Annotated in this window: 46 protein-coding genes and 1 pseudogene (1 of these 47 running past the window's edge); 15 read left to right on the top strand and 32 right to left on the bottom strand. The window is 44.3% G+C overall.

Translation table 11 applies throughout. The features are described from left to right. The 3 genes from A6049_RS17010 to A6049_RS17000 form a co-directional block, all read right to left on the bottom strand. Window positions 1–324: the start of a rhamnogalacturonan lyase B N-terminal domain-containing protein gene (locus A6049_RS17010; RefSeq protein ID WP_063565810.1), read on the bottom strand. The gene continues 1,302 nt to the left of window position 1, outside the view; 324 of the gene's 1,626 nt are visible here — the first part of the coding sequence; it begins with the start codon at window positions 322–324; the stop codon falls past the left edge of the window. Window positions 325–858: 534 nt separating this feature from the next. After that, entirely contained in the window at window positions 859–1,824 is a 966-nt protein-coding gene (locus A6049_RS17005) for an SMI1/KNR4 family protein (RefSeq protein WP_063565809.1), read from the bottom strand. A 102-nt stretch (window positions 1,825–1,926) separates the two neighbouring features. Then, window positions 1,927–2,457, bottom strand: coding sequence for a GrpB family protein (locus A6049_RS17000; RefSeq protein WP_063565808.1), 531 nt, complete (start codon window positions 2,455–2,457; stop codon window positions 1,927–1,929). Between the two features lie 127 nt (window positions 2,458–2,584). On the opposite strand from A6049_RS17000, the gene A6049_RS16995 reads away from it, so the two are divergent. Next, window positions 2,585–3,052 (top strand): anthrone oxygenase family protein, encoded by a 468-nt coding sequence (locus tag A6049_RS16995; RefSeq protein ID WP_063565807.1) that lies wholly within the window; start codon window positions 2,585–2,587, stop codon window positions 3,050–3,052. Window positions 3,053–3,073: 21 nt separating this feature from the next. Here A6049_RS16995 and A6049_RS16990 read toward each other — a convergent pair whose 3' ends face one another. Together A6049_RS16990 and A6049_RS16985 are read right to left on the bottom strand one after the other, a co-directional pair. Continuing rightward, on the bottom strand, window positions 3,074–3,691 hold the full coding sequence (locus A6049_RS16990; protein ID WP_063565806.1) for a hypothetical protein: 618 nt from the start codon (window positions 3,689–3,691) through the stop codon (window positions 3,074–3,076). Between the two features lie 309 nt (window positions 3,692–4,000). Then, window positions 4,001–6,583, bottom strand: a complete 2,583-nt coding sequence (locus A6049_RS16985) for an S-layer homology domain-containing protein (RefSeq protein ID WP_095206142.1) — start codon at window positions 6,581–6,583, stop codon at window positions 4,001–4,003. Window positions 6,584–6,823: 240 nt separating this feature from the next. Here A6049_RS16985 and A6049_RS16980 point away from each other — a divergent pair, with 240 nt between their 5' ends. Together A6049_RS16980 and A6049_RS16975 are read left to right on the top strand one after the other, a co-directional pair. Beyond that, window positions 6,824–9,169: an AraC family transcriptional regulator gene (locus A6049_RS16980; protein WP_063565804.1), complete on the top strand. Its 2,346-nt coding sequence runs from the start codon at window positions 6,824–6,826 to the stop codon at window positions 9,167–9,169. 18 nt (window positions 9,170–9,187) lie between these two features. Continuing rightward, window positions 9,188–10,804 carry an extracellular solute-binding protein gene (locus A6049_RS16975; protein WP_063565803.1) on the top strand — a complete coding sequence of 539 codons (1,617 nt, stop codon included), beginning with the start codon at window positions 9,188–9,190 and terminating at the stop codon, window positions 10,802–10,804. Window positions 10,805–10,934: 130 nt separating this feature from the next. Here A6049_RS16975 and A6049_RS16970 read toward each other — a convergent pair whose 3' ends face one another. The 6 genes from A6049_RS16970 to A6049_RS16945 all read right to left on the bottom strand — a co-directional run bounded on the left by A6049_RS16970 (window position 10,935) and on the right by A6049_RS16945 (window position 18,564). After that, the gene (locus A6049_RS16970; RefSeq protein ID WP_063565802.1) at window positions 10,935–11,135 is read right to left on the bottom strand and encodes a hypothetical protein; all 201 of its coding nucleotides are present in this window, start codon (window positions 11,133–11,135) and stop codon (window positions 10,935–10,937) included. A gap of 290 nt (window positions 11,136–11,425) precedes the next feature. Continuing rightward, window positions 11,426–13,525, bottom strand: coding sequence for a TerD family protein (locus A6049_RS16965; protein WP_063565915.1), 2,100 nt, complete (start codon window positions 13,523–13,525; stop codon window positions 11,426–11,428). A gap of 402 nt (window positions 13,526–13,927) precedes the next feature. Next, window positions 13,928–15,433: a malate:quinone oxidoreductase gene (locus A6049_RS16960; protein ID WP_063565801.1), complete on the bottom strand. Its 1,506-nt coding sequence runs from the start codon at window positions 15,431–15,433 to the stop codon at window positions 13,928–13,930. 337 nt (window positions 15,434–15,770) lie between these two features. Continuing rightward, window positions 15,771–16,280 (bottom strand): hypothetical protein, encoded by a 510-nt coding sequence (locus A6049_RS16955; protein ID WP_063565800.1) that lies wholly within the window; start codon window positions 16,278–16,280, stop codon window positions 15,771–15,773. Between the two features lie 12 nt (window positions 16,281–16,292). Continuing rightward, entirely contained in the window at window positions 16,293–17,579 is a 1,287-nt protein-coding gene (locus tag A6049_RS16950; protein WP_063565799.1) for a WXG100 family type VII secretion target, read from the bottom strand. Between the two features lie 181 nt (window positions 17,580–17,760). Next, window positions 17,761–18,564 carry a hypothetical protein gene (locus A6049_RS16945; protein WP_063565798.1) on the bottom strand — a complete coding sequence of 268 codons (804 nt, stop codon included), beginning with the start codon at window positions 18,562–18,564 and terminating at the stop codon, window positions 17,761–17,763. 165 nt (window positions 18,565–18,729) lie between these two features. Between A6049_RS16945 and A6049_RS16940 the strand changes: the two genes are divergently transcribed. Continuing rightward, complete coding sequence (locus A6049_RS16940; protein WP_063565797.1) at window positions 18,730–19,077, top strand: helix-turn-helix domain-containing protein; 348 nt, start codon at window positions 18,730–18,732, stop codon at window positions 19,075–19,077. A gap of 64 nt (window positions 19,078–19,141) precedes the next feature. Here A6049_RS16940 and A6049_RS16935 read toward each other — a convergent pair whose 3' ends face one another. The 5 genes from A6049_RS16935 to A6049_RS16915 form a co-directional block, all read right to left on the bottom strand. Next, window positions 19,142–20,836 (bottom strand): histidine kinase N-terminal 7TM domain-containing diguanylate cyclase, encoded by a 1,695-nt coding sequence (locus A6049_RS16935; protein ID WP_063565796.1) that lies wholly within the window; start codon window positions 20,834–20,836, stop codon window positions 19,142–19,144. A 331-nt stretch (window positions 20,837–21,167) separates the two neighbouring features. Beyond that, on the bottom strand, window positions 21,168–21,941 hold the full coding sequence (locus A6049_RS16930; protein ID WP_063565795.1) for an AAC(3) family N-acetyltransferase: 774 nt from the start codon (window positions 21,939–21,941) through the stop codon (window positions 21,168–21,170). A 190-nt stretch (window positions 21,942–22,131) separates the two neighbouring features. Beyond that, complete coding sequence (gene araA / locus A6049_RS16925; RefSeq protein ID WP_063565794.1) at window positions 22,132–23,556, bottom strand: L-arabinose isomerase; 1,425 nt, start codon at window positions 23,554–23,556, stop codon at window positions 22,132–22,134. A gap of 271 nt (window positions 23,557–23,827) precedes the next feature. After that, entirely contained in the window at window positions 23,828–24,523 is a 696-nt protein-coding gene (locus A6049_RS16920; RefSeq protein ID WP_063565793.1) for an L-ribulose-5-phosphate 4-epimerase, read from the bottom strand. A gap of 3 nt (window positions 24,524–24,526) precedes the next feature. Continuing rightward, entirely contained in the window at window positions 24,527–26,143 is a 1,617-nt protein-coding gene (locus tag A6049_RS16915; RefSeq protein ID WP_063565792.1) for a xylulokinase, read from the bottom strand. Between the two features lie 394 nt (window positions 26,144–26,537). Here A6049_RS16915 and A6049_RS16910 point away from each other — a divergent pair, with 394 nt between their 5' ends. Next, window positions 26,538–27,629 (top strand): GntR family transcriptional regulator, encoded by a 1,092-nt coding sequence (locus A6049_RS16910; protein WP_063565791.1) that lies wholly within the window; start codon window positions 26,538–26,540, stop codon window positions 27,627–27,629. A gap of 97 nt (window positions 27,630–27,726) precedes the next feature. On the opposite strand, the gene A6049_RS16905 is transcribed toward A6049_RS16910, so the two are convergent. Then, window positions 27,727–28,488, bottom strand: a complete 762-nt coding sequence (locus A6049_RS16905) for a leucine-rich repeat domain-containing protein (RefSeq protein ID WP_063565790.1) — start codon at window positions 28,486–28,488, stop codon at window positions 27,727–27,729. Between the two features lie 155 nt (window positions 28,489–28,643). On the opposite strand from A6049_RS16905, the gene A6049_RS16900 reads away from it, so the two are divergent. Continuing rightward, window positions 28,644–28,922 (top strand): hypothetical protein, encoded by a 279-nt coding sequence (locus A6049_RS16900; protein WP_205412025.1) that lies wholly within the window; start codon window positions 28,644–28,646, stop codon window positions 28,920–28,922. 111 nt (window positions 28,923–29,033) lie between these two features. Here A6049_RS16900 and A6049_RS16895 read toward each other — a convergent pair whose 3' ends face one another. The 3 genes from A6049_RS16895 to A6049_RS16885 form a co-directional block, all read right to left on the bottom strand. Next, on the bottom strand, window positions 29,034–29,843 hold the full coding sequence (locus tag A6049_RS16895; protein WP_063565789.1) for a GNAT family N-acetyltransferase: 810 nt from the start codon (window positions 29,841–29,843) through the stop codon (window positions 29,034–29,036). Window positions 29,844–29,860: 17 nt separating this feature from the next. Further along, window positions 29,861–31,093, bottom strand: coding sequence for a sensor histidine kinase (locus tag A6049_RS16890; protein ID WP_063565788.1), 1,233 nt, complete (start codon window positions 31,091–31,093; stop codon window positions 29,861–29,863). 272 nt (window positions 31,094–31,365) lie between these two features. Then, on the bottom strand, window positions 31,366–32,505 hold the full coding sequence (locus tag A6049_RS16885; protein ID WP_063565787.1) for a 5-methyltetrahydropteroyltriglutamate--homocysteine S-methyltransferase: 1,140 nt from the start codon (window positions 32,503–32,505) through the stop codon (window positions 31,366–31,368). Between the two features lie 240 nt (window positions 32,506–32,745). Here A6049_RS16885 and A6049_RS16880 point away from each other — a divergent pair, with 240 nt between their 5' ends. Both A6049_RS16880 and A6049_RS16875 read left to right on the top strand, forming a co-directional pair. Beyond that, window positions 32,746–33,132, top strand: coding sequence for a MerR family transcriptional regulator (locus A6049_RS16880; RefSeq protein ID WP_063565786.1), 387 nt, complete (start codon window positions 32,746–32,748; stop codon window positions 33,130–33,132). 16 nt (window positions 33,133–33,148) lie between these two features. After that, entirely contained in the window at window positions 33,149–33,910 is a 762-nt protein-coding gene (locus A6049_RS16875) for an SDR family oxidoreductase (RefSeq protein ID WP_063565785.1), read from the top strand. A 103-nt stretch (window positions 33,911–34,013) separates the two neighbouring features. Here A6049_RS16875 and A6049_RS16870 read toward each other — a convergent pair whose 3' ends face one another. From A6049_RS16870 to A6049_RS16850, 5 genes are all read right to left on the bottom strand, one after another. Continuing rightward, the gene (locus A6049_RS16870) at window positions 34,014–34,514 is read right to left on the bottom strand and encodes a GNAT family N-acetyltransferase (RefSeq protein WP_063565784.1); all 501 of its coding nucleotides are present in this window, start codon (window positions 34,512–34,514) and stop codon (window positions 34,014–34,016) included. 132 nt (window positions 34,515–34,646) lie between these two features. Beyond that, window positions 34,647–36,500, bottom strand: coding sequence for a hypothetical protein (locus A6049_RS16865; RefSeq protein ID WP_063565783.1), 1,854 nt, complete (start codon window positions 36,498–36,500; stop codon window positions 34,647–34,649). 11 nt (window positions 36,501–36,511) lie between these two features. Then, window positions 36,512–38,803 carry a glycosyltransferase family 2 protein gene (locus A6049_RS16860; protein WP_063565782.1) on the bottom strand — a complete coding sequence of 764 codons (2,292 nt, stop codon included), beginning with the start codon at window positions 38,801–38,803 and terminating at the stop codon, window positions 36,512–36,514. Next, window positions 38,803–39,900 (bottom strand): bifunctional glycosyltransferase family 2/GtrA family protein, encoded by a 1,098-nt coding sequence (locus A6049_RS16855; RefSeq protein WP_063565781.1) that lies wholly within the window; start codon window positions 39,898–39,900, stop codon window positions 38,803–38,805. The genes A6049_RS16860 and A6049_RS16855 overlap by 1 nt, the downstream gene beginning before the upstream one ends. A gap of 232 nt (window positions 39,901–40,132) precedes the next feature. Next, complete coding sequence (locus A6049_RS16850) at window positions 40,133–40,666, bottom strand: YceI family protein (RefSeq protein WP_063565780.1); 534 nt, start codon at window positions 40,664–40,666, stop codon at window positions 40,133–40,135. 225 nt (window positions 40,667–40,891) lie between these two features. Here A6049_RS16850 and A6049_RS16845 point away from each other — a divergent pair, with 225 nt between their 5' ends. After that, complete coding sequence (locus tag A6049_RS16845) at window positions 40,892–41,614, top strand: YheC/YheD family protein (protein WP_063565779.1); 723 nt, start codon at window positions 40,892–40,894, stop codon at window positions 41,612–41,614. Window positions 41,615–41,705: 91 nt separating this feature from the next. Here A6049_RS16845 and A6049_RS16840 read toward each other — a convergent pair whose 3' ends face one another. Together A6049_RS16840 and A6049_RS16835 are read right to left on the bottom strand one after the other, a co-directional pair. Then, window positions 41,706–42,044, bottom strand: a complete 339-nt coding sequence (locus A6049_RS16840) for a hypothetical protein (RefSeq protein WP_063565778.1) — start codon at window positions 42,042–42,044, stop codon at window positions 41,706–41,708. A 193-nt stretch (window positions 42,045–42,237) separates the two neighbouring features. Further along, on the bottom strand, window positions 42,238–44,361 hold the full coding sequence (locus tag A6049_RS16835; protein ID WP_063565777.1) for a 5'-nucleotidase C-terminal domain-containing protein: 2,124 nt from the start codon (window positions 44,359–44,361) through the stop codon (window positions 42,238–42,240). Between the two features lie 256 nt (window positions 44,362–44,617). On the opposite strand from A6049_RS16835, the gene A6049_RS16830 reads away from it, so the two are divergent. The 6 genes and pseudogenes from A6049_RS16830 to A6049_RS34125 all read left to right on the top strand — a co-directional run. Continuing rightward, a complete protein-coding gene (locus A6049_RS16830) occupies window positions 44,618–45,361 on the top strand; it encodes a GntR family transcriptional regulator (RefSeq protein WP_063565776.1) in 744 nt (247 codons plus the stop codon). Between the two features lie 209 nt (window positions 45,362–45,570). Continuing rightward, on the top strand, window positions 45,571–46,287 hold the full coding sequence (gene deoD / locus A6049_RS16825; RefSeq protein WP_063565775.1) for a purine-nucleoside phosphorylase: 717 nt from the start codon (window positions 45,571–45,573) through the stop codon (window positions 46,285–46,287). Window positions 46,288–46,316: 29 nt separating this feature from the next. Further along, window positions 46,317–47,654, top strand: coding sequence for an MFS transporter (locus A6049_RS16820; protein ID WP_063565774.1), 1,338 nt, complete (start codon window positions 46,317–46,319; stop codon window positions 47,652–47,654). Window positions 47,655–47,868: 214 nt separating this feature from the next. After that, on the top strand, window positions 47,869–48,672 hold the full coding sequence (locus tag A6049_RS16815) for an AAC(3) family N-acetyltransferase (protein WP_063565773.1): 804 nt from the start codon (window positions 47,869–47,871) through the stop codon (window positions 48,670–48,672). Between the two features lie 310 nt (window positions 48,673–48,982). After that, window positions 48,983–49,435, top strand: a complete 453-nt coding sequence (locus A6049_RS16810; RefSeq protein ID WP_063565772.1) for a HEAT repeat domain-containing protein — start codon at window positions 48,983–48,985, stop codon at window positions 49,433–49,435. Window positions 49,436–49,730: 295 nt separating this feature from the next. Next, a pseudogene (locus A6049_RS34125) lies at window positions 49,731–49,877 on the top strand (HNH endonuclease); the annotation flags it as partial. Window positions 49,878–50,131: 254 nt separating this feature from the next. Here the strand turns inward: A6049_RS34125 and A6049_RS16805 are convergent. The 5 genes from A6049_RS16805 to A6049_RS16785 all read right to left on the bottom strand — a co-directional run bounded on the left by A6049_RS16805 (window position 50,132) and on the right by A6049_RS16785 (window position 57,548). Continuing rightward, the gene (locus A6049_RS16805) at window positions 50,132–50,605 is read right to left on the bottom strand and encodes a hypothetical protein (protein WP_063565771.1); all 474 of its coding nucleotides are present in this window, start codon (window positions 50,603–50,605) and stop codon (window positions 50,132–50,134) included. Window positions 50,606–51,148: 543 nt separating this feature from the next. After that, window positions 51,149–52,171 carry a hypothetical protein gene (locus A6049_RS16800; RefSeq protein WP_145921935.1) on the bottom strand — a complete coding sequence of 341 codons (1,023 nt, stop codon included), beginning with the start codon at window positions 52,169–52,171 and terminating at the stop codon, window positions 51,149–51,151. Beyond that, on the bottom strand, window positions 52,113–52,433 hold the full coding sequence (locus A6049_RS16795; protein ID WP_063565769.1) for a hypothetical protein: 321 nt from the start codon (window positions 52,431–52,433) through the stop codon (window positions 52,113–52,115). Before A6049_RS16795 ends, A6049_RS16800 begins: the two co-directional genes overlap by 59 nt. 55 nt (window positions 52,434–52,488) lie before the next feature. Further along, window positions 52,489–53,022 carry a hypothetical protein gene (locus A6049_RS16790; RefSeq protein WP_063565768.1) on the bottom strand — a complete coding sequence of 178 codons (534 nt, stop codon included), beginning with the start codon at window positions 53,020–53,022 and terminating at the stop codon, window positions 52,489–52,491. Window positions 53,023–53,483: 461 nt separating this feature from the next. Continuing rightward, window positions 53,484–57,548 (bottom strand): HigA family addiction module antitoxin, encoded by a 4,065-nt coding sequence (locus A6049_RS16785; RefSeq protein WP_095206133.1) that lies wholly within the window; start codon window positions 57,546–57,548, stop codon window positions 53,484–53,486. Window positions 57,549–57,671 lie beyond the last annotated feature (123 nt).

Raw genomic sequence — 57,671 nt, 5'->3', positions numbered from 1 at the left:
GGTTGAGATGGTGATCAATAGGGTTGATCCCGAAGGAGATGTGTTCCAGGTTACATTGGCAGAGCCCAAACCAGAGCTGATATGGGACCCCTTGCTGGAGCCGTTCAGCTCTGTTCCGTTCATTTTGGCAGATATGATATCGCCATTGGTTTTATTCACCGTGTATACCAGACCTGCTCCTGTGTTCACTTCAATCCTCGACCCGTTATCCGTAACATTGATGGTGGCTGCGTGTCCGGTGGATGTTGGATATAATACCGCTGCTGCCATCATCACCATTAAAAGAAACGAACTGAATCCCTTCTTCACTAAACGTCTGCTCACGAGCTAATCCCTCCCTGGAATCGTTTTTTAACGTTTTCGTAATGGGCCAAAATCAGATATTTAAATATTGTATATGAGATAGCTGAACTAAAAGTACAGCGCTTACATTATAATGTATGACAAACGAGCCTATGTCTCATCTCGGTATTCTTGCTGCATGCGGCATATCCCTGCGGGTCATCTTTCTTCCCTATCGTCCTCTTATAACAACACCTCCTGTATAGGAATAATCTGCAACTAACTTACTGGTAATATCATTAAAATGATACCATTATATTACATAAAATGGCAATGAAAATAGCTATCAGCCTGCCGTAATCTCTCTCTGTTTTTTGTATCTTATACTCCTTACGGGCAATGTGGAAGATGGCTGAGCTGCCTGAACACAGCTAAACAATACACCGGCGATCTCACCATCAACATTACGTTCTTCTTCTACCGCATGGAATGAGAGGATTTCAACTGAAAAAGCTGCATCCTTTGTGACGGATGCAGCTCTTCAATATTTTGTATAACAGGAAGCTCCAACCTTCTTTACAGTGAACCCTCAAGGTTTGCAGGTTGATTTCCCTCATTCACCAGACCTTGAATAAAGGTCTCAACATTGGGCGCAAGCCAAGTGATCTTGTAGCCTTCTGATTTATTCACATGGACAACCTCGGGCTCACCGGCATTGCCGGATTCACGATAATCCAGCATCACGACCTCTGAATCGGAAGGGCACTCACACAGAATGACACCGATTTCGGGGTACCCCCCTTGTTCGATGATCACCCGGCTTCCAGCTTCTCCACACAGTGAATGTGCCTTTTCCCGTCCAATACCCAGGATATTCGATATTTCAACTTGAATCTTCCCATCATTCTCCGCCTGACTAACCGGAAAATAACGATAGTGGGGAACACCACCATTATGTAGTTTCATCATGTTCACATAGAATGTCGGCAGCTTGAACACCAATTGATCCTCCACTGCTTCAATTTGCTCTTCAGTAGGTGGGGACAACACATATTGATCGACGTTTGCTGGACTGTCATTCCAGAAGCTCGTCGATTCGGCATGGATACCAGGCGCAGCTTCGATGGTGATTTCAGTCACCGAGTGGACTGTATCCACGGGCTCCTCTACCACTTCTTCTGTAAGCTTGTCTGCTGTTTTATTCCGAATCCATTCCAGGAACTCCTGTGTATCCTCATCTCCCGGCTCCAATCGGTCCGCTGCTTCGAAAGCTTCACGCGCGTTCTCATATTGCTCCAAATAATAATACGCCAGACCAATGCGGTAATGCCAAAGCGGGTCATTTTGTCCCTCTGCTTCAACCGACAGGAATTGCTCCACTGCCTCCTGGTAACGCTCCATATTATTCAACGCTCTACCCAGATGGTTGACCAGAATATAATTCCGCTCCTCTTCCGGAACCTCTGTAATCGCATCTATAATCTCTTCATAATCATCCTGTTCATGCCAATCCTCTAGCCGTTCCAAGAGTTCATCATTCATTGATCTTGCCTCCCTGTCTTATTCGTTGTAGAAATTATATCATTTAGGCGCTGCCCACTCCAAAAAAGGCGATTTCCACCAACTTAGCTCCAGATGAAATGTTCAACTTTCGGGACGATAGAGTGTCTCATTTAATATCTTTGTGACGAACGCGGTTTTATTATCACAATAACGATCGATATCGGATCGATACTGCTCTGCTAGCCTGATTTTTAATTGTTGGTATTCATTGCTCGCCGTCTCATTATCTCTTAAATAGTCTCTTAACGCGATATGTTCCAGATACCCTTTTCCATCCTTAGGACAAACATATAAATGATACTTCATATGTTCATCTTGAAATGTCCTTTGAAAGGCTTCTCTTCCCTCAATGCCGAGATTCCCTTGGTATTCGTACCCTTGTAGTGTCAACCGCTTAATAATCTCTGGGAGTACATCATAGCTATCAATGACAACATCCAGATCGATAACGGGTTTAGCTGATAAACCCTCAACCGATGTACTGCCCACATGCTCTACTCTTAGAATTAAGTCACCAATATAACTGATTATCATTCCTTTTATCTGTTCAAAAGCGACTTTCCATTGCGGATCGTATGGAACGACCTCAATAATAGGTGTTTTTTCGGCCATGAAGATCCCCTCCCTACATCCATGGTATTCATTATCTCCCCTCGTTCATGTTGAATTCACAATTGTGTATTACCGTTAAACAATACTTCAACTACAGTCGTCAACATTCACGAGGAGGATATCCCTTATGTATCAGATTATTATTGAGTTTGTAAGTATCTTTCTAGGCGGCATCCTGGCTGGTGAAGAGTTTGTGGTACGGTATGGAGTGCATGTGTCCCTGGCTAAGCTGGATGAACCTTCGCAGATTCGGGTTCGACAAGCACTAATACTAAAATTGCGTTTACTTGTACCTGCCATTTTTCTACCCACGGCCATTTCAGGCGTTGCAGTACTCATAATGAGTGGTTCCGAACCCGGATTCGGCTTCCGCTTGGCAGGCGTGCTTGCTTTACTTATATTTATTTTGACTACACTTATCGGTACCGTGCCTATTAACAAAGGTGCGCTCGCCTGGAATCCCGATGCACCACCACGCAATTGGAAGCAGTTAGTGAGAAGATGGGAGCGATTAGATGTGGTACGTTCTTCGGCGGCAATTTTGGCTTTTGTGTTCTTCTTGACGGCAGTGGCGCTGCAGTTAGTCGGGAATTAAAGCGGGCCTTGCTGCCTATTCTTATTTGGTATTCATAACAAGAGAATACTTATTGAAAATCCAGGAGTCCTTCAACTCGTTTACAGCACGTTGGCTGACACGAACGGATGGCTTCTGCTCTTGCATGGCATCTACTCCAGGTGCGGAGAAACGCAGCAGTCTGGTGATTTTTTTAACTCCGCTCGCCACCTCTTCATAAAACGCATAGGTTAACGGCAAATGCTCTCGAATATCTTCGTATATATAGTATTTCCCCTTCTCATCCTCCAAATTGATCTGATAACCTTTGGGGAGCGACAGGGTAATGCACGGTAATTCATCCTCAGCCCATTGTCCATCATAGGGGAAGTTAATTCCTTCGTTTTTGACGAAAAATCCGGAATTGTGCTGATCCAGCGTAGTCAATACTGAATAGGCGAGATATGGGTGATACCCTTCCCTTTTCTCTGCCGCGGTAAAAAAATGATAAAATTGCTCATATCCTTCAAGCACCTGATTCGTATCATATTGAGTCTGATCATAACTAGGACGGATAAACTTTGCTCGTTTCTGCTCAAAAAGTGCCAACAAGCTTTTGAATTCATCCGGTGTTATGAAAAATTTCAGTTTATAAAATCCACTGTGTTTTAATCGATCCAATTAGCTCACCGCCAAATGTAGACTTATAAAAACCGATCTCGTTTGCAACGTCAAATCTAGGATGCAGTTTGATACCTACTTCCACAATTTCAACATATTATCCTGCTAAGGAAGCTCTATTCCTCCCTTACCCTAGTGTGAGTGTTTGTATCGGAACACAGGACATTCTCCATAAATAAAAGTAAAAGGGCGAAAATGGTTCGCATTACACGAACCATTTTCGCCCTTTCGAATTTATTAAGAAAAGCTATTCTCTTCAGCCGAGCCTTCCACTCTCGCTCAGAGCATACATTCTTTCGACCACTATGTTTACAATCCTTCGATCAGTGCCTTGATTGAGCTGTCACTCTCCAGTGCACGGATGATAATCGTCACGGCTTCAGCCCGTGTAGCTTTGACACTCGGCGAGAACACGGATGAGGATAGCCCTTGCACCAGATTGGCCGATGAAGCCTGCGCAATTGCCGCCGCTGCCCAGTTACTGCTGTCCACATCACTGAAGCTGGTCGGAGTGCTAGTCGCAAGTGCATTCAGATTAAGCACACGAGCAATAATCGTCACCATCTCAGCGCGGGAGATCGTCGCATTAGGTTTGAAGCTGCCGTCCGCATAGCCTGTAATGACTCCCTTGTCAGCCAGAGCGCTGATATATCCAGCTGCCCAGCTAGACTTCGTATCTTTGAAGCTAGCCGAAGCCGAATTCTTGCCAAGGCCAAATGCCCGGGCAATCATTGCGGTAAATTCAGCTCGGGTGACGGACGCATTCGGCCGGAACGAACCATTCTCGTAACCATCCACCATGCGTAATTTCACGGCAGCACCAATACTTCGGTTGGCCCAGTGACCAGAAATATCGCTGAATGTCTTTTGTTCATTTTTCGTTGCCGCTATGGCTTCATTAACTGTCTTCAGTACCGTTTCCTGGCTCACAACACCTGATTTGAACGGATTAACCTGTGTTGCTGGCGGTACCGTTGGTTCTGTTGTAGGAGGTGTGGTAACCGTACCCGAATCTGTTCCAGAACCTGTTGATGGTGTGGATGGTGTTGGTGTAGTGACGGAGCCACCACCTGTACCAGGTGAAGTCGGCGTTGTTGGCGTAGTCCCCGGATTTGTTGTATCCGTAATCGCCAGTGCAATGCGGTTGCTCTCATATTTCACCTGGGCATTATATTTGCTTGGCAGGCCATCCACCTGAACAGAGGCGAACTTTCCGCTTTGCTGATTGGCGCCATGGCTTACAAGCGTAATCTCACCCGCACCAGGTACATAGCTGCTGGCAAAATTCACATGCAGTGCTCCGGCGGAGTTCACCGTACCTTTAACGTCGAGCACGTCATTTGCGGAAGCCACGTTGAGCTCCAGCGTACCGTCAGCAGCCTGCACGAAGTTGCCTTCAATGTTCCATTTGCCAGTTACGCTCTCCGTAACCGTACCCCCGTTGTTGACCACATCGCCACTACCGAACGCAGTAGCTGTATCACCTTCCAATGTGCCCGCGCTAACCTGAGTACCTCCGGAGTACGTATTAGCCCCCCGCAGTTTCAATGTACCGCTGCCTTCCTTCGTCAGCTTGCCGGTACCGGAGATGTTGTTCCGCCAAACATCCACCGTGTTAAAACCACCCTTGCTGGCATCCATCACTACCGTTACATCACTGTTGAATGCGCCATATCCGTCTGCCGCAGCGAAAAGATTGAGGCGTCCCCAGCCTTCGGGATCATCCAATACAGGGTAGCCGGATGTAATTCCGGTTGTCGCCAGTACAGCACGACGCTGATCCGCACTAAGATAAGGCTGTCTGGTCTCAAGCAGCACCTCTGCTCCTTTAGGGACTGGCATAGGCTCCGTTGTGGAACCGATCTGCGGGAAGCCATAAGTCAGACGTTGGGTATACTCCGCCTTGTTTTTCTCGTAGTCGGTAAATCGGTCTTCTGCTGTTCCGGTCTCCTTCAGCAGTACATTATGCGCTTGATCGTAAGCTGCCTGCTTCAGTTCAGCATTCTCCGGATCATTCAGAGCACCTGCTGCGAGGGCAGTTGCAAGTACACGACCGCCCATGACATCCAGCGGAGAGTGCATTCCGGCAACAACTCGGTTGTTGCCCATTTCCGAAGCACGAGTTACCAACTCCTGAAAACGTTCAGGCACGGCATAAGCGAATGCAATTGCTGCAAGGTAGGACGCATTGGTATGCCCGCTCGGGAAACCACCATCTGAGGCTGCCTCCGCCTCATCCTTGATTGCCGGTCTTAGCGTTGGCACAACAACCTCATGAGTATTCAACCAGCGGAATGGACGCATATAGCTGAAGAAATTTTTGGAAGGATTGGTTGACGCCGCATTACCGCGCAGGGCTCCGACCAGATCCACCATTTTACCTAGATCGGAGTCGGAATTCCCGGCTTTGTTCGTTGTATTACCGTCGTCATACTTCTTCGTTGTGGCATCGTCCGGGATGCTCGTAATGGTCGTATATGTTCCTGATTTTTCACGATATACATCAGCCAGTGAACCCAGACCCTCGGTTGCACCGTAAGTTTGATTTGTACGATCGGTATAATAAGCGGCATCCTCCTCCACTTGAGTACGGTTTGCTGCGATATCCGCTACATATTGAATGTTATAGTCCAGTATGTCGGGCTGAACCTTAGTGCCATTGTTCCAGGAAGAACCTGGTGTCCAGAGATTCAGGAACTTGGACAATGTACCAAGGGCCGGGTTGGTCTCAAGTGTAGTGTTCGATGAGTTATTATTCTTATACGTATCTACAAAATAACCCCAAGCCGGCTCCTGCGGTAATGGAACTTGCGAATCACTTGGCGCCGCAAGCGCAGCACTTGATGCAATTGAATTGGATATGAGCACGACACCCATAGCAGCGGTCAACATTTTCTTTTTGTTTTTGTTGGCTTTCGTTTTCAAATCTTTTCGACTCCCATCGTTTTGTAGTTGGTCTCGAATCGGTCTCAATGTAGCACCCGGCACGTTTAACCAGCAATAAAACAATTTCGCCATTGTATCAATTTCGGAGCAATATCGCCTGTTTTCGACATTTAACATTCCCTTCATATAAATCGTGAACTTTGGTGGAATCAGGTAGTGTATAATCGTCGCCGGGAGGAATGCCTCATGAAAAAATGGAGCTCCGCATGGGCAGGTTTGGCGATTTCGTACGGTTCCATCGTGGTCGTCATTGTGCTGCTTATATGCTCTTTCTTCTATATCTATTTCTCGCGCAGTTACAATGAGGAATTACAGAACAAGAATCAGCTGATTCTGGAAAATACAACGCGAACCATTGAAGGAACGATCCTGCAAAGGGTGCAGCAGATCTACCTGGACTTGTCACTCGACAAGTCTGCGGATATTCGACTTTTCGCGGAACCATTTACCCGGAGCGGGCTAGACAGCGTCATTGACCTTCAGGAGTTACTTAAGTCCAAGGTTGCCGGCAACACGGACATGATTCAGGCCATACATCTCTATTATCCCGGACAAAACATCATGCTATCGTCGCTATACGGCCTGCACTATAACGCCGATCAAGGGGAAGGTTCGGCTTATTATTCAGATTGGCTTCAGGACATGCGGACCAGCAAGCAAAATAGTTTGTGGACGGCTTCACGCCAGGTGCCGCAGGACATTTTCTCCAGGGTGCCAGGTACAGCTGACAGTAGCAACGCCCTGTTTACGTACACGCACAGCTATCCTTTTCAGTCCACAGGCGAAACTGGAGATGTCTATATTGCAATAGATGTAAAAGAAAGCGCGGTTAGCAGCATCATCGAGAATATGATGCCCTCACAATACAAAAGCACATTTATCGTTAACCATATGGGTAACACCATTAGTAATGCCAATACCGACACTCTGAGGCAGCCAGGCGAATACGGTGCGAGCATCAAGAAAGCACTACAATCTGGAAACGCGAAGGGCAGCTTTGACGACAAGATCGACAATACATCGGTTGTTGTGTCCTACCAGACCCTGCCTTCGACAGGATGGACTATCTATAGCGCAATGCCGGCCAGCTTCTATTATGAGCAGTCGATCATGGTACAGAAGCTCATCCTCGGCATCTGCATGATCGCCATCGTGATCGGTCTGGCGCTGTCAGCAGTTTTGCTCAGAGCGAATTACAGCCCGATCAAACGCCTCGTCAGCCGGATTAAGGACCTATCCGGACCGGCAACAACGCATATTACGAATGAATACCGGCTGATCGACAGTGCCTTCATGCAATTAAACGATAAGGTGAGCAGCCTTGAGGAAACACTGCTGGCGAACAGTCCGGCAATCAAGCATAACGCTGTACTGAATCTGCTGCATGGCGGCTATAGCCGAGAACAGTGGGCAGAAGAACGGACAGCACTAGGCATCTCATATCCATATCACGCATACAGCTGCTTGCTTCTGAATACCGGGGTAGCCCATATGGGACTTAGCTCGGAGAATCTGCCATCCGTCATATCGAGATTTATCCATGGGCTGGAGTCGCTATCCTTGCCAGATAGTCGCCTGATTGCCGAGGAGCTGCCGGACAAGAAGCTGGCGGTTATTCTGTGTACGGATATAGCGTCTGAACCGCTGCTGGACAAGTTGTCCCAGCTTCTATTGTCAGAGGCACAACAGCAGTTCCAGCTTGATATTCAGCTGTCGTTAGGCTCCTGGGTGCAGGAGCTGGCCGATGTGCATAGAAGCTTCAGCGAGGCCCAGGCGTTGATGAAATACGCGTATTTCCTGCCCGAGCTCTATATCCTGAAGGATCGCAGTATTCTCCAGCGGGAGCACAATATGGATGAAATTCCGCAGGCCATGCTTGCCAAGTTCAGGGACAAGCTTCATGCCAGGCAGCCGGATGAGGCCGTTGCCGCCGTTGACCAGTTCATTGCCACGATGAGGGAAGGATTATATCCCGCAGACTATTGCCATTTTATGCTGGCGAATGCGGTATTCGTCTACTCGGATGTTGTGAAGAACGTTCGTTACAAGCATCCCCTTCAGCTCGGTCATCCCGATCTGTACCATGAGTACATCAGTATCGCCAATATCGTGGCATATCGCGACTGGCTGGTGGAGTCGATCACGGTATTTATCTCCGAAACGGAGAAACGGAACAGCGACCGGGCCGTTTCTACCATCGGGCTCGCCAAACAATATATTGAGGAGCATCTGTCCGAAGATCTGTCACTGGAGGCCGTAGGAGCGCAGGTGTTCATCAGTTCCAAATATTTGAGCAAGCTTTTTAAAGAGGAACTTGGCGTCACCTATACCGACTATGTCACCTCCCGGCGGATGGAACGAGCCAAAGAATTGATTGAGAACAACAACATGACTATTGAACGGATCGCAAGCTCGGTCGGCTATGGAACCACTGCCTATTTCATTAAACGGTTCAAGGAAATGTACGGCTGTACGCCGGGCCATTATTTACGCAAGATTGCTTCGGCAGGAATCGCGGAAGCGGGATCTTAAGGTGAGGAAGGGTTGCGGATGAAAAAAAAGGGATGGCTACGCGCTACAGCGCTTCTCGCAATGCTGATTCCAGCAGGCATGATCAGTATCCTCAGCGGCTGCGATCTGCCACTCGGGCAGAAGACCACAACGGATAAGCAAGAAGCCAATTCGGCTTCCCCCAATCCGCGCTACCACATTTCATGGACGATGCATCAGAATTATCCGGTGCCGGAGGATGCGGAGATGCTCAAGTACGTGGAGGACAAATTCGACGTCGATCTTGATGTGTGGAATCTTGAAAATAACAAATATGAATCCCTTCTCGACATGAAGCTGGCCCAGGGTGCCATTCCCGATCTGTTCCGTATCCGCCAGCCGCAGGATCTGCTAAAGTACCAGCAGCAAGGTGTACTGGCCGGGATTCCCGTGGATATGCTCAACACATACGCCCCGAACCTGATGCGGATCATCCGGGATAATGCACCTGCTTACGAAAATGCCGGAATGATTGACGGAACCTATTATGGTATTCCCGTCATTAATCCGACCAACATCTATCGTACCCCGGTCGTTTTTCGGCAGGACTGGCTGGACAAGCTCGGCCTTTCGATGCCGCAAACGCTGGCTGATTTTGAGAAGGTAATCTATGCCTTCACCAACGATGATCCTGACGGCAATGGGATCAAGGATACCTATGGCCTGTCCAGCGAAGGCATGAATGTTGTATTTGGCGCCTTTGGGCAAATCGTTTTCGCGGATCAGCTCTACTTCAGCATGAAGGATGGAGAGCAGGTCATCGGTGCCCTTCAGCCCGAAATGAAAGAAGCTTTGCAATATTTGCGCAAATGGTACGAGGACGGCGTGATCGATCCCGAGTTTATTACCGGGGAGAATAAGGGTAGCTATAAACACCTGTCCCACGCCTTTATTAACGGCAGAATTGGAATGACATCGATGGGCAATTATTATCACTGGATTCAGGATGGTGATTACCTGGACTGGAGTTATGGTTCGAATGGTCATGCCGTAGAGACTCCAGTGCAATCGACCTTTAACGTGAAGGAGCTGACCGCCAAGAACCCGAAAGCCCGAGTGGTGTTTGGCAGACCTTTTACCGGACCATACGGGCAACGCGGCTCCAAGGGATACGATATGTTAATGAGCTTCACGGCCATCGGCGCCGATGCCGTCAAGGAACCGGGCAAGCTTGCGACAATCCTTCGAATTCTGGATGATGTCAGCGCAAACCCTGATCCGAACGAGGCAGCTACCCTGGCCTTCGGCGTGAAGGGCAAGCACTGGACTTGGACTGATACGTTTCCGCAGAACACAGTCATTCTGCCTCCGTACGATAAGATGTTCAGTTATCAGAACGGAATTGGCGCCAATTTGGGCATGACCGTGCCCCTGAAGCAGACCGGACGGCGAGAGCAATGGGCTTCGACCCTCGGCCTAGATCAGGGTGGTATCTACAACTCACTTGAGGTAGCAACCCCCTCCCTTGCCAAAAACGGAGCAGAGCTGATCAAGCTGAAGAACAAGGCCTACATCTCCTTCATTACTGGCGAGAGACCGCTGAGCGAATTTGATGATTTCGTAGAGGAGTTCATGGCCGCAGGCGGCGCGGAAGTACTAAGCGAAGCGAATGAGTGAGTGAGTGATTATGAAACGAAACAAGATATAAGGATTTTGAGTTACATGCAGTAAACAAAACGCGAAAAAGGCTTCATATAAACCGAAGCCTTTTCGCGCCGAATAATATACAGTTTTATAATCATGTTGTTTATTTATTTATTTGAGCAAGTTCACTAAAAAACACCAAGAACATACTAAACAAAATAACCACAAGAATTGTAAAACTAATACTGGCTAACGTTACATATTTTTTTGAAGCTTGCGGGTTGATAACTTTTGAAAAAAAATATACAAATACATAACTAAATATAGAAACAACTACAAGAATTAAAGGTGTAATAGTCATCATTCAAAACCTCTCATTATAATAAGTTATTTTGCCTTCGAATTCAGATGTCCTGTGAAGTTGGAAACACCCATGTTATCAAAAATTCAGTTCTCAACATATCCTTCTGACATCCTAACTTTACTGTTAATTACATCTATCAGCACTCATAATCGGTCTATTATCCTACAACCATGTCTACGTTTTAATCATTTGATTTCATAATCGCAAGGTCATCCCGCCATTCATGAACCAAAAAAGAGCAGCTCACCGCTGCTCTTTCCTGTTTCCGCCCATATTCATATGTGATGGACTCAAGCCAAATACTCGGCCATAATCTGCTCGATATCAAACGGGGTAATTCCTTGTTCCACCGAATAGATCGTATCGGCCTGATCCAACGTATCCACCAGTTCACCTCTGGCCTTGGCATGAAGCGTGAACAAGTCGTATAGATCCGGCTTGCGTAGTGTGGTCAGGGCTTTGCCCATCAGGACCATCCCTTTTTGATTACCCTCGACATTATTGTAATATTCCGGGTGCCTAGTCAGTGCCAGATCCGTCCAAATGACCGTACGCTCCACTAGATCCATAATGACGGGAATGGCAATCTGTGTATCTGCCGTGATATCAATCTTGTTTGCCACCGTGGACGGCTCGAAGATCTCGCCAGAACCCGGCTTCTTACGCATCATCCAGCCCACAAAGCATTCCGGCAAATCGCAATATGGATGACTCGTAAAGGAAAGCAGACTCGCCACCACATAACGCCCACCATAAGCAACAATCGACGGAATATGCAGGTCAATGAACTCACTCGCACCATGAGGCGCTGTCACGATATCCCCGCTGTGAACGGCCTTGTAGTTGGATGAACGCAGATTCGTATAGGAAATATGCTCCACATAGTTCCAGTTCTCATCGTACATCACCGCAGACAGATCGATATCTACACGCCCCGTTGCTTGACCGCTCACCGTCCCTTCCTTCCACCAGTTGAAGAAACGAATCGTATCTCCCTCGGCCATCGGCACCCGGCTTCCCCGAACAATCGTATGAAGGGCCTTGCTCGACGATCTTTGGGAAAAGGGAACCAGATAATCATGGAGCTGTGGATCAACATACGTCTTTCCAAGCGAAGGAAGGGCGGCGAAACGCTGCACCAGCGCCTGCTCACACATCTGCACGACGGCACGACAAGTGTCATCGTCCATCTCGGGAAGCTGATTCGGAATGGCGAAAGCCTTCGCTACATTGCCTTTCGGGAAAAATACACGCAGATCCTGCGGTTCATTACGCCGGGCAAAATGCTGCTTTACCTGCAACAAAACCGGGGTCGATACGTGCTCCAGAATTTCTCCGAACGCCAGCAATACATATTCCTTATCCGTTGTAGAGCGCAACATGTGATCCAATCTTCTCGCAAATTCACCAGGGCGCTGCTTCAACAGCTCAATCAAACTCCACACATTCTGGTATTGGAAGGCAAGCTCCACACTTCCGTTAAAGGTCGTAAACGATTTGTTATTACGCAAGATATCAAAAGCTTCCTCGCATCGGGGGTACCGCAGCTTATATTCAGATGGATGCAGAATTTCGCCCAGTCGAATCCAGCGATCCTTGTAACGAAGCATGTCTTCCGTAATTGAACCGCATTGCTCCAGAAGACCAAGCAACAGGCGTCTCTCACGCCGCTTGAATTTACGGAAAGGCGAAGCTAGAGCCAGACTGACATCCCCATCCGACCAAGCCACAGCGAGACGAAGGACATCCGTTGCCGTTCTGAAATACGGACCGATACGGTCGATATTGGCCTTTTCATACGTTAATAAGGAAGCTACTACGAACCCCACATTTTCCTTGAAAGGAATCTCGGCTGGCAACAGCGCATCTACTTCATCCGGTTCCGCATGCTCCAGCACCGTATCGATATCTGCTTTGTCTGTCTCCGAGATGGAGCCCTTCGCTTCGATCAGTTGGCACATGAGCGTCTGAAAGTCTGCCTTGTTTCCAAGGTCAATGACTTTTAGATTTATTTTATCCAGGAAAGGTACTCTTTCCACGGGTTCATGATTCGGATATACCCAGGTCAGATAATGAAGGATGGCATTCAGGTAGAGTTCCACCTCATCTTCCTCCATCACCTGCGCCGGGAATCCAGGGTACATCGGTTTGTAGTCCACATGTGCACCGACCATGATTCTCAGATCAGCCACAACCTGGGCCATCAATGCTTCAAATTGTTCCTTGGATAATGTTCGCACGGCCTGCATCAACTCATCCGAGAATGTGTATCCAAGCGTTTCTATATTTTTAAGGGCAGTCGCCAAATAAACCTTCGGCAGCTGTTTCTCCCCTTGTTCTTGCTCGATCATGAGTTTCTTCGCTCTGCGCAAATAGATGGTATTGTTCATGATAAAAGAGTCCAGGAAAGCCATATCCCTACAATTAGTGGTCTGCTGTAGAAGGAAGGAATATGATAGCCTGGACGCCTCCTCTCTGAATTGAGATCTTCAGGGAAGCGGCGACCCTAAGTTCGCCAATGAAGTTAGAAGGAAGGATCGCCATAGCCTGAAGGCCAAAGGTCCGAAGCTTGTGACCCGAACCTTTGATGAACCCATCATCTCAGATTCCACGATCTCCCAACAGGGCGAAAGTATTACGACTGGTTAAATTAAGGCGGAATCCTCTGACTTGCGTCGAGCAGTTCTGGAGAGTGGCATACAGCTGATGGTACATAAAAAAAGAGCTAAGCACGGTTTTTAGCCGGCTTAGCTCTTTATCACACGCATGGTAAACAGGTTACATACAGCTCGTTACATCCGAACGACTGATTTCTCAGCCGTCAGTCCAAGCACCCGAGCGGTTGAAGCATGTACCTGGTTTAGAAGAGTAAGATTGTCAACCAGGGATTCGCCATAGGAAGGAACCATTTCCTTGATCTTTGGTTCCCAGGCATCCATATGCTGCGGGAAGCACTTCTGGAGAATCTCCAGCATCACGTGAACAGCAGTTGAAGCACCCGGTGAAGCTCCGAGCAATGCTGCAATCGAGCCATCCGCCGCAGTGACTACCTCCGTGCCGAATTGAAGGGTTCCTTTGCCGCCTTGAGCCGTGTCCTTAATCACCTGTACACGCTGGCCCGCCAGTACCATATCCCAATCCTCGCTCTTGGCATCTGGAACAAAGTCACGCAATTCGGCCATGCGTTGTTCCTTGGATAACATGAGTTGTTGGATCAGGTATTTGGTTAGTGAAATTTCTTTGACGCCTGCCGCAAGCATCGTGAGCAAATTGTGCAGCTTCACGGACGTAATTAGATCGGCATTGGAGCCTGTTTTTAAGAATTTTGGCGAGAACCCGGCAAATGGTCCGAATAGCAACGACTTCTGATTGTCAATAAATCGGGTATCCAAATGCGGAACAGACATTGGTGGAGCACCCACCGAAGCTTTTCCATATACTTTGGCATGATGCTGTTCCACGACTTTCGGATTTTTGCACACCATAAAGATGCCGCTAACCGGGAAACCGCCGATATGTTTACCTTCAGGAATGCCGGATTTTTGCAGCAAATGCAAGCTGCCGCCCCCTGCCCCGATAAACACAAATTTCGCCGTATGGCGCTTAACAGCACCACTGCCCAGATCTTTCACTGTTAATTCCCAAGATCCATTGCTTGTGCGTTTCATATTCTTCACGCTATGTTGGTAGTGGATATCCACGTTTTGGCTCTTTAAGTGTTCCATTAGCATACGCGTTAAAGCACCAAAGTTAACGTCCGTACCGGAGTCAATTTTGGTGGCTGCAATCGGTTCATTGCCCGTGCGGTTTTTCATCATCAGCGGAATCCATTCCGCCAGTTTTTTCTTATTATCCGAGAATTCCATGCCAACGAATAACGGATGTTTCGCTAACGCTTCAAAGCGTCTTTTTAGAAACAAGACATTCTGCTCTCCATGTACATAACTCAAATGAGGAAGCGGCATAATGAAGTCCCGCGGATTACGAATCAGATTGCTTTTGACGAGATAGGACCAAAATTGCCTTGAGATTTGAAAATGCTCATTCACCTTAATCGCTTTGCTAATATCTACGGATCCGTCTGGTCGTTCAACGGTATAGTTAAGTTCGCACAATGCTGAATGCCCGGTTCCGGCATTATTCCATTCGTTGGAGCTTTCCTCCCCCGCACTGGCGAGCTTCTCAAAAACCTTAATATTCCAGTCTGGTGCCAATTGTTTAAGCAAAGTTCCCAAAGTTGCACTCATAATTCCGGCACCAATCAAGATAACATCTGTACTCGTTTGTCCCTGGCTCATGTCTACCGTCCTTATATCCTATATTTGCCAAAAGGATGTAAGCGTTATCGATTTGGCATTGCAGCAAGCCCCATTCTTGAACAGGCCCGCCCCTTCTCTGAATGAATATAACCTTGATCTAGTGTATCAATAATATGGATCAATTTAAATATGCAATTTGAAGATATTTGCTATTCCATCAGTATACGCTAGTTTATGTCAGATAGATAACCCGGTTATAGGGCTGAAAGATTAATTTGTTCAATAAAAAGAGACAATTCTGGTTGCGTAGCCTGAATTGTCTCTGAAAGTTGGGCGTGTTGGTACCTTTGCCTTTAATAATTCGTCCTAAAAGATGCTACTCTCTGACAATATCCATATTATTAAGAGCTTCATCGCTGATATCTTGAATAGGAATATTCAAATCTCTCCAATACAGTAGTGGATATGCTGAACTGCCTACAAGCATTTCCCCTTGCCTTATCGTAAAGCTCCCACCTCTTTCAAAGAATTTTATAATGGGTTCATACAAATCAATGTATTCCATTGCTTCATTTACTGCCTGATCTGCCAAATCAGAAATTTCTAAGTAACAATAACAGATTGCTTTTATATACGGATTTTTAAGAGTACCAAGATTAGGACAGGCTTGATATACTTTTTCATCTACAGATTTTCCAAGAATCTTAGCAAAACTAATTATAGGATAGCGATCTATAGAAGTATCCATAGCATCCAAAAATAAATTGGCCCGCCTAAAGTACTCTTTGATTAGAACATGATACGACTCTTTTGATTTAGTTTCTATATCTTCAAATGAAATGGATGATAAGCGTTCAATAGCTTTATTCAAGAAATTATTCTTCATTTAACCCTCCACTTACTTAAACATTTTATTGAAGAAATATTCTTCATATCCCGGAAAGGCATTACTAGGTTGTTTCGGTGCGTTCTCATGGGCACCAGGTGGAAATCCATCGTATGTACCCTTTTCCTGATTCCAGGATTCCAGTGTCCGATATTTTTGTCCTGTCGCCATAAGTTTACGCTCAGCAAGTTCATGTTCTGCCAATTGCTTGAACCATGCCCTTTGCTCTACAGATAACTCTCCCTTTTGGGCAGTTTTCCATGCATATGCTATTTCATCATCAGCAATGAATCGTTCCATTCTAAACTCCTTACCCCCGGGTTGAGGAACTTGATGTTTACCAAAAAACAGATGTTTTTTCATCGTTTTTATTTCATCAATTCTCAATCCAGTATTGGAAGCAACTTCTTCGATATCTTTCATTTTCGCTTGTCTTATCGACTCATACTCTACCTCTGCTGCTTTGTCATATTCCCTCATTCCAGATCCAGTAAATCTCTGGCCAGTTCTTATTCCCTCGTTGCCTTCTCCCTGGGTCTTCACTGCCATTACTTCGGTCTTCTCAAGATTCTTCTTAATTTTCGCCACGGCTAAACTAGATGATGGTAAGCGAAATGCCCCCTTGCCACCCGGAAAGCTCCCACGAACCATCTGAATCGCCATAAACACTTGGGCAAACTTTAGAGAGGTAACCATGGTTCGAGCATAAGAATCAGAGACAGTTTCTCCTGTATAGGGATGTATTCCGTTCTGGAATGCCTTGATCTGTAGTGTGAATATATCATCCCCAGGTGGTTCAACCTTCACACCTTCCATGCGATTAACATCCAGATGTCCATGATCCTTCTCATACGCCTGAAGGGCAGCCTGATCCGCATCACCATCCTCGTTGACAGGCATCCACACCCACTTTCCAAACATATTGATTCGTGCCATCCGATATCCCTTATCACCCGAGCTTGAATCACCTGCTGAATTGGTCATGATTGCTGCGGCACCGACTGCTCCAGTTGCACCACCCAGACTTACCAACTGAGCATCTGCATCCTGGAAGCGCGTAGCGATGTCCTTCAATTCCTTGGATGTACTCACCATACTCTCCAACGCTTTATCCAGTATAGGGCGTGATTGCTCAAACTCATAGTAAAACCGCTCCTGCGTAGCCCCCATCCACATCGTCTGAATGAACATGATCTGTCTCATCAGATCACCCCGTATATGCTCCAACTGTTGTCTGGCCTGATCCATCTGATTCGATACGTGATGTAGTTGTTCAGGGGTAACTTTAATTGTACTCATACGTTTCTCCGCTCATTTAAAATAGGATTAACCAATGTTAGCAGAAGTTTGTAACATAGACCATCCGGCTAACATCCTGATTTGACCATTTTTTTAAAACATAAGCTGTACCCATCATCGGTGCTATAGTCCTATATGCATTTACCCATTTCAGAGTACTTATCACCAGCAAATAATCCCCTTACCCTATCTCCTCCAAAAACGCCCGATACCGCCCAACCTGCTCCTCCGTCGCACATTCCCGCAACGATTCCAATAGTGCCGCGCATTTTTTGAAATACCGATTCATCTCAAGCTCATCCGCTAACCTGAGTGCCTGCAAAATGAACTCCACCGCTTTCTTTTGCCTTCCCATCCATTGTTCGTATAAAGCCCGGTGATAACAGTAATGGTACATATCACCGTTGTTTGAAGAATCTATTCCTCTGCCGACATCCTGAACCTGACTCGCAAACATATGTAAAACTTGATCAATCTGCCAACGATACTGGACCGCAGCCTCCACAATCGTTCTTAGACCTGCTATACATTCCACTGGATGCTCTAGCAGAAAATTCACATACTCCTCCAACAGCTCTGCATGCCCCGCTTCAATCTCCAGCGCATACCGATTCACCAGTGCACGATGCCTAAACTCCTGCACTACCTGCATATCTGCCTCATCCAGCTCCTCCATCCACCCCATCTCTGCATACTGTTCGATACACGCCCGCGCCTGATCCACCTGTCCCCTCTTCTGGTGAGCCACGCCCCGCATCTGGAGGCTGAACCCGTGATAATAGATCAACGGACGCTCGGTATGAATATAGGGTAAAGGTAATCCCTTGGTACGGTGCTGCTGTCGCTCTTCATGAATGCACTGCACACATTGATACAACATGTCCGCCCTCTCCATCACCTTGTTCCAGTTTTCAAAAGCAACAGCCATGTCCAACATTTCAACAATGATGTCCGGTTTGAGTGATTTTAGGATGGAAGTGCGCAAAAGGGATTCCTCCTTATTTATCCATTATCAAATCATTGTATAGTTAAATCAAAAGAAGATCAATTTAAATTGTACTTATAAGTACTATTATATTCACAATCAATTTGTATCTGTTAGTCTGTAACGATTCTATAACCTCTTCTAACCTTAAGTGGAGGTGATCATATGAATTTACCAGAAAGTGTAGGGAATCGAATGCGCGAGTTAAGAAAGGCCAAGGGTTGGACTCAAGAACAACTAGCAGAAGCAGCAGGTCTTCATTACAGCTATATTGGTGGGGTTGAACGGGGAGATCGAAATATTTCTCTGGAGACTCTAGAAAAAATAATAAATGGATTTCAGGTTCCGGCTGAAGAAATCTTCAAATTCAACGAAGAATCCGAGTACAAAAGAGCTTTGGATGAACATATAACATTAATAAGTGGTAAAAGCGCAGATGAAATTGCATCATTAACGAAAATCAATAAAGAGATTCTGAATACTATAGAAAAGCTACAAAAAAGCTCTGATTAAACACATCAGCATCGAAATCAAAAAGAGTGGAGTAACCCTCACACTCTTTTTTAATTTCATGAATCTACAAAACAACTCCCTCAAACGCCGCAAACTCTATCCGATTCCGCCCATTCTGCTTCGCCTGATATAACGCCTTATCCACCGCAGCGAACAGTTGAATCAGATACCCCTCCGGGTTATCCGGTACATGCTCCAATTCAAAATCCTCAATGGACAAAATTCCTATACTGATCGTAATGGACACCTGTTCAATCTCGTGATCCACTACAATGCGGTTGGACTCTACCGACAATCTCACGCGTTCTGCAATTTGATTAGCCACGTCATGCTCCGTGTGCGGAAGGTAGATCATAAATTCCTCCCCGCCATATCGCGTTAAAATATCGGTACTCCGAATGGATTCTTTGACAGCCTGAGCCGTGCGATGCAGCACTTCATCCCCGATGACATGTCCGTAGCGATCATTGATCGCTTTGAAGTAATCAATATCCAGTAGTATGAGTGAAAACGGCGTTTTATATTGAATGTTGGTGATAACCTCGTGATTCAGATGTTGGGTCAGATAACGACGGTTGTAGCAGTTCGTCAGACTGTCCGTCAGGGCGAGTTCTTCCAGCTTGCGATTGGCATCGGACAACTCCAGACGAATGCGATCCAGGGCATGATTACGCTCCTGAAGCGTCTCATTCTGCCTATTCATTTCTTTGACATAGAAGCGCTCTTGAGAGACATCCTGGAACGTAAGGATATGACCCCTGGGTGCGCGCGCAGCATCCACAATGGGAGACGCTTGGAGGATATAATGACGGATGTCATCCCGCCCCACGAGTACTTCAATTTGAGACAAGGTATTGTCCTTTTGCTTATACTCGTCCAGAAACTTCTGGCGGCTGCCCTCTACACGAACAGAACCCAGAAATGCCTCCATATCAAAAGAATCCCCCACATGCAGATCCATGAAGGATCGGGAGGCTTTGTTCAATTCAATAATCATCTCATTCTCATCCAGTACAAGGATGCCGTAAGGAATGGTATTGATCACATCCTCATGGGCGATGGAAACCAGATCGAACACATTGTACCTTTTAATAACATAGACGAAGAAAAGGTCGGACACGAAAATCCCCAGCGAAGTCAGTCCGGGAATGATGAACGGTAAATACGCTCTTAGAACCACATTAAGCAGAGCGTCGATTGTTGCAAAAGCAGCCAGCACGAATATGCCCCAGAGCGTAACTTTCACCTGATTTTTAATCATGGAGGACGTTCGAGAAGAATAAAGTGCCCGGAACAAAATAAAGAGGGACGTTACAAAGTAACTCACGAGTATAGCCATGACAACCCAGAACCAGTGTCCATATTCCCGCTCGATATAACCGCCTTCCAGCGGAGTTACAAACCAGCCCCACGGGTTCAGGATCACGCCAACCGCTCCAATAACCGCAGGGATGAACAATAGGAAGGATTTTTTTTGGCCTAATCGCTCCGCTTCACCCGTAATGAAGATCGTAAGCAGCAGCCAACCACTCCCTAGTAAGGAAACGGCGACAAAAGATAACGTAACATAGAACAACTGCAAGCCGGGGTCCTTCGTCAACGTACTCGCAAATTGACAGAATGGCCAGAGCATCATCAACCCATGAAACAAAAAGTAAACCTTATGTAAGTTCGTAATTCTAACCGTTGCAAAAACATATACGTATACACCAAACAATAGGACGAATAGAAAGAGATCATACCATACTAATGGGCTCACGAATCTTCTCCTTTTTGCATGCGACAACGAGGATAGTATTGAACTGGGTTATTCCTTAACGCTATGTGAATCTTCGATAAACCTATAAAAGATATTCCTATATTATTGCTATTGGTTAATTTAACCACATCTTATCACACCGCTAATGGGGTGAGTAGCCCATACAATGGCAAACCAACCAACCTCTGTTTGAATTTTGCGCAATTTTTGCGTTTTTGTGAATGAAATTGAACGTTTAGATGTAAACCGGGAGGAAAGAAGACCTTGTTAGCTGTCGTAAGAAGCAAGCAGGTACGTATGTAGAGCCCTCCGTCACCGGACGGCCCTCTCCTCATTCGTGTACAGTAGTCAAAGGCAAATTGTCCGAGAACAAATCCGGATTATCTTGGAGCATGCTCGTGATTACTTCCGTCAACAAGGCCGCATCACACACTCTGACAACCGCATCGCCAAGCTGTCCCTTACGCATCGCACCTTTACGTTCAAGAACGTCATCCACTTTCCAAAAATGCTCCGACCATGACAATCCGCAATGTCTCCGAGAAGGCACCGAAATTTCGGTTCCATCGGGTAAAACCGTGCGTAACATCTCAGGCTCATCCGTTAATCTGCCCGGGATGTCGACCCATTCTTCGATACCATGGATAAACGTATTCCGTTTCAGATCAACGCCGACCAAAAGAATGGTTGCCTTCCGATCAAGCAGTTTTCCCCAGGCTGAGCCTCGTGCGCATGGTGTATCAAAAAGATGATCGTCCTTCGTAAATGCTTCGGCATCCCGCCCCAGAGCAGCTACCGAATGTGTAGGGTGCCAAGAACGTACTACTTCAGGTCGTTTGCGAAATAGCTCAGGCAGAATACCGACGCAGCATGGCGAAGATTCCACGTGGAACATCGGATTGTCCGCATTGATCGTAGACCATGTATGCGTTGGCAATACCAGCAGTCCGTCCTTCATATACTCGGTCAATGCATCCAGTACCGTATCCGCACCACCTTCGACTTCGCCCATGCTTTTCATGGAAGAGTGAACGAGCAGCGTCCCTTGGTCGTCAATGCCGAGCTGACGCAGTTGGTGGAGCAAACTTTCTTGCGTATGTATCATTAATAGATAACCTCCTTTGGGCTATTATAGCAAAATAGAGCGTAGACGACGGTACTAACGTTATCCTTTGCATTGGAGAGAGCACGAGACCTGTTTCAGGCCATACACCATGCGCCTCACGGCAAGACAAAGGGCCGGGGAACCCCCCGGCCATAAGGAAAGAATTTGTATAAGTTCATGAATAACAAAACTATTTAATCACAACGTATTCCAGGTTCACCAATTTCGCATAGGTCACGATTTGATCCGTAGTCAGGTTCAAAGATACTACGGTATGGTGACCGCCTCCATTCTCGATCCAGGCTCTCACCCCATCCTGGAAGTTAGGCTTCACGTTCCAAAGTACACGGGCTACCGGCAGATTAGGCGCTGGAACCGTCGGTTCAAATGCGGATACTTCGTTAATCAACAGTTTGTAATGTGTTCCGAAGTCTGCCATGGAAACCACGACGCCTTCTCCTGCTTTGCCATCGAATACAAGACGTGCAGGATCTTCACGATCGCCAATACCCAGTGGGGACACGATAATTTTAGGTTTGTTGCTGGCGAGTGTCGGGTCAACTTCAAGCATGTGGGATTGAAGGATAGCCTCTTGACCAGCTGCCATCTCGTACGTGTAATCCTCCATGAAGCCCGTGTTTTCGTTATGGGCCATAATTTTGAGCAAGCGGTCAAGTGCAGCCGTTTTCCAGTCACCCTCTCCAGCAAAGCCGTATCCTTGGGCCATCAGACGTTGAACAGCCAGACCCGGAAGCTGCTTCATGCCATGCAGATCTTCGAAGTTCGTGGTGAAGGCACTGTATCCACCCTCGTCCAGGAAACGTTTGATCGCAATTTCATAACTTGCTTGTACACGTACGCTAGCTTCCCAAGCTTCTTTGCTGTTCGTGCCATAATCGAATTCATACAGCTCTGCATACTGAGCGATCAAATCATCGATTTCTTGCTCCGTTACGGCATTCACGTATTGCACGAGGTCGCCGATACCGAAATAATCGACAGTCCATCCGAATTGGATCTGTGCTTCTACTTTATCGCCTTCGGTTACGCCCACATTGCGCATGTTATCACCGAAGCGAGCAACTTTGATGTTAAAGCTTTCATTATAAGCTACCGCTACGTCCATCCAATCCGCAACCTGCTGCTGCACTTCGGGACGCTCCCAGTAACCAACGACGATTTTGTTTTGTTTTCTCAGGCGTGCATTGATGAAGCCATATTCGCGGTCACCGTGAGCCGCTTGGTTCAGGTTCATGAAGTCCATGTCGATGGTCGCCCATGGAATGCTTTCATTGAATTGTGTCGCGAGATGAAGTAACGGTTTTTGCAGCAATTTCGTACCCCGAATCCACATTTTTGCAGGCGAGAACGTATGCATCCAAGTGATTACACCCGCTACCTCGTCGCGATAGTTCACTTCTTTCATGATGCTCGTGATTTTATCTGCGCTTACCGCCAAATCCTGCAATACGAGCGGGTATGGAAGAACACCGCTTGCATTAAGGGCATCCGTAATTTTCTGTGCGTTGGCTTTAACCTCACCCAGTGCTTCTTCCCCGTACAGATGCTGTGATCCTACGACAAACCAAAACTGTTTAGCTGCTGTTGCTGACATGTAATCATCCTCTTTTCATTTTTATAGTTGAACAAATGGGTTACACTTGCCACTCCGATTGCAGTACCATCTTCCGATCGCTGGTTATCCCCGGATTTCTTTGATCAATTTTAATAAGGATGATATCCGGTTATAAAGGCGAGCGCTTCGCTTCTACAGATTGGTACTGCACTCTCCGTTATCGTGTAAAAGTTTGATACAACTTCATTGGTAGTAGTAACAAACAACTTATTCGCTTGAATTATTATCAACCGATCGCTACATAACCAAATTACTTTTGTCCGTAGTACGCGTCTTTTCCGTGTTTCCGCAGATAGTGTTTATCCAAAATGCCTTGCGGCAGTTCTTTTGCAAAGTTATTCAATTGCCGCGCATACAGGTTCATTTTGCACACTTCCTCCAGCACGACGCTGTTCACTACCGCCGACTTGGCATCTTTGCCCCATGTGAACGGTGCATGACCATGAAGCAGAACTGCCGGGATCGCCATCACATCCAGCCCGCGCTGTTCAAATGTTTCAATAATGAGACGGCCCGTCTCCGCTTCGTAGCCGCGATCAACTTCATCCTGGTTCAAGAAACGCGCACAAGGTACGGCACCATAGAAGGTGTCAGCATGCGTCGTTCCCATCACAGGTACGTCCAATCCGGCTTGTGCCCAGATGGTCGCCCAAGTGGAATGAGTATGCACAATGCCGCCGATTTCCGGGTAATGTTTGTATAGCACAGCATGTGTCGCAGTATCCGAAGAAGGCCTCATGTCCCCCTCTACTACATTGCCGTCCAAATCCACCACTACCATGTCGCTCGCTTTCATCTTGTCGTAGCTGACACCGCTCGGTTTGATGACAAACAGACCACTTTCCCGATCCATCGCGCTGACATTACCCCATGTGAACTTCACAAGTCCGTGCTTCGGCAGCTCGAGATTCGCCTCATAGACCTCTTCTTTCAGTTGTTCTAACATGTGTTAGTCCCTCCCGTTCTCTACCAGATGATCTACCGCCGCCTGCTCAATTGCGAGGCCCTTCAGATAACGTTCGATAAATGCTTCAAACCCTTTGACATCCGATGCATCCGGCGCAACTTCCTCGCCCTGGACATCGATAAAAACCTTCTGCTCTAGGAACACATCCAGACTCTCCTGCTGATCCTTGTTGATCATGTACGAGGCCAGAAGCGCCATACCCCATGCGCCGCCTTCACCCGCTGTAGACATGACTGACACCGGCACGTTCATCGCTGCGGCTACAATCCGCTGTCCGACGACAGGAGTCTTGAACAGACCACCATGAGCCAAAATGCTGTCAATCGCCACATGCTCGTTCTTCGTCAAAATGTCCATGCCGAGCTTGAGGGCACCAAACGCGGTGAACAGATGTGTACGCATGAAGTTCGCCAGATTGAAGTTGCTTTCCGGTGAGCGGACGAACAATGGACGGCCTTTGTCGATGCCCGTAATGTTTTCACCCGAGTAATAACCATAGCTCAGCAAACCACCACCATCCGGGTCGGCTTCCAACGCTTTATTGAACATCACGCTGAACAATTTGCCGGTGTTGACTTCGTATCCCATCGCCTCGGAGAATTCACGGAACAATCCAAGCCAGGCGTTGATGTCACTGGAGCAGTTGTTGGCATGCACCATGCCTACCGGACTGCCGTCCGGGGTCGTAACCATATCGATCTCGGGATACACTTTGGACAATTCCTTCTCCAAGACGATCATCGCGAACACGGATGTGCCGACGGAGATGTTGCCCGTACGCTTCCTCACGCTATTCGTTGCTACCATGCCCGTTCCGGCATCGCCTTCTGGCGGACAGAGTGGAATGCCTGACTGCAAATCATTTGAAGGATCGAGTAGCTTGGCTCCCGCTTCGGTTAACTCACCAGCATTCTCACCAGCGAGATACACTTTGGGAAGAAGGTCTTCGACCTTCCATGGATAACCTTTACTTGCGATCAGTTCATCAAACTGCTTGATCATGGATGGGTGATAGTTATGCGTAGACTCGTCGATTGGGAAAATGCCCGAAGCATCGCCGATACCGATGGCTTTATTACCTGTCAGCAGCAAGTGTATGTAACCAGCCAAGGTTGTCAGGTGATCAATGCGAGGCACATGGGTCTCTTCGTTCAAGATCGCTTGATACAAATGAGCGATGCTCCAGCGTTCCGGGATATTGAACTGTAGAAGATCCGTCAGCTCCCTTGCAGCCTTCCCTGTGGTCGCATTACGCCACGTCCGAAACGGTACCAGCAGCTCTCCCGTGCTATCCAATGCGATATATCCATGCATCATAGCCGAGAATCCGATGGAACCTACCGTTTGCAGCTTGATTCCGTATTTCCGCTCTACGTCTTGCTTCATCTCACCATACGCGGTCTGAAGACCTGTGATGATATCCTCCTGGTTGTATGTCCAATATCCGTCTTTCAGGAGGTTCTCCCATTCATAACTGCCTGACGCGATGGTCTCAAAACGTTCGTCAATCAGCACCGCCTTGATTCGCGTCGATCCAAATTCGATGCCTAGTGAAGTGGCTCCCTTGGTAATCGCTTCTTTCATATCCACATGACTCATGATCACGTAGTCCCCTCTCTGACACAGTAGGTAAAAGTAAAAAATAATTGGCTTAAAGATGATTGAAATAGATTCATATTTCGGTTCATTGAAAAGAATGCGCTTTCCTTTTCTGACAGCCTTAGTATATTTTTTGTACGTACATTTGTCAATAATATATAATATTTATACTTACATTAGTTATGATATAACGTCTAAACGATCTCATTTCTGTGCTCAAAAGGTTATGTTGTAGGGTACATATCTCTATCTTATAACGGGAAATGTACGGTTTATTTTGTAAAACTGGCTGCTTTATTTCCATTCAGATCGATTCATGATAAAATATGTACGTACAACTATGGATATGACGATGTTTTTTTATAGATAAGTAACGATGAAAGAAGTGGACTGCGTGAAGCCAAAGTATCAGGTCATCATTGACGATATCAAAAGCAATATCCTATCGGGAACCTATAGCGTAGGCGAACAAATCCCTACCGAATCCGCACTGCAGGACAACTACAACGTGAGCCGCCAGACGGTACGAAAGGCCATTTTGGAGCTATCGAACGAGGGCTTTTTGAGAAGCGAGAAAGGTTCCGGCACCTATGTAAGCAATCTGTATCGATCCAGAACCGGCGGGAAAACGATGAAAAAAACAATCGGCGTCATCACGACGTATATCTCCGATTACATCTTCCCCTCCATTATCCGCGGTATTGAAGGCCGATTGAATGAGGACAATTATTCGTTGCTGTTAGCCAGCACCAATAACGATGTTGAACAAGAGAAAAAGGCGCTTGAGATGATGCTGTCCTACGGTGTGGATGGCCTGATCGTCGAACCGACCAAGAGCAACTTGTACAACCCCAACATAGCGTACTATCTTTCCTTTAAGGAACAGGATGTACCGTTTACAATGATCAATGCCTTTTATGAAGAGCTGGAGGTGCCTTTCTTCTGTCTGGATGACGTGCAGTCCAGCTACCTAGCTACTCGGGAACTGATCGCCAAGGGACATAGCCAGATCGGCATTATCGCAAAAATGGATGATTTACAAGGGAAGTATCGGATGAAGGGATATATCAAAGCGCTGGGCGAAGCCAAGTTACGGTTTCATCCCGAGCAAGTGCTTTCGTTCGATACGGCATCGAAGCCGGACCTCTCCACCAATCTGGAGGTGTTTCTGGAGGAAAACAGAGATGCGCTAACATCCCTTGTCTGTTACAACGATGAGGTGGGGCTAGAAGTCGTACATGCATGTAGAAAGCTGGGGATTTCCATTCCTGACGAGTTATCCATTATCGGTCAGGACAATTCTTACATCGCCAAGAACGCGAACATCAAACTCACGACGTTAACTCATCCCCAAGAACAAATGGGCCGTGACGCTGCGGATTGGGTCATCAAGAAACTGCAAGGCAAAAAGGATCTGCCCACCAACACCTATTACCAGCCAGTGCTGGTTGAGGGCGAGACAGTAAAAGAGATTGAGTTGGAATAGTATTGGGACTAAGCATGAAAAAAGGGCCGTTGAATTATTCAACGGCCCTTTTTTATATATAAGTAATTAACTTACTCCCACCGAGTAGAAACCGAATCTACTTCGTTTCAGCTTCATCGTCATATTCCAAACTTACAATGACACCTTTCTTCTCCAGTTTTTTTATAACCTGCTCCGCCTGTTCATTCAACGGATTGCCGGCCAACGATACCTCTATTAAATGGGGTATGGTGTCGAGCACTGCAATATCTTGAATGAGGTTATCCTCCACATAAAGATACTCCAACGTCGGATGGTTCTTTAACGGACTTAAATCTTGAATTTTATTTCCACCCATAATAATCCACTCTAGATTTATTTTCTGAAGAGGACTTAGGTCTGCTACCTGATTGCCGCTGGCAAGCAAACTGGTCAACTTATGTAAATTTTTCAATGGCGTTAGATTTTTAATTTGATTACCACTAACCAGTAGACTTTCTAGATTACTTAACCCGGAGAGTGGGGATAAATCTGAGATCTGATTCCCTTCAAGAACTAAGAACTCTAGTTTTTTCAACTTGCTGAGCGATGTAATATTTCTTATTTTATGACCGGGCATAATCAGATCGACCAGGTTTACGGCTTGTTCAAGTCCTTGCAAATTGGAAATCTTATTTTTGGTATCCTCGGCATATAACGATTTTAATTTCTTCAGATCGCTCGTCTTCACTTCTTTTTTAGATGATATCTTCAATGTTTCCCGAATAACTTTTGCCAGGGCCACATCTTTAATAACAGGTGCAGCCGACATGGTTGTTGCCGGTAATAATATGAGAACCAAACAAAATACAATCATATTTTTTACGAATTGAATGGGCATTTCGAGTCTCCTTTAAGCATCTTAAATTATGTGTCATATGTATATATGAAATTTCCAGAAAAGTACATCTTTTACGATGGTACTTCCTTTCTACAACTTTGTCCATGATGAAGAAATTTGAACCCAAAACGCTGGATAAGCTCCAGGATGCAATTGTGAACGGAAAAGACTGGAACAGCATTCTTCAAAGCTTCGCCAAAAATGTATCGACTAATCAGGACTGGTTGAAGGAATACAAAGAGGACGTAGCCAAATCTACGGGGAATATCGCTGGGGAGAACAGATTCGAAAAAGCCTCTACTTCCAGCTTGTCTGAGTTTGCCCAAGATATCAAGAACATGATCGCTCATGCTGGATTAGTAAATAGCGATTTTCTGACAGACAATATAGAAGCATTTATACGAACCTTGGCAATCCCGAAATCCAATGGATAATGGAGAAGATTCACCAACATGAGTGACAAGCATGCCACTGAGAATCAAGATAAGAATGTTATACATACCTAAATTGATTCTCAGTGATGTCATGCCCTACACCACTTTTCTTTATTTGAATTTAATGTCAGCCACTTGGCCACTTTCAACAAAACCTATATTTTGATAAACCTTATTCGCATCAGGGTTCTTCAAATCAGCATATAGCATCGGATCTAAACCCTCTGATATGAGGATAGAACATAATTCTGCTACAACTGCACTTGCATATCCTTTCTTACGAAAGGCAGATGGTGTATATACTGCATTAATTCTCGCATGTCTTGGAGAGCGATGTGCAATATTAGCCATGGACACAGGGTAACCATCTACCAGCCATAGATACAGATTACCTGTTTCTATAGCCGACTCTGCTGCTGAGAGTTGACTAGATGGTTCAACTTTAACTCCATAAGCCCCTTCTGAGAAACCAGCTAAAAATTCCGCCACGGTCTCCAAATGCTGTCTTGTAGCTAGGTGCAGTGTCCCTTCTACATGAACTGGTTTCCTTACCTCTGAACAAACGTAGGATTCCATCATCATATAAGGAACAGATTGAACCTCGTTAGCCTCTGAGAATACCTCAGAAAAGTGTCCAACAGTCGCCTGATCTCCTGATATCCCCGGAAGCTCATTTCCCTTGAGAAATTCTAAAAGTTCTTGCAAGAGCTTGTTCTTTGGTTCAGCTGCAAGTTCTTTGGAAATCCACAACCAAGCGTTGTGCCCTTCGGTCTGGGCAAAGATCATTGTTTCATTAGATGCTTTTAGACAGGTTGAACGCTCTGACTCGCATATACGATGAATAAGATTGTACTGGACTTCATCGGCCATAAACATATTCTGATGCAGCACTTGATCGTTTACACCAAACTTCTGCAACATACCCATTCCTCCTCTATTCATGTAGAAGACACAAAAGCCCCATCCGTAGCCAAGAAGCGTACCGTAACGGTCGTTCCAACACCTTTTATACTTTCATAATTAATTTCCCCGTCATATTTTTCTACAATATTAAAACAGATCATTAATCCTAGTCCGGTGCCATTACTTTTTAATGAATAAAACGGCGTCCCGAGCGACTTCACCTCATCCTCTGACATTCCGCTCCCTTCATCCATAATTTTGATCTCAATATAATGTTGATTCCTCTTGGCAATCACAGTGACGGGTTTCCCCATATTCGATGCTTCCAATGCGTTTTTAATTAAATTCATCATCAACTGCTTAAACTCAATGGGATTAATAAAAATGAAGCAATCCTCTTCTGCCTCGATATGCATCTGATTATCAGATAACATCGCATAGGAACGAACCAGACCTGTTACACTCTGAAGAGCATCGTTCACATTCACTTTTTCTGGCTTCTGATCTTTATTCGGCTTGGAAAGGGTTAAAAACTGAGAGGTAATCTGTTCAACGGTATTCAACTCATCAATCATCAATTTGAACTTGTTTTTGACTGGATCATCAAATGCAGGATCTTCTCTGTATAACTGCAAAAAACCTCGAACAACGGTGACTGGATTTCTAATCTCATGCGCCACAGCAGCCGTCAAATGGGCTATCATCTTTAAACGCTCCGATTGTTGTAATTGTTCATGATAGAGCTGTTGCTTTTTCATACGACTAAAGGACAAATGGAAAATGAGAAATAATAAAATCTGACTCGCTATAATATTAATGAGGTTCCCTAGGATGTCATGATGTAAATACGAATATATATTACCTTGATCAATCAGGATGATATAGCCAAATGTGATCAAAATTAAAAATCCATTCAGAATGATGGAGAAATAAAACAGTTTTAAATCAAAAAACAGAATGGCAAGTGAGGGAATCAGACAAATGAGAATGTACGTAGTCCAGGTCTCTGGATATAAGAAGAACAGGGTATAGAAATAAGCAAAGCCAAACAGGATGATGATCTTTCTGAAAACATAGGTTTCATGCTTCGGGTAGATCAACAAACAAACCGCTAGAATGGCCACACAAAAAAAATGGATGACATACCCCACTGTAATTCCGCTTAATTCTGTCGTCGATAGGATTAATCCAGATAACATAAGAGCAATGAGAGTTAACATGGAAATATAATATGTTTTTCGGTTCACCTGACTGTACAATTCTTTCATCCACTCACCACTTTAAATTAATGTCGACACCTCGGTATGTATGTAGCTCTTTTCATTCCTATATTTAAAGGCATCCCACTGGATGCCCTTATCTATAATAGCATTGTATCTCATTTAACTAGCTATACAATATGAAAATTTGAAATAAATGATTCCCAACAACATAAACCCAACATTAGTCAAACTAATGCAAGGCCTAGAATGCCAAGTAGCCGTACGGATCACTGTCCGTACGGCTGCTCTTGGGTAAAAATATGCTTTTAGCTTATGAACTATTTCCAGAGCTCTTCAGCAATTTCTTTGATAAAAGCAAGCTTCTGCCATTGCTGCTCTTCTGTCAGATGGTTGCCTTCTTCCGTGGAAGCGAATCCGCATTGCGGGCTCAGGCAAATCCGGTCCAGATCCACATATTGCTTCGCTTCTTCGATACGCTTCAGAATATCTTCCTTGCTTTCAAGCTCACCAAATTTGGAAGAGAACAAACCAAGCACGACCTGTTGGTTATCTTTCAGGAAACGAAGTGGCTTGAAATCGCCTGCCCGCTCGGTATCAAACTCCAGATAGTAGCCGGAGTAGTTATCAATGTTCAAGAGCGTTTGCGCAATCGGCTCATAACCTCCACCGACACCAGCATATGTTGATACGTAATTCCCACGGCATACATGTGTCGTTACGACGAGGTCCTCCGGCAAACCGGATACAACTTCCTCGTTCAACTTCGCAAGTTCGTTCGCATAATCGGCTACATTTACGCCAATCTGCTCCATGAATGCCATGAACTGCTGATCGCACAATGCGCCCCACGTGCAATCGTCAATTTGAACGCTTCGGCAGCCCGCTTCATACAAGGCCAAGATCGCCTCTTTGTACGCTTTGGCAATATCCGAAAGAAGCTCTTCCCGGTTCGGGTAAATGGCTTGCGTACTTTCTTTATTTTCTGCCCGGTCCAATTCAAACAGGAACTGTGCAGCAGCAGGAATGGATTGACGCGCAACGACGTCATCGCCAGCAACACCTTTTAAGAATGCATAATGTGAAACGAACGGATGAGTGCTGAAACTTACTTTGCCCGTCAGACGTGCTGTTTCGGGTCTGGATTTGGCACCGTTAAACTCATAGCCTTGATCAATGATGGTCCGGTCAACACCGTCAAGTCCCCAGAAGAAGTCCAGATGCCACCAAGAGCGACGGAATTCTCCGTCCGTTACAGCTTGAAGGCCAACTTCTTTTTGTTTTTGCACGAGCTTCACAATTTCAGCGTTTTCTACTTCCTCTAGTTGCCCAGAAGTAATTTCACCGTTTTGGTATTTCGCTCTTGCCTCTTTCAACGCGCTTGGGCGCAAGAAACTGCCTACAATATCATATCGAAATGGAGTAACGGTCCGCTGTTTAGGTTCTGTTTGAATGCTCATCGTTTAATCTCCCCGTAAATTAATTATAAGATTAAATATAACATGTCCGATCGGATTTACTGATCTATGAAAGAGCTATAGCAGGTTATAGTTATAAGCTATAGCTGAGTCCAACTTTCCTTTACCCGTGAGGTATCTCCTATCCAAAAGAAAATTTATTTACCTTATTGACTTAAACCATAGTTTAAGTCGTATGCTATTCCTGTTGACAGAGTTAACACCTATTTGGAGGTCTCCAACATGAAGTATTTTTCCATTAGCGAAGCTTCAGCCCAATTGAATATTCCAGATTCAACGTTACGTTTTTATGAGAAAAAAGGACTTCTACCCATGATGGAGCGTGATGATGCTGGCAGGAGATTATTTTCAGAAGTTCAGATGGCTTTACTGGAAACCCTTGTTTGTTTAAAAAACACGCATATGCCCATTAGTCAGATTAAGCAATATATGGACTGGATCATCCAAGGGAACTGTACGCTTGAAGCAAGGCTTGAAATGATGCAAAATCACAAGCAAGCTGTGCTGGATGAAATTTCGTTGATGCAGGAATCCCTGAAGGGCATTGATTTTAAAATTACACGTTACACCCGTCAAATACAGGAAAGAAACGAAGAAAAAGATACCTAAGAGGAGAGATACTATAATGAAACTTTCGGGAAATACAGTACTCATTACCGGCGGAAGCTCTGGGATCGGGTTAGCATTTGCAGAACGCTTCTTAAGAGCTGGAAATACAGTCATTGTTACTGGACGACGTGAAGCTGTACTTCAACATGCGAAAGAAACACACCCGGGCCTTGTTACGTATGTGAATGATCTGAATATTGAATCCGAGCGTGTAGCGTTGTTAGATTGGGTAACCGTAAACTATCCAGAAGTGAATGTGTTATTAAACAATGCCGGTATCCAACAACGGTTTAATATGCTGACAGCGGATGCGAAGAACGATTGGAGTTATTTTGCCAAAGAAATTACAACGAATATTGAGGCTCCTTTTCATCTGTCCATGCTGTTCGCTCCTTACCTTGCAACCAAAGAAGAAGCCACAATTATTAACGTTACCTCTGGATTAGCCTTCACACCGTTTGCCATTGCTCCGATATATTCAGCAACCAAAGCCGCACTTCACTCCTTTACAATCAGCCTGAGACACCAGCTTTCGGATACGTCTGTAGAGGTCATTGAAGTTGCTCCTCCGGCAGTAAGTACAGATCTGGGTGGAGCGGGCCTGCACACACATGGAGAACCATTGGATGCCTTTGCAGATGGAATTTTCGAAGGATTACAAGAAGGTCATAAAGAAATTGGATACGGTACCTCTGTTGCCCGCTTACGCATGTCCCGAGATGAAGTTGATGAATACGCCCAACAGATGTATAACGCAACGAAAAGTCTAATTGAATAACTCACCTACGAGACACCATGTGAATCACCCGTTTCGCTGTATATTAACAAAACAAAGAGGCCACTCCAACTACGGAACGGCCTCTTTAAATTTTATATAAAACTCATGTATCTACTATCCTTGAATACATATGGAGATCGTTAAATGTTCCTTCTAATGTGAAACGGAGCTTTTGTAAGAGCTTTATCGAATTCACATTTTCGGGATCAACCTTTGCTTCGACTCGGTTCAGTTTTAAAGATGAGAATGCATGATCTACCAAAGTAGAGACCGCCTCTGAAGCATATCCTCTTCCCCACGATGATTTAGCAATATCATATCCAATTTCTGCTTTTAAATTGTCAAAATCCAAAGAATTATAACCGCAAGAACCTATAATTTCGTTGGACTCTTTTTTAATTATGGAGAAACGAATAGCCTTACGATCTTGAGAGAGATCATCCAGAAGTTTGATCATTTCTTTCGCTTGCTCTACGTCAGTAAAACAACTAACATTCATAAATTTAGTAACCTCGGGATCAGACCAAACGGTGAACAAGCTCGAAGAATCCGACACCTTCATTTTTCTCAATTGTAAACGTTCTGTGTGTAACTCTGTAATCAATACTTTTACCTCCATTAGGATTTAATAGTTAGGTTTAAGATATTGATATCTGCGCATAGTTCAGTCCCTTCATTTCCAGGCTATTTACATTATACCAGGAATTTTGACCGAATCAGAATCCTCTCTAATGATCTAAGTCAGCGTAAGAATGATCTGTTCTCCGGAACGGGTAATCTTGTAGATACCTTCCTTCATGTCAATGCCATAGTGCTTTTTCAGCAACCACTTTGAGTTACGATCCGTCTCCACGACGACCAGATAATCGTATCCGCTCAGGAGGTTGTCCATATTATCCTCATAGAACAACACAATCCCGTCCACATGCGGAGCATACAAGAAATACTTCCCGACATACTGCATGTAATAATTCGTGACCTGCTGATCCCTATCCGAGGCGTAGAACAGATATCTGTTGTTGTCCTCCTGACCACCTTTATACCAGCGATCGCCGGTAACCGCATGGATTTTATAAGGGAGCGTTGTATCGTAGGTTTTGGCAATCGAGACGATCCCGTTGTATTCCGATAAAAGGATGGTCGCCGCAATCGCCATACAGCCGATGATTCCTTTTTGATAGTGCCCCTTCGTCTCGACCGTCTTGAAGGCTTGATAATCAGGCACTTCACCAATCCGATAGTGGAATGAACGCTCCAGGTCGATTGCAGCGCATAGCACCAGCCCACCGGCGAACAGCACCACAATACTCGAGGCATAACGCTCGAAGCCTGCCAGCACGATCGCCTCATCCATCGGCATGGAGAAGAGATACATCGCCAGAATGCCTGCATAATACAGCAACAATACAACATCCAGTGCGATCAGTGCTTTCCACAAGTTCCACTTCTTATTGAGTACTACATAGGCAAATACCGAAGCGGCAATCGCTACAAGTTGGAAAATGACAATACCGATGACCGGCCGTGTCGTAATATCCGTACTCGATTTTAAGAACAGCCACAGAATCTCATGCATCTGCTCCGCCGTTTTGCCGGATTGAATTCCGGAAGTGGCCACATCGAATTTGTTATCGACGCCCTGAAACACCGTTGCCATCCGCCAGCTCCAGCCGAAGTATGGAATCAGTGAACCGCAGATGGTGCCGATAACAGCCAGCGCAGTTTTCCAACTGAACTTTTGTCTGTGTTTTAGCCATGTATACACCAGGAAGATCAGGCCGATGGCTGCGAAAATAATGCCTGTGCTTTTAATGACTGTCAGCACACCTGCAAGCGGGAGCATGATTATGCATGCTCGTTTGATATCATGACGATATTGGTATATAACCGCCAGGATGGCGAGCGCATAGATAGGAAGCAAGAAATCCACGAGCAGGTTGGTAATCCGAATCGTAAGGTTGAAGAAAGACAGTGTAGATAACCCGAGTCCAAGAAACGCATACAGCAGAAAACGTTTCTTCTCAGAAACGATGCCAAACATAGCGTAAAAACAGGAAAAGATCAGCAAACCTTGTGCCAAGAGCATCACGGACTGGTCATGCCCCATAAATCGACAGACGTAATAAATAAACGACGAGGTCCCTAGCGGATAATTCTTAAAATCAATTAGGTTCGAATCCGGTGTCGGAAAAGCATCTGTACTGAGCATCTGCTTCAAGACAATCGCCCAGTGGGAAAAATTATCGTAGTGCGTCAATTGATTTTGGAAGAGTACCAGTAAGAAAATGAACGTCCCTGCCAGGAAAGAAAACTGGAATAAGGAAAAAGAAATGCGAAAGGATGCTCCTCGGCGCATTCCGAGAAACACCATTCCTCCATACAATAGTAATCCGACGAGAAGAAGGACAAGGCTGCCAATGTAGAGCTGCCCTACCAAACCGCTAAGAAAGACAATACATGCTATGGAGGAAAACACAAATACAGGGATGAACTCCCAACGTATAGATAGTGCCTTTCGAACAAACTGCATGTAACCCATAAAGGAGAATATCAATAAAACTCCCATCACAAATTGAAGCAAATACAGCATATCTATCTCTCCTAACCCTCTCTGGTGAAACGCTCGGCATGTGGATGGGTCAAATCACTCAGCAATTGATCAATCAAACCGCGCTCCACGATATCATCAATATTCTCCACCGAGAGAAGTACTTCGCGACGATTGGCTGTTGTTTTCCCTGTGTGCAGCAAGATGACTTCAATATTACTCTTCGTATAAAAAGTAACAATCGCTCCTGCCGCAATATCACCATGGAGACCCGTGGCGGAAAAGAAACGATAATTAAAGCTGCGCAGCGTACATTCAGCATGATTGGTGAAATGAACTGGAAGCTGAAGGGAAAGCCTCGGCATTTTTCGTTGATCCGATCTAGGTTGAACAATACGTTTTTTTACATTGCGAAGCATATCGTCGTAAGCCGTATCCCACAGATTCATCTGCTCTGGCAACGAGTGTTTACGGTCATAGATAATTTGCATGTATTGACGGTTATCCGTCTCATCAATCGGCTGAACCGTCGCGGAATAACGCCAGCCTTCTCCATCCTGTTTCACATAAACGATGACCGCTTGAAGATTGGCCTCATACCGCTCGGATTTTACGACCAGAGAGATCGTCTTCTGTTCAGGTAGATAAATGGGATAGGGGACATAAAAGGCAATACCTTGTTCAGATACATCTACTGTCTTGGCCTCATAGCGCACATTCGTGTCCTGATCGTGGATCATGACATCCTCCTGCGCCCGAATCCGCTCTGTCTCCCGATATGCACGACGGCCGATCATGAAGAACAGGGCATAACACAGCGCAATCATATTATGAATGAGCCAGAAAATAATGATACTGCTGAAGAACAGTGCGATACCATATTTACCGTTAACATACCGAATCACAGCCGCAATCGAAAGCAAAAGCAGGAAGATATGCGGAAGTGCATATAACAGAGCAGACATCCATTTCCGACCGTTCGCTCTGCTTTTATTCGTAACCTTGAATTTTTTCTCGCGGATGCCCAGCGTTTCAAGGAGAACCGGCCATATCAGATAAGGCATAAATATCGTATCAATAACCTGACTCCAGCGCTGATTCCGAATATTGCTCGACAGATAACGCATCGATATACTGTAGAAGAAATAGGACGGAAGCCAGAATATTAAGATTTGCCAGAAGGTTGTGTTTACAATCTTAAAATCGAATAGTGCAAACAAAATGGGTGCCAAAATAAAAATCAACCGGTTAAAGAAGGACCACCAGTATAAGAAACTGCTTAAATAGGTTACCCTCGTCCAGAAAGGAAGCTTCTCGGATATAGGAGCACGCGTATTCTGCAGGCTCTGAATAATCCCCCTTGCCCAACGAATTCGCTGCTTGATCATGCTCGGAACAGTTGTTGTCGTCTGCCCGGCAGCTTGAACCTCTTGAGTCGCATAGGTAATATAGCCTTCTTGCTGTAGGCGGATGCTTGTCTCAAAGTCCTCGGTGATTGTATTCAGCGGAAAACCTCCGATGTCTTCCATGCCTTGCCGGGAAATGATCGTATTACTTCCGGTATAGGCTACTGCATTAGAGGCATTACGCAGGATGTTCACTTCTCTGGAGAAGAAATCCTGTTCATTCGGAATTCCTTGCTCTGCATACAAGTTAAACTGGAACAGATCGGGATTATAGAAGCTTTGAGGGGTCTGTACCAACCCCAGCTTGAACTTTTTATCTATTTCATCCTCACGGCGAAGCCGCCATCTCCCGTTCTCTTCTATAAACGTGGAGAGCAGGAAATACGGGACGGTTTTCATCAAAAAGGTGTGTTGCGGGATCATATCTGCATCAAAGGTTGCAATGAGTGGAGAAGTAGTTTTGCTAAGGGCATTATTCAGGTTACCTGATTTGGCATGCTTGTTGCCGGGAAAACCCAGATATCCTACGCCAAACTGCTTCGCAAGCTCCTCCACCTCAGGTCGTGCTCCATCGTCACACAGATAGATGTGAACCTTCTGCTTGTCAGGGTAATCCATGAACGTACAAGCATTGACGGTTTTATACAAAAGATCAACCGGCTCGTTATGGGTGGCAATGAACACATCCACATGAGGATAAAAATCGGGAGGGACGATGGGAAAGTCGAGCTGCGTACGTTCCTTTTGCATCTTTTGAAAAAACAATTCAAAGGTGGTCAGTACGGTTACCGTCTCAGCCACAATTAAGAGCATGCCGAAGATGACGTTCAGAACGCCTTCGCCCCATGGCAGTGTAAAGAACATCCGCCATAGCAAATAAATCGACATCAATATCATGGTGATGACAAAGAAAATATGTTGCCTTTTTTCGTTTTGCACTACAGCTGCTTCCTCCTTGCTGCAAATACCCATCTTCGCTGCAATTGAAAACTGAGCAGGAACAGCAAGGCATCACAGACAAATTTCGCGATTTTCTCATCCACGAAGAAAACCGTATGGAACAAATATACCCCCGTACTGGAAAGCACAATCACGAATCCGCACAACGTCAAATAGCGCCATAGACTGCCCTGACTATCCTCTTTACGGAATACAAAGTGCCTATTCAGTGCATAGTTGACGACAATAGAAATAATTCTCGCAATCACGGTTGCGAGCAGAATTCTTAGATAATCCTGCTGACCCAATATAGGCCGCAAAAAGTCGATCAAAAACCATGCAATTCCCAAATCAACGACAGAACTCGCAACGGAAGAGGAAATAAACCGCAGGAAGTTGGAGAACAGCACACCCATCACCCGAGCGCTGTCCTGAATCGCTTTAAAATGTGTCCCTGCATTTCCATTCTCATAGATGACTTGAATCGGCATGGTATGAATCGGGATACCGGACTGAATACACGAGATGAGCATCTGCAGCTCATATTCAAACCGGATACCGCGAACATCTTGCATGAAAGCAAGTAGTCCGGGGCCAAAAGCTCGCAGTCCGGTCTGGGTATCTGACAGCTTTTTACCGTAAAGCATAGCAAAAATAAAGGACGTCATCCGATTGCCCAGCAAAGATTTCGGCGGTATGCCTCCCTCGCTGAAGTTCCTTACCCCGAGAACCAATGCATCAGGATGCTGCCTGGCTTCTTTCGCAAGTCTGTATACATCCTCTGCTGCATGCTGCCCATCTGAATCCGCAGTGACGACGAACGAAGATGCATCGAACTGCTGTCCGATATACTTAAATCCGGTTTTAAGTGCAGCACCCTTTCCTAGATTTTCCGCATGCCGAAGCAAGACACACCCGTCCTCACTCAGCTCTTCGAAAATCGACTGATACGCCTCACCAGATCCGTCGTCTACAATGACAATATGGGTCAAGCCATATTCTCGCAATTGCCGTACATAGGCTAGAAGTCTCTCATCTGGCTCAAGCGATGGAATAAGGATGATCGTTTTGCCGTCTTCACTTTTATCTATAATCATCCTAGTTAAGCCTCAATTCGACATATTTTCACAAATTCTTTTTGAATACTGAGAGTATAACATCGAAAGACTATACAGTAAACGAACAACTTGTATATATTTTGGTAAAAAAGTTGTATACACATTCGCATTAATGTATAGGCAAAAAATACTAGAAATAGGACTGTGGTATACACAACGAAAAACTCGCCATAATTATGGCGAGTGCATGTTCAGATATCATGTAACAATGCTATTCTATTCGAATTGCTTCGATATAAAGCTCGATGCTTACTTCATTTCCGACGACAATTCCACCCGTTTCCAGAGGAGAGTTGAAGCTCAAGCCAAATTCATTACGATCGATACTGGCAGTCGAATGAAATCCCACACGTTCCCGGCCTCGAGGGTCTTTATTAAACCCTTCAAAAACGGTATGAAAAGTGATAGGTTTTGTTATGCCATGCAGCGTTAAATTGCCTGCAAGTTCATATTGCCGTTCGCCAGTAAGAACGCAGTTGGTACTTTGAAACGTAATCGCTGGATACTTGGCAGTATGAAAGAATTCATCGCTCCTCAGGTGTTCATCTCGTTGCCGCTGGCGAGTTGTGATACTATTTGTGTCGATGGAAGCCTGAATACCCATAGTTGTTACATCGTTGGGGTCAAAACTTAAAACCGCTTCGAACTGCTCGAATACACCTTTGATTTTATTAATCATTAAATGCCTCACCGAAAACTCAACAGAGCTGTGATCCGGATCGACTTCCCATTTGACATTGCTCATAAATAAATTCCACCTCTATAATCATATGATGAGAAAGGTCACCCTATCTCCAAAGCACTGCGCTATTCGCATGCTCTTAATATACAAAAAGGCTACTGACAACGTGATGTCAGTAGCCTTTTTGCGTTCTAGCTTTTCTCATAAATATAGACGAATGGCCGCTTATGCTGATCACTAATTTGAATTAGAATTACCGTAGAAGTCTGGAAAAAGGCTGTGATTCCAATGTTAATCAAAAGAGATAAATGGCTGCAGTATCGCATTCTCCACAATGCGTCCTCTCTCGCCGGACGGTTACCTGAAACACAGTTACTTAAAAAGGACACTTTAACGAAAATGCTGCTTCAATATCAAAGCGTCGTACTGAAACCTCGCAACGGAAGTTATGGAAGGGATATCATTTTTATCAAACGTAACGGTGGGAAATCCTATCGTATTCAAAATGAAAATAATGTGGTCATCATGAGAGACACCAATAAGGTATTCCAATGGCTCCACAAAAGAAACAAAAGTGATGGATACATTGTCCAAAAACGTCTGTATCTTGCCCAAATTGGGCACAAGCCGTTCGACATTCGAATCATTGTTCAGCGCAAAAAAGGCTCTTCAGCCAATTGGAACGTTACCGGCTACTACGCTAAAGTTGCGGCGCAGGGATATCTAGTCACGAATGTGACTAGCCGCACCATTCCAGTGCTGGAGGCTCTCAAATTAGCTCGAATCGAAGATCCGAGCTTGCTTGTCAAAGCGGAACACATTGCACTATCTTCTGCCAAACGACTGGGAGAGCATTACCCTACGCTTAGACAAGTCGGGTTCGATATAGGTATCGACAGGAAACATCGAATTTGGATCATCGAAGGTAATTATAAACCCGACCTACGGCCTTTCCGGCTTTTGAAAGATTCCTCAATGCATCGCAAAATATTATGGTACAAGAAACATTAAAGCAAAAAAGAGACGACCAGCCTTTTTCTACGGCCAGTCGTCTCTTTAGGTTAAATTTTGATGCTTATGATGATCATGATCGCTTCAGTTATTACTTGAGGCGTCTCGTGGCACTTGTAACACGTGTCACTTGGAATTTATTTACCCCTACCTGTATAATGGCAAACTGGCTGTAAGAAGTACCGGAAGAAGTATACGGCTCGGCTTCAATATTCCCACTTGGCGTTCTAACCGTTGCGGTGATTCTAGTTACCAAGCAGACTCCACGGCTGGAAGCTCTCCAAGTCTCGTCACGCAGAACACTATAATTGTCGTCACTACAAAAGATGGATGCATATTCAACTTTTCCAGACGCATTAAACGAAGTAGAGTTATAGATCTGAACGGGGTCATAACCACCTCTTGGTCCTCCTGGTCTTCTATTTCCCATTATTAAAACCTCCTTATTATTGATAGTTTTATTAAATGCATTTCAATTGTTTTGGTAAGGTATAAATGTGGACAAGGAACAAAAAGTGCGTTTGTCCAGTGGCCTAAAGGGGCCTTATAAGGTTGTCATCAAAACAAAAAGAACCACCTGTGTTGTTACACAGGTGGTTCAAGAATGATAGATTCTTTTTAAATTATGAAGCTTTTGCTGCAACAGCTTTTTGAATTAAAGCTTTTGCATCGTTAGTAGAAAGACCTTGTTTAGGTTGAAGCAGATTTTTCTCTGCTGCACTAAGAATACCTTTGTCAATCAGTTTTGCCATAGATTTCACCGCATAGGTAGAAACGGTTTTGCCATCTTCAAAACCTGCAATGATCGTAGCCGCATTTTTGTCAGAAGCTTGATCTTTCACCAATTTAGCAAGAATGGTAGCTGCTTCTTCACGAGTGATATCACGATCAGGATTGAAGTTACCACCGTAGCCTTGAATGAATCCAGCGTGAGTCGCTTCAGCGATTGCATCTGCATATGAAGCGTTAGCAGCAACATCCTTGAATGCAGGTGCTGCAGCTACTTCGTTCAGTTTCAACAGGTCTACTAGAGCACTAACAAATTCAGCACGGGAAATAAATTCTGTTGTTGCAGGTGTTTCTGTTTCTTCTTTAGATGCAGCTAGATTCGTGATACGTCCTTCCGTTTTAGCCATAATGTCAGCGCCTTTATACGTATCTACAATGTACTGGTAGAATACATCCAGATCGATAGGACCAGCCAAGGATGATTTAGCATCTACTAGCACTTTATAGTTATCTCCACCTGCAGCCATAAAGTTGTTAACTACAGCCGTATATGTTTTTGCAGGATCAATAGGTGAGCCATCTTCAAGACTAAGACTAGTAACACGTTCCGCCACTGGTTTATTGAAATCTGCAGTATATTTCAAGCCAGAGATCTGTAGAGTTTTGGTGTTTGGTGTACCGTCAGCGTTGGTACCCCATTGTTGCTGCAACAACGTTTTAATTTGTTCGCCAGTCAACTCCAGTTTCACTAGAGTATTACCAAACGGTTGGATTTTAGCAAGATCAGCAAAGGTCACATCGCCTTTTGGCAGATCCGCACGAATACCACCTGGATTCATAAATGCAAAGTCAGCAGCACTTGCCTTATCCCCAAAGTCTGCTTCACGCATTGAATCTGCAATGAGGTTGCCCAGAGCGGCTTCGTTATTATAAGCATCTGTACGGGTAACAGAACCATCCGTTGTACCTACTGGCTTAGTCAGCTCAGGATGCTTGTCTAATGATTTTTTAATAATAGCTAAAGATTCAGGGTCTTCTTTTACACCCTCTTGGAAAGTCGATGTAACTGTAGCTGATTTCTCAGTTACATCCCCAGTTGCAGGGTCAATCATCAATTTAATATCTTCAAATGCCGTACCATAAGAATACGCTTGAACGATCAATTTTCCATTCACTTCACCGTTAGCTAAGGCATGATTGTCACCTGCAACGATAACGTCAACAGGGGAATCTGCTGGCAAAGCTTTTGCTAAATCAGCCGCTTCTCCAGTGGTTACGCCTTCTTTGGTTGTTGCTGGATCATGCGCCAAAACGATGATCGTTTCTACACCTTGATCTTGCAATTCTTTTGCATATTTATTAACGGCTTCAACTTCTTCTTCTGCGCTTAAGAAACGAACGCCAGCTGTCCCAGATGGGGATACTTTGGCAGGTGTGGATTTCGTCACTAATCCGATGAATCCGATTTTGACTCCGCCTACTTCTTTAATAACATACGGCTTAATCAATGTTTTGCCAGTGGCAGTTTCAATGACGTTTGCATTGACGTAATCAAATTTTGCACCAGCATGAGTTACTTTTCCTTCTTTTGGATCAAGGCCACCAAAGATTTGTGCCTTCAAAGCAGCGACACCTTGGTCGAATTCATGATTGCCTAGAGAAGCTACATCAAAGCCCATCATATTCATCCATTCCATGGTAGGCTCGTCACGATCGAGAGATGAGACTGGAGCAGATGCACCCACAGAGTCTCCATTATGGAAGAGTAGGGAATGCTCATATTTTGCTTGAGCTTCTTTTAAGTAGGTTGCTAGAATTGGAGCCGTTCCTGCCTTTTTATCACTAACGATCGATGTGGTATCTAACTGACCGTGGAAGTCATTGATACCAATCAAGTGTACTTCTACATCTTTGCCTGCGGCAGAGACAGAACCTGCTGCGCCCAATAGTTGGGTGAGTAGTAGTGCAGCAGTTGCTACACGAATTGTGCTTTGGCCCAGAACTTTTTTCCAATACATGAATTAACAAAACCCCTCTCCAATTATATATCCTGAAATATTTTACCATAGTTCAATTCATAAAAGTCATAGAATATATCAAATGGATGTAAAAATTTTAAAGATTGATAGAGAAGAAACGTAGTTTTATCTGTTACTACTTCGTAAGAAGCGGATTAAACAAAATTTCAGACCTAAGATTCGCCCAAACTCAACGATTACAGGTGTGCTATAATATGCTCTAACTGATGAATTAAGAGAATAGGTGTGTGAACCGATGGAAATAAAGCCGGGACATCTACCCAAAGAAAAAAAACCGCTATACCTTACCGTATACGATGAACTATTCAAAAAGATCATGAGTGGTGTGTTCCCCTCCAATAGTCAATTGCCTGCTGAACCTGAACTTGCCAAAATGTTCGACGTAAGCAGAATGACGTTGAGACAAGCATTAGCTCTATTGCAAGATGACGGTCTGGTGACGAGTATTCATGGTAAAGGGAACTTTGTTACCCGAACTCGAATGGTGCAGAGGAATGTTGGGCTGGAGAAAATCGGAAATCCTATTTATAAGTGCCATACAGAGGACATTGATCATGTCGACATCCAGTTCAGACTGGACCTTGAGAGTGACTACACGAAAGAGGTTCTGAAAAGAAAAGCCACAGCTGTAGTAGCCATTGAACGTTGGTATATGAGTAAAGGACAAGCGGTGGCTTACGGATTTACCTTTATGGCCATTGAGGCCGTAACAGAATTGAACCTGGATCTCCAGAATGAAGAACAATTGCTGGACATGCTTGAGAACAAGGTATATGAGCTGGCTAACTCTGCAACGGTAGAGGTCAGACATTCCACCGTGATGAATGCCTCATCTCAAAAATATAAACTGGATGCCGGCGAGGGGTGCGATTTGCTGCTGGAAAGTCTATATGTAAATGAACAGTACCCTATTGTATACAATAAATATTATATTCCTAAAGAATTTAGCCAGATTGTAATTAATGCTTCGAAACCATAGGACTTATTATCATTGCAGGGCAGTGACTTCTCCATATAGGAGAGGTCACTGCCCTTTTGCATACAAGATCGACTACCAGGAAAGAATGCGGGAATTTATTCCATAAAAAATTAGTTGATAGAGAATGCGATGTGTGGTACTTTATCCTCATACCAATTAGACAACTTTTTATACAACTATACCAATTCATAAAGAAGAGGAGATTTGAAATGAGCACATCCCCTAAAGAAACGCCGCATATTCAACCTGGAGGAGTAGAAATCGCAGAGACGATTCTATTGCCGGGCGATCCCTTAAGAGCAAAGTTTATTGCAGAGAACTATTTGGAAAATGTCGTCCAGTTCAATAATGTTCGCGGTATGCTGGGCTATACGGGAACTTTCAAGGATAGAAAAATATCAGTGATGGGTACTGGAATGGGAACACCAAGCATGAGTCTGTACTCATGGGAGCTGATTCATGTATTCGGTGTGAAGAATCTCATTCGTATTGGTTCCGCAGGGGCGATTCAAGATCATTTGAACCTGTATGACATTGTTTTCGCGATGGGTTCTGCAACCGATTCCAATTATGGACACCAGTACAACCTTCCGGGTCACTATTCGATTACGGCATCATTCGAACTTTTGGAAAAAGCCAAGAAAATAGCCGATGCGCAGGGGCAGAAGGTTCATGTAGGCAATGTGCTCTCCAGTGACATCTTCTATAATGCGGACCCAACGGCGCTGAAGAGATGGAGCGAGATGGGAATTCTATGCGCCGAGATGGAATCTGCTGGCCTGTATATGAACGCAGCACATGCGGGCGTTAACGCCCTGTGTATTTTGACGATCAGCGATCATATTTTCAGACATGAATCCACGACCTCGGAAGAGAGACAGACCGCTTTTACTAAAATGATGGAAATTGCACTGGAACTTGCTTGATCATCTGATTCCGGAAAGGAATGTGGCGAATGGCTACAATAACTGAACATACACCGCAAAATACCCCGCCCTTTCAAGCGAAAAGGGCAGTCCCTGTCATTCTGCTTTTTTTCGTCTTTGCCTTAATCATCGATAACTCATTCAAGTTGGTTTCAGTAGCAATAGGCGATGATCTGGGAATCTCGGCAACTATGGTTAGCTTACAAGCTTCATTAGCGGGACTTGTGATTGGGATTGGCGCCGTCATCTATGCCTCTTTGGCCGACTCCATCAGTATCAGAAAGCTGTTGGTTGCAGGGATTATATTAATCTGCATAGGTTCGATTATTGGGTATATTTTTCAAGACTCTTATCTAATCATTGTTATTGCTCGTATGATCCAGACTGCAGGTCTGGCCGCAGCTGAAACTTTATATGTTATCTATGTAATGAAACACCTGCCCAAAGATGAACAGAAGAAGTTCCTGGGTCTCAGCACAAGCAGCTATTCACTTTCTCTTGTTATCGGTTCCATTACCGGGGGGTACGTGTCCACCTATTTAAGTTGGTCAACATTATTCTTAATTCCGCTGCTGTCCTTACTCCTAATTCCCTTCATTCTTAAATATTTGCCGAAGGAACGATCTCGGAAGAGCCATGTTGATCTCATCGGTCTGATTCTCATATCGGCCATTACTACTTCTGTGTTGATGTATTTAACGGATTTCAACTGGATCTTTATTATGAGTTTCGTAGCCACTGCAGCACTTTTTCTTGGCTATATCAGTAAAAGTAAGAAGGCGTTCATTGGGATTTCCTTTTTTCAAAATAAACGGTTTGCATCCGTACTTGCCATAGCCTTTGTGATTTATTCCGTTCAACTGGGCTACATCTTTATTTTCCCATTCCTGCTTCAAAAGTTGTATGATCTTCAGCTCGATACGATCTCACTGCTGCTGATACCAGGCTATGTAACGGCGATAATAGTCGGTTCGCTGTCTGGGAAAATAGCAAAAGTATTGACCAATAAGCAAGCCGTTTCCATTGCTATGGGCATAATCGTATTCAGCTTGGCTTTACCCGGCCTTATTGGAGGCTCGATTCCTGTATATGTTCTCTCCATGCTGCTGTTCTCGGGGTCATTCGCATTCATGTACGCGCCTTTGCTTGAATCCTGTGTACGCTCCATCCCTGCAGAAAAGTCAGGAACAGCCATTGGATTCTACAACTTGGTGTTAAATGTATCCGCTTCCATAGGCATCACCTATACCGCATCTCTTATGGATGTAGTATCTTTTGGAACGGTATTATGGATCCTTTCAATCATTACCTTGTTCGCACTAGTGATGTACGGATTGCTTGTGGGCCGACTCACTGAGTCGAAGTAATTAAAGGTATCCATAGATTAAAACGCTCAAAATCACCATAAACACTCTCAGCCTTCCTGAAACAAAGTAAATTTTATTGCCGCATAGATACAGGATTGGTACAATATAATGAAATATTAGGGCACTGCTTCACTAGCATTGCTAGAGACAACCCCGCTACTTGTAGCCGGGTTGTTTTTTGTTTTTTTATTAAAATGACAAGGTGGAGATTCCAATGATGATCATGAAGGAAACAAGAGCGATCCTAACCAAAGAAGACCTCATTCACAAGTTCAAAAGCTGCGGACTCATGGAGGGACAAACCATCATGGTTCATACTTCGTTAAGCAAGCTCGGTTTTGTTGTAGGCGGAGCAGAGACGTTCATTCGATCCCTTCTTGAAATCATTGGAGAAAAAGGAACTCTGATCATGCCATCCCAAACATGGAAAAATCTCGACCCTTCCACAGGTGTGCATTGGGAGGAGCCCGTAGAGTGGTGGCCTACCATTAGAGAACACTGGCCCGCTTATGATAAGGAGGTTACCTCCGCAATCGGTATGGGTGTCGTAGCCGAGATGTTTCGCAAGTGGCCGGGAGCTCATAGGTCACACCATCCTGCGCGTTCCATAGCAGCGGTGGGCAATCATGCGTCATATATAACGGAAAATCATGATTTAAGCAACATTTTTGGAGATGGCTCCCCGTTGGATAAGCTGTACCAGTTAAACGGCCATGTGCTTTTGGTTGGCGTCGGCTACGAAAAAAACACGTCGCTGCATTTGGCGGAAACAAGGGCAAATTTCCCTGGCAAGAAGTACTCCGAGGAAAGTAGCGCCATGATGATTAACGGCAAGCGCGAATGGGTCACTTACAAGACCCAAGCCGTAAACGACGAAGATTTTATTGAATTAGGGCAGCACTACGATACCGAAAAAAACGTGAAGATTCATAAAGTTGGAGACGCTGATGTCCGGTTCTTGGAACAACGACCGTTGATCGATTGGGCAACAGCATGGATGGAGCGCACTAGGGTGTGACGATTGCATTTATTACTAACTATTCCCCCTTATCTACTTCTATATTTGGAACAGCATCAAGGTTGATGCTGACATAGAAAATAGTGGATACTAATGTTTTGGCAAAAAGTGATCTAATTCTGGGCTAAGCTGGATGGAATACAAAAATTTTTGTTCTGTTACCCTTGCAAAAACATGAATTGGTGAATGTGATGTATAGGCTGTCAATCGGCTTCATAGGAGTAGTTTAGTCAGGTTCGTGCTATAATAGTGTTCACATAAATAACATTCATCATTCTGCCGAGATGGCGATGATTAAGGAGATTGAATTTTGACGAACAACCATGATATTGGAGCAGTTAACGAACTACCGGAAAACCTTGAAGAGCTCAAACGGGCAAGCAAAGGGACAGCAAACTGGAGAGAAAGACTAAATGCGGTGAATGAATTGGGGAACTGGGATACAGCCCCTACCATTAAATTGCTGCAAAATGTTTTGACAAATGACCAAGTGTTCCAAGTGCGCGAAGCCGCATATCTCAAGCTCAAGCAATTGGATGAAGATGTACAAATGCCTGCTAAAAATAAGGGCGAGCTGTTTAAGGGCCTTAACAAAATTTTACTACGGATTAAAAAAAGCCTTCCTGAAGGTCACACATTTGAGCAATTTAAGGAAAAACTGCAAAAGACACGTCTGGATATCTATGATACTTACGAGGGCGACAGAGATGCTGAGTTCGATTCCTGGCTCCATGAAATTTGGGAGACACTAGGTAGAAAATAGCCGCCGAAGCCGATTAGAGTTCAGTGGAACAATGAAAAAAACCGTGTTTTGGCTAACAAGCCAAACATGGTTTTTCTTCGATTTATTTCTTTTCTCGGGGTCATCAAATAATATGTTCCTTTATGACTGGCACAGTGAAAAATAATAAGCTGAAAAATGAGTATTGGGAACGAGTGGTTGCTTAGAATTTTTCGACCTACTTATGATACGGTTCAGCTTAACGGGGCTATCGGCGAAATCAAAAAGGCACCCATTGTTGGGTGATTTCCATAGACTGGTGTAAAATAGAGGGCGTGTCCCTTTAAATATGCATCACGTAAGAAAGCTCAAGGATTTGAAGGGAAAGAAAAAATGGGAAAAGCGAATAATCGAGTATAAGCGGAAAACCCTCGCTCTTTGCAGAAGCTCCCATCTGGATTTACACAACAGGAAGCTAGATTGAAAAATGGAGCCCTATACGCGGAGACGTGTACGTACGGTTCGGGGAGGAGTACTTGGAAACCTGTCATAGTGATATGACAAGGCGCTGGATACTTACTCTACTTCATGCCATGTACTTTTATTGGTTGGGGGCATAGCTCCTGTAGTGGTGCAGGAAAGGGAGATTTCAATGTTCTTTTAAATTTTAAGAAATTCAGTGAAAAAATACCTCTAAAACATTGTTTTAGAGGTCTGACTTATATACTGATTTTTAATTTAAAAAGGAAAAGAATCGGATATTCTTACAGCAACATCCCCTGTGAATTTTCTTCCATCAGATGTTGTTACAGATATTGTATGATTACCAGCAGGAACACCTGCTGCATTCCATGTGTTACTTGAATTAGCAGCTAAAGTATGACTTTTACTATTACCATGCTCTTGAATAGTAACAGTTACTGATGTCGCTGTAGTGTTTTTAACAGAGAATCTATAATAACTCCATGCTGCTGGTTGATTCCAAGTTTTTTCATATGAACCATTGCTCTCTGAAATTCCAGTACTACTAATAACTAAATTGTTTATTCTTGGTTGAATTTTTTGAAATTCGTCAATATAACTACCATTAGAAGTAATTGTTTCACTAGAAACAGTAATAGGAGTGGAATGATCGCTGGCGAAAACACTACTCGCACCTATACTTAATGCTGCTCCTAAAAGTAATACAGATAATGCCTTTTTATGTTTCATAAATTGTACCTCCTAGTTTTTTTTTCTAAACTATACCGAATTATTTTCGGAAAATAGAATAGTGGTAAAAAAGAATTATACTACATATAATAACAAAATAAAACATTTTTATAATAATTATGATTAACAAAAAACTTACGATAGCCGGACATATGTGCAAAAATATAGTAGGTTTGTGAATAAGTCTGGCTTCCAAATCTCCAAACTCAGACGAATTTTACTGTGACGGCCGATTAGCGTTCCGTGGAACAATGAAAAAAACCGTGTTTTGGCTAACAAGCCAAACATGGTTTTTCTTCGATTTATTTCTTTTCTCGGGGGTCATCAAATAATATGTTCCTTTATGACTGGCACAGTGAAAAATAATAAGCTGAAAAATGAGTATTGGGAACGAGTGGCTGCTTAGAATTTTTCGTCCTACTTGTGGTACGGTTCACCGTAACATTTGTAGGGCGAATCCAAAAGCACCCAAAGAGAGGGTGCTTTTATCCTTTCTAGATACCTAATCAAAGTAACATACAAATCGAATAAGAAATGTATATACTAATTCCATATCTTCTCTTCTTTTTCATAGAAGGGTATGTAGTAAGTTTCTTCATTTTCTAAGTTGGCTATACTCTTCGCAATTTCTAAATAACCATCTATCTCAATTAACTCCATCATACATGATACCAAGAAATCAATATGAAATCTGAAGTTATAGTGTGGATCGTTTCCACTTTTTAAAACAAAAACAGGAAAATCCAACTCTTCTAATTCATTAATTCCAAGAATTTTTGTTGTTTCGATTACTTCCCATCCTTTACTGTTCATGTAACTAATTAGTTCACTCACATTAATTGTACTGATGTAAATTTTCGAGCCCATAAGAATATCAATAATAAGAGATGTATCAAATGGGAATACTGTTATCGGTAGACTACAACCTGATAATTGCCTATGATCAAGTGAGTTCAATTTAAATACCTCATCAGTATCCCAGAATTCTCTGTGCAGTGATTGAGCAGTTTTCATTAAATCTATCCTATCAGTCGCTACCAAGTTATCTACATCAATACAAGTGACACATTGAAACGAATTGATCATTTTCGAAGCTACCCCGTTCTTTTCAGCGTCTTTGAAGCAATCCTGTAGTATATCTAGTGAATGCCTCCTCGACTGTGCAGTGAACAACTTCACATTTCTACCATCTATATTACCAGCGCTTGTATTAATGAAGGTTGTCAAGGAATCCATTCGTTCCTTTTGACGATTAATTCTAGCTCCTCGCTTATTTCTCCCTTTCTTAACTTCAATGATTTCAAAATAATCCTCAGTTTTTAAAATAATATCCCCAATATTAGTAACCTGGTTAATATCAGTTATTAACTCCTGTGTATTCCCATCTCTATCTCCTAATCTCCCTGCTAAATCTAAAACGGCTTCAAAACCATCCTGTAATATTGCAGATGGTGAAGTTTTATTTGCTTGAAGCAAGGTGAACATAGAGTAATCATAATCTAAAAATCTAAATGCAATTCCATCTGCGATTTGTAATAATGAATTGAGCATTAATCTTGTTGTCATCTCGAAGAATCTCAGAATTATTCTCTTTAAGAACCTTTTCGTCTTTAAACGCTTTTAAAGTGTTAAGCTCACCTGCTATAGCAGTAATCAAATAGGTTTGCAAAACTGAAAATGAATACTTTTGGTCTTTCCTCCGTATAGCCATATTTTGTAAATCCTCTAATATGGTCTTCATTTCCACCATATTAGGAACATAAACTTTAATTAAATCTTCAGTAGGCTCCTCTTTATTAACATTAATTGATCTCGATATAATTCTCATAAATTACCTCCATAATTATTTTTCATACTCTAAATTTTGCCTTAGTGTCTTTAACTCACAAGGAACTTTGAACCCTAACATGAGACTCCGCCTTATCTGAAAAATCTTTATCTTTAAAGAGTTCAAGAATGTAGTCTGCTAGTTCATTATCCGTTAATTCTTTATAATTTTTCCAATCAATACCCATCGCTTCCAAAAAAGTCTCTGGCAACAATCGATACTTGAACCTTAACAATTCCCCTAGTGTAATTGGGTTCTCATCATTAAACAATCTGTTGTTTGCTTTAACTTCCTCTGTGTAATTTTCTTCATTAACTTTTTCGATCGCATATAATATTCGATCTAAGAAATCGAAATCTACACCAACCAATTGTGTTATAAGTGCCGTTTTTACGTATGCATTTATCAATTCCATCACTTCAGCCCATTCCATATTGCCCTTACCGTAATTTATATTTGTGAAATTAACACACACTCGAATTATCTCTGAAGTACTTAACTCCTCAGTTTGATTTTTTGGAAGCATGCTTTTTAAGTTTTCCAATTGCTCTAACATCTCTTCATTAACTCGTAGACTAATTGACTTCATCTCAAACACCTCCATTGTATTACTTTGAAATACGTTGTAATACAACATATAGTAAAATTAAGGAAATGTCAAATGAGATAAAACTCTCTTATGTATAGGTACTCTTTACTCATTTCAATTTAAGAGACGGTGTCCACTTCTTTGTCTATTTCAATACATCATTATTGTGCATTTGGGATATACACCTTTTTAAAGATAATAAAGACTGTCGCTCTACTCGCATTCTTTCATACCACTCCTCCACCAACTGAACCCTGTCAGATAGGTCTATAAGTTATTTTATATAAATCCCAATATGTATTACCCTGTTTCATGTTTAATTAAGAAAGGTGTTCTTCCGTTCCTATTTGCCAACAAGCGGAAGAGACTTTTGCTTTTCACAAGCAAAAGCCCCCTTCCAGAAACTGTTTCATTTTGAAGCTCACAGACTGTATTGAGTGCTATCTTGACGATATACTACGTTAGTAACGAAGTCTGTTGGAGATATTTGATTCGGAATCCTGCCACCTTGCATCATGTTCGTAAGACTTGGCGATGTCTTCGAGAATCCCTCCAACATAGGGATAGTCAAAATACAATCGCTCAGCCATTGCATGGTATCTGGTCGCAAGTTGGCGTTCCTGTTCGCCCCCCTCGCCACGCCAGTGTACACCTCGAGAATTGCGAACTCCGATATAAAAACCTTTTCCAACTTGCTGAGATGCTATCCCTTCCATAGCCTCACAGACCTCTTCACTGGGCCATGAACCACCTTCTGTCACTGGCGATCTGGAAAGTAATTGACCAAGGCATTGATCTCCAATATCAGCACGACCACATTCACGACACAAACGCCGAACCTCTGTAAGCCATGATGCAAGCGCAACTGCATCAACTTTCCCGTTCTCATCTGTACCAGGAATCATTCTGACTCTATCAAGAAGACGATGAGCTGCTGATGCGACTGCTACCTGGTTTTCAGGATTTTGTATTCCCCACTCTGGAGGATCCTCACCATCATCTCCTCGCTTATAAGCAAGTGCCACTGCCTGTACAAATACCACTGGCATTTCCGCAACCTGACGTTCAAGATTAGGGATTCCGTACTCGCTGTCATCAAGCGCATCAATGAAGAGGAATTCCAATTGAGCCATTTCCTCACTATTGACATCTACGCGCCCATTAAGCGAACTCAAAGCCTTTGAAATGTAGTAGCTGTCTAACCTGTAATGCCCCTTAGGTTCCTCATTAATAGTGACGACATCTCGAAGTAATCGCTTAAGGCGAGAGGTCTCAATATCTTTAAAATTCATTTGAGCGGCATGGAAAGCAGCACGTGGCCGCTTTGCTTCAAGAAGGCAATCAATCAACTCAGTGAATTCAGCGGGAGTATGCCCACTCCAAGAAGGAAGGACTTCTTTCCAATACCCTATGTGTGTATCTTCGCCGTATCTGTCCAGAAGATGCCATGTGGATGTTTGAAAAGGGGCACAAGTAAACAACCTTATGCGCTCTTCACCAGTTAGTTTTTCAGCTGTTTCCTTTAGTATCTCGATGCGAGAATCATCTTCAATTGCAGAAAGGAAGCCCTGTACAAACCAGTCCGCTTTACTACGGATATCCCCGTCAAGGGAAAGACAACGCTTAATGAAATCAACCCTCGGCTTCATACCGATCACACAGAATGAAACGTAACGACCAATAACACCTGCTGCACCGCTAAAGGAGATCAATTCCTTAATCCCCTGAAATTTTAGACCAGTCCATATTTCGTTTATCGCTTCACTTCGAAGCCTATCAATCCGCTCTTCTCGCTTTTGATAATCAAAATCCTCTTCAATATCTTCAATTGACTCCTGCACCCAATGATCTGCAAATAACCATCGATGACGAATAACTAGATTTTTGGGTTGAAGACGCTCATAAGCATCACGGGCATAATTTCGTGTTTCTTCTCCTAGTTTCCGGTGGCGGCTTCGTCTGGTAAAAGCGAACAGACGGATTTTCTCGCGCAACTCCGCTTTGGTGGAGTCATCAGCACTTTGTGACCATTCATCTATTAAATTCCAAACCTTAATTTGGTCCTCTTCAGGTATGACCTCTAGAGATCCGATTACATCTCCAAGGGTGTTTTCGTTGTGCGATGGCCAAGCAATGATAAGATCAAGCGCTTTTTGATTGAATTCGTACATTTCCTGGCGGCTGACGACCTGGCCAGCACCGGAGGCATCATTACGCCAATTAGGCCTATAACTATAATGACCGATTCTAGAACCCGGCTTAATTTGCTCAATGCAAATTTCCCAGCCAACATCGGGGAAACGCTTAGTGAGCATTTCTAGCACCTTCATCCTTTGCTCCACTGAAGCTGCCGTTTGTGGCATCCATGACCTGAAAATTGCTTGCAAGCTTGACTCTGGCTTATTAGCCCAGTTGTCATCGATTTTCAAACGAGAGAGCTTGGCTAATATTTGCGACACTACCGGAAGATTTTGTGGCTTCCAAGCCAGACACTCTAGTCCCCAAAGAAGGCCAGTCCGAGAGGGTGATACTCCGAACAAGCTACTATCAACTGGTTTGAGGAGACCGAAGACAACAGGATTAATGCTCCTTAAATCTTCCTCAACTATCTTGATAAATTCATCAGGAGCGGCTTCTGCATAGCGTGGTAGGTCTCGGTTATGAGAAAAGAGTTTTTCAAGCGTTAACGGCGTAAGGAGTTTACGAATAAGCTGTGAGACTTGAATCTCGATATCAACCCCAAGACGACTCTGAAAAAGATTGTTTCCATGCACAGATAATATAACAAGTGTTTCGCAGATACCCGTTCTTAACGCACTAGAGTGATCACGTGTTTTGTCATAAATAGCAGCTGCCCACCTGTCTTTCTCTGGTAATTCTAAGGCTGGATCAGTCTCGGAAAGAACGTATTCGGCAGCAACGAAAAAGCGACTGATGTCTGCTGGTGTTACCATCTTGGCAATAGCAAACAATGCATCAATTTTTGATGCTACGCCCCGATAGTGTCCAACTGACCATACCGGACTATCGTCAAGCTGTAGCAACCGTGCAATATTAATCTCGATCGAATCGTACTCTCTATTGGCGATATTGGAGATTATTTTGCGATCAGCCTCCGTATCAGCGTGCCAAGCACCAACCAGAGCAATAGGCACCAGTCCCTCTGCTCTATCATCACTAGCCCAAACTGGAGTTCTCAGCGCTGTGTTTTGAGAAAGACGACGACGCAATATTGTCGGGGAACGGCCAGATTCCCTCTCTAGCCTCTCGATATGGTCTTCTTCAATTTTCATTGAGACAAGTGCATTCTTAAAAACCTCATGGCTTAAAAGATCAAGCTTTATATCAGCTTCTGTATCAACAGCATTCCGAGGACGATAAACGATACAGTGAAGACGTCGCTGGGCATCTGCTAATTCTCTTTCAACGCTCTCGGAATAAACAATCGGGATGAATGGTATAAAAGACGAAATTAACGTTCTGAGCGGTTCGGGCGATGTAAAAATTGCGGCTTGATCTTTGAATTGGCAGAACTCTGCATCACTGAAGACACATGCTAGGAAGGCAAGCGCCTCCTCACTTGAATCTGCTGTGACAACTAAGGGGCTATTGCTAGGCTTATTAAGCCAAGTTTTAAGTTTATCTCTGCTTGCAGTAACTGAGGGAGAAAATATTTCAGGTGTAATAGGAGGATGGCTAGCATTTGCCCAGCGGCTCCATGCCTGTTCCAATGTTTCAAAACCTTTCACTGGCAAACCGAGTTGTTCTGTAAGCCAAATTTGCGCAGATACCGACTGTTCAAGCCACTGTTCGAGATCGCTAGCATCGAAAGCTCTGACAAGTTTCCAGTCTCCAGCCCTATTCTTCTGTTCCTCCCATACTTTTTTACCATGCCAGTTACGAGGTGTTACGAAAATAAAGCTACTGTTGGTACGTACTGAGGATTCGATGGACTTTAATCGTGCTGTATAATCACTCTCTGCCTTGCCGATCGGATTTTTGTCAGTTCCAAACTCCCAATAAGAACTCCCTTCAGGTACCCAAGGCGTAGCAACTTCTGCTTCTACGTAGCCATCGTTACCTTTACGTTGAGCATTGTCATAACCTGGGAAGTCAATCTGACGAAGACCATTGCTGGTGGAGTGAACAAGTTTACGTAACAATACGGGAAAGTTGTGCCGAGCTTCGATTCGACTGTTGGCCCATTCCTCGATCTGCCTTGCCTTAATAGTCAGGAAAGTTGGAACAAAGGCGCGCACTGCTATCTCTTTTTCACTATTCACCCGTAGCTTCTGATTATAAGCAACCTGCAATTCGAGAAGTTTCTTCCGATCTGCACCAAATGCCTTCTCCAACCTTACAGCCATCTTAGGTGACAAAGATGACTTCCCGTTAAGAAAATTTGATAATGCTGGCCGCCCAATACCAAGTCGTTCAGCGGCTTCTTTTACGGACATATCTGAGGGAATAATCACTCGACGCACATACGTGCCAGGATGAACAGGCGCTTCCGACAAGTTTCTCATTTTAAAACTCCTCTACAACAGTGTAGCGTTACACAATACGTTTTTATTGTATCGTGCAACGCTACGAATTTCAAGTCACGATGTAACTTTTAAGGATCATATTATTATTTTGTATTATGAAAA

The organism is Paenibacillus sp. O199, from assembly GCF_001636635.1.
Classification (GTDB): Bacteria; Bacillota; Bacilli; order Paenibacillales; family Paenibacillaceae; genus Paenibacillus; species Paenibacillus marchantiae.
The sequence above is the reverse complement of the archived record's forward strand: the minus strand, read 5'-3'. Positions and strand labels throughout refer to the sequence as shown.

What these genes read in the sequence shown, in the direction of transcription:
- A6049_RS17005 (WP_063565809.1), bottom strand. Translation starts at nt 1,824, where the DNA reads ATGAATGATGAACTCTTGGAACGGCTAGAGGATTGGCATGAACAGGAT.
- A6049_RS17000 (WP_063565808.1), bottom strand. Translation starts at nt 2,457, where the DNA reads ATGGCCGAAAAAACACCTATTATTGAGGTCGTTCCATACGATCCGCAA.
- A6049_RS16995 (WP_063565807.1), top strand. Translation starts at nt 2,585, where the DNA reads ATGTATCAGATTATTATTGAGTTTGTAAGTATCTTTCTAGGCGGCATC.
- A6049_RS16985 (WP_095206142.1), bottom strand. Translation starts at nt 6,583, where the DNA reads ATGTTGACCGCTGCTATGGGTGTCGTGCTCATATCCAATTCAATTGCA.
- A6049_RS16980 (WP_063565804.1), top strand. Translation starts at nt 6,824, where the DNA reads ATGAAAAAATGGAGCTCCGCATGGGCAGGTTTGGCGATTTCGTACGGT.
- A6049_RS16975 (WP_063565803.1), top strand. Translation starts at nt 9,188, where the DNA reads ATGAAAAAAAAGGGATGGCTACGCGCTACAGCGCTTCTCGCAATGCTG.
- A6049_RS16970 (WP_063565802.1), bottom strand. Translation starts at nt 11,135, where the DNA reads ATGATGACTATTACACCTTTAATTCTTGTAGTTGTTTCTATATTTAGT.
- A6049_RS16965 (WP_063565915.1), bottom strand. Translation starts at nt 13,525, where the DNA reads ATGAACAATACCATCTATTTGCGCAGAGCGAAGAAACTCATGATCGAG.
- A6049_RS16960 (WP_063565801.1), bottom strand. Translation starts at nt 15,433, where the DNA reads ATGAGCCAGGGACAAACGAGTACAGATGTTATCTTGATTGGTGCCGGA.
- A6049_RS16955 (WP_063565800.1), bottom strand. Translation starts at nt 16,280, where the DNA reads ATGAAGAATAATTTCTTGAATAAAGCTATTGAACGCTTATCATCCATT.
- A6049_RS16950 (WP_063565799.1), bottom strand. Translation starts at nt 17,579, where the DNA reads ATGAGTACAATTAAAGTTACCCCTGAACAACTACATCACGTATCGAAT.
- A6049_RS16940 (WP_063565797.1), top strand. Translation starts at nt 18,730, where the DNA reads ATGAATTTACCAGAAAGTGTAGGGAATCGAATGCGCGAGTTAAGAAAG.
- A6049_RS16930 (WP_063565795.1), bottom strand. Translation starts at nt 21,941, where the DNA reads ATGATACATACGCAAGAAAGTTTGCTCCACCAACTGCGTCAGCTCGGC.
- araA (WP_063565794.1), bottom strand. Translation starts at nt 23,556, where the DNA reads ATGTCAGCAACAGCAGCTAAACAGTTTTGGTTTGTCGTAGGATCACAG.
- A6049_RS16920 (WP_063565793.1), bottom strand. Translation starts at nt 24,523, where the DNA reads ATGTTAGAACAACTGAAAGAAGAGGTCTATGAGGCGAATCTCGAGCTG.
- A6049_RS16915 (WP_063565792.1), bottom strand. Translation starts at nt 26,143, where the DNA reads ATGAGTCATGTGGATATGAAAGAAGCGATTACCAAGGGAGCCACTTCA.
- A6049_RS16905 (WP_063565790.1), bottom strand. Translation starts at nt 28,488, where the DNA reads ATGCCCATTCAATTCGTAAAAAATATGATTGTATTTTGTTTGGTTCTC.
- A6049_RS16895 (WP_063565789.1), bottom strand. Translation starts at nt 29,843, where the DNA reads ATGTTGCAGAAGTTTGGTGTAAACGATCAAGTGCTGCATCAGAATATG.
- A6049_RS16890 (WP_063565788.1), bottom strand. Translation starts at nt 31,093, where the DNA reads ATGAAAGAATTGTACAGTCAGGTGAACCGAAAAACATATTATATTTCC.
- A6049_RS16885 (WP_063565787.1), bottom strand. Translation starts at nt 32,505, where the DNA reads ATGAGCATTCAAACAGAACCTAAACAGCGGACCGTTACTCCATTTCGA.
- A6049_RS16880 (WP_063565786.1), top strand. Translation starts at nt 32,746, where the DNA reads ATGAAGTATTTTTCCATTAGCGAAGCTTCAGCCCAATTGAATATTCCA.
- A6049_RS16875 (WP_063565785.1), top strand. Translation starts at nt 33,149, where the DNA reads ATGAAACTTTCGGGAAATACAGTACTCATTACCGGCGGAAGCTCTGGG.
- A6049_RS16865 (WP_063565783.1), bottom strand. Translation starts at nt 36,500, where the DNA reads ATGCTGTATTTGCTTCAATTTGTGATGGGAGTTTTATTGATATTCTCC.
- A6049_RS16855 (WP_063565781.1), bottom strand. Translation starts at nt 39,900, where the DNA reads ATGATTATAGATAAAAGTGAAGACGGCAAAACGATCATCCTTATTCCA.
- A6049_RS16850 (WP_063565780.1), bottom strand. Translation starts at nt 40,666, where the DNA reads ATGAGCAATGTCAAATGGGAAGTCGATCCGGATCACAGCTCTGTTGAG.
- A6049_RS16845 (WP_063565779.1), top strand. Translation starts at nt 40,892, where the DNA reads ATGTTAATCAAAAGAGATAAATGGCTGCAGTATCGCATTCTCCACAAT.
- A6049_RS16840 (WP_063565778.1), bottom strand. Translation starts at nt 42,044, where the DNA reads ATGGGAAATAGAAGACCAGGAGGACCAAGAGGTGGTTATGACCCCGTT.
- A6049_RS16835 (WP_063565777.1), bottom strand. Translation starts at nt 44,361, where the DNA reads ATGTATTGGAAAAAAGTTCTGGGCCAAAGCACAATTCGTGTAGCAACT.
- A6049_RS16830 (WP_063565776.1), top strand. Translation starts at nt 44,618, where the DNA reads ATGGAAATAAAGCCGGGACATCTACCCAAAGAAAAAAAACCGCTATAC.
- deoD (WP_063565775.1), top strand. Translation starts at nt 45,571, where the DNA reads ATGAGCACATCCCCTAAAGAAACGCCGCATATTCAACCTGGAGGAGTA.
- A6049_RS16820 (WP_063565774.1), top strand. Translation starts at nt 46,317, where the DNA reads ATGGCTACAATAACTGAACATACACCGCAAAATACCCCGCCCTTTCAA.
- A6049_RS16815 (WP_063565773.1), top strand. Translation starts at nt 47,869, where the DNA reads ATGATGATCATGAAGGAAACAAGAGCGATCCTAACCAAAGAAGACCTC.
- A6049_RS16805 (WP_063565771.1), bottom strand. Translation starts at nt 50,605, where the DNA reads ATGAAACATAAAAAGGCATTATCTGTATTACTTTTAGGAGCAGCATTA.
- A6049_RS16800 (WP_145921935.1), bottom strand. Translation starts at nt 52,171, where the DNA reads ATGACAACAAGATTAATGCTCAATTCATTATTACAAATCGCAGATGGA.
- A6049_RS16795 (WP_063565769.1), bottom strand. Translation starts at nt 52,433, where the DNA reads ATGAGAATTATATCGAGATCAATTAATGTTAATAAAGAGGAGCCTACT.
- A6049_RS16790 (WP_063565768.1), bottom strand. Translation starts at nt 53,022, where the DNA reads ATGAAGTCAATTAGTCTACGAGTTAATGAAGAGATGTTAGAGCAATTG.
- A6049_RS16785 (WP_095206133.1), bottom strand. Translation starts at nt 57,548, where the DNA reads ATGAGAAACTTGTCGGAAGCGCCTGTTCATCCTGGCACGTATGTGCGT.